Origin of the sequence: Myceligenerans salitolerans (assembly GCF_017349295.1) — a bacterium.
GTDB classification, from domain to species: domain Bacteria; phylum Actinomycetota; class Actinomycetes; order Actinomycetales; family Cellulomonadaceae; genus Myceligenerans; species Myceligenerans salitolerans.
Genome location: NZ_JAFMPK010000005.1, coordinates 1 through 56,354, shown reverse-complemented (window position 1 = coordinate 56,354; position 56,354 = coordinate 1). Strand labels below are relative to the sequence as shown.

55 protein-coding genes (1 of these 55 running past the window's edge) are annotated in these 56,354 nt (G+C 71.9%); 16 read left to right on the top strand and 39 right to left on the bottom strand.

Translation table 11 applies throughout. The features are described from left to right. Both J0911_RS00285 and J0911_RS00280 read left to right on the top strand, forming a co-directional pair. On the top strand, positions 1–169 hold the end of the coding sequence (locus J0911_RS00285) for an NAD(P)-dependent oxidoreductase (RefSeq protein WP_207273395.1). Its footprint begins 719 nt before the window's first position; 169 of the gene's 888 nt are visible here — the last part of the coding sequence; its start codon lies beyond the left edge, outside the window; its stop codon occupies positions 167–169. 134 nt (positions 170–303) lie between these two features. Further along, a complete protein-coding gene (locus J0911_RS00280) occupies positions 304–987 on the top strand; it encodes a fasciclin domain-containing protein (RefSeq protein ID WP_207273394.1) in 684 nt (227 codons plus the stop codon). A gap of 119 nt (positions 988–1,106) precedes the next feature. Here the strand turns inward: J0911_RS00280 and J0911_RS00275 are convergent, their stop codons facing one another. From J0911_RS00275 to J0911_RS00265, 3 genes are all read right to left on the bottom strand, one after another. After that, the gene (locus J0911_RS00275) at positions 1,107–1,952 is read right to left on the bottom strand and encodes an anti-sigma factor (RefSeq protein ID WP_207273393.1); all 846 of its coding nucleotides are present in this window, start codon (positions 1,950–1,952) and stop codon (positions 1,107–1,109) included. After that, entirely contained in the window at positions 1,945–2,526 is a 582-nt protein-coding gene (gene sigK, locus J0911_RS20675; protein WP_307864840.1) for an ECF RNA polymerase sigma factor SigK, read from the bottom strand. The genes J0911_RS00275 and sigK overlap by 8 nt, the downstream gene beginning before the upstream one ends. Positions 2,527–2,656: 130 nt before the next feature. After that, positions 2,657–3,541: a helix-turn-helix transcriptional regulator gene (locus tag J0911_RS00265; RefSeq protein WP_207273392.1), complete on the bottom strand. Its 885-nt coding sequence runs from the start codon at positions 3,539–3,541 to the stop codon at positions 2,657–2,659. A 179-nt stretch (positions 3,542–3,720) separates the two neighbouring features. Here J0911_RS00265 and J0911_RS00260 point away from each other — a divergent pair, with 179 nt between their 5' ends. Continuing rightward, positions 3,721–4,593 carry an SDR family NAD(P)-dependent oxidoreductase gene (locus tag J0911_RS00260; RefSeq protein ID WP_207273391.1) on the top strand — a complete coding sequence of 291 codons (873 nt, stop codon included), beginning with the start codon at positions 3,721–3,723 and terminating at the stop codon, positions 4,591–4,593. A gap of 101 nt (positions 4,594–4,694) precedes the next feature. On the opposite strand, the gene J0911_RS00255 is transcribed toward J0911_RS00260, so the two are convergent. The 3 genes from J0911_RS00255 to J0911_RS00245 all read right to left on the bottom strand — a co-directional run bounded on the left by J0911_RS00255 (position 4,695) and on the right by J0911_RS00245 (position 6,313). After that, positions 4,695–4,883 carry a DUF5302 domain-containing protein gene (locus J0911_RS00255; RefSeq protein ID WP_207273390.1) on the bottom strand — a complete coding sequence of 63 codons (189 nt, stop codon included), beginning with the start codon at positions 4,881–4,883 and terminating at the stop codon, positions 4,695–4,697. Between the two features lie 177 nt (positions 4,884–5,060). Beyond that, positions 5,061–5,564 carry a transcriptional regulator NrdR gene (gene nrdR, locus J0911_RS00250; protein ID WP_207273389.1) on the bottom strand — a complete coding sequence of 168 codons (504 nt, stop codon included), beginning with the start codon at positions 5,562–5,564 and terminating at the stop codon, positions 5,061–5,063. A 134-nt stretch (positions 5,565–5,698) separates the two neighbouring features. Further along, the gene (locus J0911_RS00245; RefSeq protein ID WP_207273388.1) at positions 5,699–6,313 is read right to left on the bottom strand and encodes a LysM peptidoglycan-binding domain-containing protein; all 615 of its coding nucleotides are present in this window, start codon (positions 6,311–6,313) and stop codon (positions 5,699–5,701) included. A 178-nt stretch (positions 6,314–6,491) separates the two neighbouring features. On the opposite strand from J0911_RS00245, the gene lexA reads away from it, so the two are divergent. Next, on the top strand, positions 6,492–7,256 hold the full coding sequence (gene lexA / locus J0911_RS00240) for a transcriptional repressor LexA (protein WP_207273387.1): 765 nt from the start codon (positions 6,492–6,494) through the stop codon (positions 7,254–7,256). Between the two features lie 38 nt (positions 7,257–7,294). Here lexA and J0911_RS00235 read toward each other — a convergent pair whose 3' ends face one another. The 3 genes from J0911_RS00235 to hflX all read right to left on the bottom strand — a co-directional run bounded on the left by J0911_RS00235 (position 7,295) and on the right by hflX (position 12,098). Beyond that, positions 7,295–8,281 carry an L-lactate dehydrogenase gene (locus tag J0911_RS00235; RefSeq protein ID WP_207273386.1) on the bottom strand — a complete coding sequence of 329 codons (987 nt, stop codon included), beginning with the start codon at positions 8,279–8,281 and terminating at the stop codon, positions 7,295–7,297. A gap of 54 nt (positions 8,282–8,335) precedes the next feature. Continuing rightward, positions 8,336–10,492, bottom strand: coding sequence for an ATP-dependent DNA helicase (locus J0911_RS00230; RefSeq protein ID WP_207273416.1), 2,157 nt, complete (start codon positions 10,490–10,492; stop codon positions 8,336–8,338). 73 nt (positions 10,493–10,565) lie between these two features. After that, a complete protein-coding gene (gene hflX / locus J0911_RS00225) occupies positions 10,566–12,098 on the bottom strand; it encodes a GTPase HflX (protein ID WP_207273385.1) in 1,533 nt (510 codons plus the stop codon). A 158-nt stretch (positions 12,099–12,256) separates the two neighbouring features. Between hflX and J0911_RS00220 the strand changes: the two genes are divergently transcribed. Continuing rightward, a complete protein-coding gene (locus J0911_RS00220) occupies positions 12,257–12,877 on the top strand; it encodes a class I SAM-dependent methyltransferase (RefSeq protein ID WP_307864838.1) in 621 nt (206 codons plus the stop codon). 27 nt (positions 12,878–12,904) lie between these two features. Here the strand turns inward: J0911_RS00220 and dapF are convergent, their stop codons facing one another. The 3 genes from dapF to J0911_RS00205 are packed head-to-tail and all read right to left on the bottom strand — an operon-like array spanning position 12,905 to position 15,610. After that, entirely contained in the window at positions 12,905–13,846 is a 942-nt protein-coding gene (dapF, locus tag J0911_RS00215) for a diaminopimelate epimerase (RefSeq protein ID WP_207273384.1), read from the bottom strand. Next, complete coding sequence (gene miaA / locus J0911_RS00210) at positions 13,843–14,862, bottom strand: tRNA (adenosine(37)-N6)-dimethylallyltransferase MiaA (RefSeq protein ID WP_207273383.1); 1,020 nt, start codon at positions 14,860–14,862, stop codon at positions 13,843–13,845. The genes dapF and miaA overlap by 4 nt, the downstream gene beginning before the upstream one ends. A gap of 10 nt (positions 14,863–14,872) precedes the next feature. Then, complete coding sequence (locus J0911_RS00205; protein ID WP_207273382.1) at positions 14,873–15,610, bottom strand: hypothetical protein; 738 nt, start codon at positions 15,608–15,610, stop codon at positions 14,873–14,875. A gap of 98 nt (positions 15,611–15,708) precedes the next feature. On the opposite strand from J0911_RS00205, the gene J0911_RS00200 reads away from it, so the two are divergent. Next, positions 15,709–16,308: a type III secretion system chaperone family protein gene (locus J0911_RS00200; protein ID WP_307864837.1), complete on the top strand. Its 600-nt coding sequence runs from the start codon at positions 15,709–15,711 to the stop codon at positions 16,306–16,308. Continuing rightward, the gene (locus J0911_RS00195) at positions 16,305–16,868 is read left to right on the top strand and encodes a type III secretion system chaperone family protein (RefSeq protein ID WP_307864836.1); all 564 of its coding nucleotides are present in this window, start codon (positions 16,305–16,307) and stop codon (positions 16,866–16,868) included. Before J0911_RS00200 ends, J0911_RS00195 begins: the two co-directional genes overlap by 4 nt. A 63-nt stretch (positions 16,869–16,931) precedes the next feature. On the opposite strand, the gene miaB is transcribed toward J0911_RS00195, so the two are convergent. Then, positions 16,932–18,599, bottom strand: a complete 1,668-nt coding sequence (miaB, locus tag J0911_RS00190) for a tRNA (N6-isopentenyl adenosine(37)-C2)-methylthiotransferase MiaB (protein ID WP_207273381.1) — start codon at positions 18,597–18,599, stop codon at positions 16,932–16,934. Positions 18,600–18,761: 162 nt separating this feature from the next. Here miaB and J0911_RS00185 point away from each other — a divergent pair, with 162 nt between their 5' ends. From J0911_RS00185 to J0911_RS00170, 4 genes are all read left to right on the top strand, one after another. After that, the gene (locus J0911_RS00185) at positions 18,762–19,547 is read left to right on the top strand and encodes an amino acid ABC transporter ATP-binding protein (RefSeq protein ID WP_207273380.1); all 786 of its coding nucleotides are present in this window, start codon (positions 18,762–18,764) and stop codon (positions 19,545–19,547) included. A 77-nt stretch (positions 19,548–19,624) separates the two neighbouring features. Then, entirely contained in the window at positions 19,625–20,473 is an 849-nt protein-coding gene (locus J0911_RS00180; RefSeq protein ID WP_207273379.1) for a glutamate ABC transporter substrate-binding protein, read from the top strand. 101 nt (positions 20,474–20,574) lie between these two features. Further along, positions 20,575–21,264: an amino acid ABC transporter permease gene (locus J0911_RS00175; protein ID WP_207273378.1), complete on the top strand. Its 690-nt coding sequence runs from the start codon at positions 20,575–20,577 to the stop codon at positions 21,262–21,264. Further along, positions 21,261–22,166 carry an amino acid ABC transporter permease gene (locus J0911_RS00170; RefSeq protein WP_207273377.1) on the top strand — a complete coding sequence of 302 codons (906 nt, stop codon included), beginning with the start codon at positions 21,261–21,263 and terminating at the stop codon, positions 22,164–22,166. The genes J0911_RS00175 and J0911_RS00170 overlap by 4 nt, the downstream gene beginning before the upstream one ends. A gap of 184 nt (positions 22,167–22,350) precedes the next feature. Here the strand turns inward: J0911_RS00170 and J0911_RS00165 are convergent, their stop codons facing one another. The 3 genes from J0911_RS00165 to J0911_RS00155 all read right to left on the bottom strand — a co-directional run bounded on the left by J0911_RS00165 (position 22,351) and on the right by J0911_RS00155 (position 24,642). Continuing rightward, the gene (locus J0911_RS00165; RefSeq protein WP_307864835.1) at positions 22,351–22,953 is read right to left on the bottom strand and encodes a regulatory protein RecX; all 603 of its coding nucleotides are present in this window, start codon (positions 22,951–22,953) and stop codon (positions 22,351–22,353) included. Positions 22,954–22,955: 2 nt separating this feature from the next. Beyond that, complete coding sequence (gene recA, locus J0911_RS00160) at positions 22,956–24,179, bottom strand: recombinase RecA (protein ID WP_207273376.1); 1,224 nt, start codon at positions 24,177–24,179, stop codon at positions 22,956–22,958. A 229-nt stretch (positions 24,180–24,408) separates the two neighbouring features. Further along, positions 24,409–24,642, bottom strand: coding sequence for a DUF3046 domain-containing protein (locus J0911_RS00155; protein WP_207273375.1), 234 nt, complete (start codon positions 24,640–24,642; stop codon positions 24,409–24,411). A 41-nt stretch (positions 24,643–24,683) separates the two neighbouring features. Here J0911_RS00155 and J0911_RS00150 point away from each other — a divergent pair, with 41 nt between their 5' ends. Together J0911_RS00150 and J0911_RS00145 are read left to right on the top strand one after the other, a co-directional pair. Next, complete coding sequence (locus J0911_RS00150; RefSeq protein WP_207273374.1) at positions 24,684–29,759, top strand: Lhr family helicase; 5,076 nt, start codon at positions 24,684–24,686, stop codon at positions 29,757–29,759. Then, entirely contained in the window at positions 29,746–30,567 is an 822-nt protein-coding gene (locus J0911_RS00145) for a DNA-formamidopyrimidine glycosylase family protein (RefSeq protein WP_207273373.1), read from the top strand. Before J0911_RS00150 ends, J0911_RS00145 begins: the two co-directional genes overlap by 14 nt. A gap of 59 nt (positions 30,568–30,626) precedes the next feature. Here J0911_RS00145 and J0911_RS00140 read toward each other — a convergent pair whose 3' ends face one another. From J0911_RS00140 to J0911_RS00120, 5 genes are all read right to left on the bottom strand, one after another. Then, positions 30,627–30,983, bottom strand: a complete 357-nt coding sequence (locus tag J0911_RS00140) for a helix-turn-helix domain-containing protein (protein ID WP_192861128.1) — start codon at positions 30,981–30,983, stop codon at positions 30,627–30,629. A gap of 274 nt (positions 30,984–31,257) precedes the next feature. Next, the gene (locus J0911_RS00135) at positions 31,258–31,752 is read right to left on the bottom strand and encodes a CinA family protein (RefSeq protein ID WP_207273372.1); all 495 of its coding nucleotides are present in this window, start codon (positions 31,750–31,752) and stop codon (positions 31,258–31,260) included. Further along, positions 31,749–32,342 carry a CDP-diacylglycerol--glycerol-3-phosphate 3-phosphatidyltransferase gene (gene pgsA, locus J0911_RS00130; RefSeq protein ID WP_207273371.1) on the bottom strand — a complete coding sequence of 198 codons (594 nt, stop codon included), beginning with the start codon at positions 32,340–32,342 and terminating at the stop codon, positions 31,749–31,751. The genes J0911_RS00135 and pgsA overlap by 4 nt, the downstream gene beginning before the upstream one ends. 92 nt (positions 32,343–32,434) lie before the next feature. Next, complete coding sequence (locus tag J0911_RS00125; protein WP_242636064.1) at positions 32,435–35,248, bottom strand: FtsK/SpoIIIE family DNA translocase; 2,814 nt, start codon at positions 35,246–35,248, stop codon at positions 32,435–32,437. Positions 35,249–35,367: 119 nt separating this feature from the next. Next, entirely contained in the window at positions 35,368–35,778 is a 411-nt protein-coding gene (locus J0911_RS00120) for a hypothetical protein (RefSeq protein WP_207273369.1), read from the bottom strand. Between the two features lie 117 nt (positions 35,779–35,895). On the opposite strand from J0911_RS00120, the gene J0911_RS00115 reads away from it, so the two are divergent. After that, positions 35,896–36,534 carry a TetR/AcrR family transcriptional regulator gene (locus J0911_RS00115; protein ID WP_207273368.1) on the top strand — a complete coding sequence of 213 codons (639 nt, stop codon included), beginning with the start codon at positions 35,896–35,898 and terminating at the stop codon, positions 36,532–36,534. Positions 36,535–36,601: 67 nt separating this feature from the next. Here the strand turns inward: J0911_RS00115 and J0911_RS00110 are convergent, their stop codons facing one another. The 4 genes from J0911_RS00110 to rraA all read right to left on the bottom strand — a co-directional run bounded on the left by J0911_RS00110 (position 36,602) and on the right by rraA (position 41,078). Continuing rightward, on the bottom strand, positions 36,602–37,378 hold the full coding sequence (locus J0911_RS00110) for a DUF4328 domain-containing protein (RefSeq protein WP_207273367.1): 777 nt from the start codon (positions 37,376–37,378) through the stop codon (positions 36,602–36,604). A 217-nt stretch (positions 37,379–37,595) separates the two neighbouring features. Beyond that, positions 37,596–39,281 carry a ribonuclease J gene (locus J0911_RS00105; RefSeq protein WP_207273366.1) on the bottom strand — a complete coding sequence of 562 codons (1,686 nt, stop codon included), beginning with the start codon at positions 39,279–39,281 and terminating at the stop codon, positions 37,596–37,598. Between the two features lie 40 nt (positions 39,282–39,321). After that, complete coding sequence (dapA, locus tag J0911_RS00100; protein WP_207273365.1) at positions 39,322–40,311, bottom strand: 4-hydroxy-tetrahydrodipicolinate synthase; 990 nt, start codon at positions 40,309–40,311, stop codon at positions 39,322–39,324. A gap of 302 nt (positions 40,312–40,613) precedes the next feature. Further along, positions 40,614–41,078 (bottom strand): ribonuclease E activity regulator RraA, encoded by a 465-nt coding sequence (gene rraA / locus J0911_RS00095; protein WP_207273364.1) that lies wholly within the window; start codon positions 41,076–41,078, stop codon positions 40,614–40,616. A 77-nt stretch (positions 41,079–41,155) separates the two neighbouring features. Here rraA and J0911_RS00090 point away from each other — a divergent pair, with 77 nt between their 5' ends. Beyond that, positions 41,156–41,665 (top strand): GNAT family N-acetyltransferase, encoded by a 510-nt coding sequence (locus J0911_RS00090; protein WP_207273363.1) that lies wholly within the window; start codon positions 41,156–41,158, stop codon positions 41,663–41,665. Positions 41,666–41,758: 93 nt separating this feature from the next. Continuing rightward, positions 41,759–42,229, top strand: coding sequence for a hypothetical protein (locus J0911_RS00085; RefSeq protein WP_207273362.1), 471 nt, complete (start codon positions 41,759–41,761; stop codon positions 42,227–42,229). Here the strand turns inward: J0911_RS00085 and J0911_RS00080 are convergent. From J0911_RS00080 to infB, 14 genes are all read right to left on the bottom strand, one after another. Then, positions 42,196–42,708 (bottom strand): hypothetical protein, encoded by a 513-nt coding sequence (locus J0911_RS00080; RefSeq protein ID WP_207273361.1) that lies wholly within the window; start codon positions 42,706–42,708, stop codon positions 42,196–42,198. The genes J0911_RS00085 and J0911_RS00080 overlap by 34 nt on opposite strands. 16 nt (positions 42,709–42,724) lie before the next feature. Continuing rightward, entirely contained in the window at positions 42,725–43,489 is a 765-nt protein-coding gene (dapB, locus tag J0911_RS00075; protein WP_207273360.1) for a 4-hydroxy-tetrahydrodipicolinate reductase, read from the bottom strand. 111 nt (positions 43,490–43,600) lie between these two features. Next, the gene (locus J0911_RS00070; protein WP_207273359.1) at positions 43,601–44,929 is read right to left on the bottom strand and encodes a M16 family metallopeptidase; all 1,329 of its coding nucleotides are present in this window, start codon (positions 44,927–44,929) and stop codon (positions 43,601–43,603) included. Position 44,930: 1 nt separating this feature from the next. After that, complete coding sequence (locus J0911_RS00065) at positions 44,931–47,186, bottom strand: polyribonucleotide nucleotidyltransferase (RefSeq protein ID WP_207273358.1); 2,256 nt, start codon at positions 47,184–47,186, stop codon at positions 44,931–44,933. 193 nt (positions 47,187–47,379) lie between these two features. Then, on the bottom strand, positions 47,380–47,649 hold the full coding sequence (gene rpsO, locus J0911_RS00060; protein WP_207273357.1) for a 30S ribosomal protein S15: 270 nt from the start codon (positions 47,647–47,649) through the stop codon (positions 47,380–47,382). Positions 47,650–47,825: 176 nt separating this feature from the next. Next, entirely contained in the window at positions 47,826–49,589 is a 1,764-nt protein-coding gene (locus J0911_RS00055) for a bis-aminopropyl spermidine synthase family protein (RefSeq protein ID WP_207273356.1), read from the bottom strand. Between the two features lie 14 nt (positions 49,590–49,603). Beyond that, entirely contained in the window at positions 49,604–49,825 is a 222-nt protein-coding gene (locus J0911_RS00050; protein WP_207273355.1) for a helix-turn-helix domain-containing protein, read from the bottom strand. Next, a complete protein-coding gene (locus J0911_RS00045) occupies positions 49,825–50,433 on the bottom strand; it encodes a DUF2975 domain-containing protein (RefSeq protein WP_207273354.1) in 609 nt (202 codons plus the stop codon). The genes J0911_RS00050 and J0911_RS00045 overlap by 1 nt, the downstream gene beginning before the upstream one ends. Before the next feature lie 59 nt (positions 50,434–50,492). Beyond that, positions 50,493–50,858: a GntR family transcriptional regulator gene (locus J0911_RS00040; RefSeq protein WP_307864834.1), complete on the bottom strand. Its 366-nt coding sequence runs from the start codon at positions 50,856–50,858 to the stop codon at positions 50,493–50,495. Positions 50,859–50,959: 101 nt separating this feature from the next. Beyond that, positions 50,960–51,919 carry a bifunctional riboflavin kinase/FAD synthetase gene (locus tag J0911_RS00035; protein WP_207273353.1) on the bottom strand — a complete coding sequence of 320 codons (960 nt, stop codon included), beginning with the start codon at positions 51,917–51,919 and terminating at the stop codon, positions 50,960–50,962. A 208-nt stretch (positions 51,920–52,127) separates the two neighbouring features. After that, positions 52,128–52,562 carry a hypothetical protein gene (locus tag J0911_RS00030; protein WP_207273352.1) on the bottom strand — a complete coding sequence of 145 codons (435 nt, stop codon included), beginning with the start codon at positions 52,560–52,562 and terminating at the stop codon, positions 52,128–52,130. Positions 52,563–52,682: 120 nt separating this feature from the next. Beyond that, the gene (gene truB / locus J0911_RS00025; protein WP_207273351.1) at positions 52,683–53,648 is read right to left on the bottom strand and encodes a tRNA pseudouridine(55) synthase TruB; all 966 of its coding nucleotides are present in this window, start codon (positions 53,646–53,648) and stop codon (positions 52,683–52,685) included. After that, positions 53,645–54,106 carry a 30S ribosome-binding factor RbfA gene (rbfA, locus tag J0911_RS00020; protein ID WP_207273350.1) on the bottom strand — a complete coding sequence of 154 codons (462 nt, stop codon included), beginning with the start codon at positions 54,104–54,106 and terminating at the stop codon, positions 53,645–53,647. Before rbfA ends, truB begins: the two co-directional genes overlap by 4 nt. Positions 54,107–54,242: 136 nt before the next feature. Next, positions 54,243–56,354: translation initiation factor IF-2 (infB, locus tag J0911_RS00015; protein WP_242636062.1), on the bottom strand; the 2,112-nt coding region annotated here is incomplete at its 5' end.

Sequence of the window (56,354 nt, the reverse complement as noted above, 5' to 3'; positions counted from 1 at the left end):
CGACGTCGGGAAGAACGCGCGGCTCATCGCCGACCATGCCGCGTCGCACGGCATACCCGCACCGCTGACCGACGCCGCGGTCCGCGTGTACGACGATGCCGTCGCCGCCGGCCTCGGCGAGCTGGACCAGATCGCGATCGTCCGGGCGCTGGCCGCCGCGACGTCCTGAGCCGGTACGGATCGGGGGGACCGCCCTGGTCCGCGGAACCGATCATGATCCGATCCCATCCGTCGTGGCCCCGGCTCCGAACCAGGGGCAAGACGCCCCGTGTCCCGCGGGGCGGCGACCTTGAGGAGAGAATCATGAACGCTCGCACCCGCACCTCTCGCGCCGTCGTCGGCCTGGCACTCGTGTCCGTGCTCGGCCTCGCCGCGTGCAGTTCGGGCGACGACGGTGCGGCCGGGTCCGAGGAGACCGCCGCCGAGGAGTCGGCGGAGGAGGAGGACATGAGCGAGGAGACGGAGGACACGGGTGAGGACATGGCGGACCCGGCCGCGAACCTCGTCGGGCCGGGCTGCACCGACTACGCGGAACAGGTGCCGGACGGCGCCGGCTCCATCACCGGGATGTCCACCGACCCGGTCGCCGTCGCCGCCTCGAACAACCCGCTCCTGACCACGCTCGTCGCGGCCGTGAGTGGCGAGGTGAACCCTGACGTGGACCTGGTGGACACGCTGAACGGCGACGAGTTCACCGTCTTCGCCCCCGTGAACGAGGCGTTCGAGGCCATCGACGCCGACACGATGGACACCCTGTCCGAGGATGCCGACATGCTCACGGGCATCCTCACCTACCACGTGGTGCCCGGGCAGCTCACGCCCGACCAGGTGGTCGGCGAGCAGACCACGGTCCAGGGCGGGACCGTCGAGGTGACCGGCGGCGGCGACGAGCTCATGGTGAACGACGCCAACGTCATCTGCGGCGGCGTCATGACGCAGAACGCCACCGTCTACCTGATCGACTCGGTCCTCCTGCCCTCCTCCTGATCCGCTCCGCGGCCGTCCCGCCGGGCGGGGCGGCCGCGGCGGCCCCACGCCTCCGGGCCGGAGCGACGAAGAGCGCCTGTCCACCGGACAGGCGCTCTTCGCTCGTACCGAGACGTGCGTCAGGCGCCGAGAACGACGAGCGGGTCCGTGGTCGGCTGCTCCGAACCGGCGTCCGGCTCGATCGTCACGGCCATGCCGACGCCGTCGGACGCCCGCACCAACGACGACGTCTCGCCGCCGCGCAGGTCGAGCACCCCCGCCGACGACACGCTGCCATCCGCGGCGACCACCCAGAGCTGGTAGGCGCGGCCCTCACCGGGGTCGGGAAGTCCTTCGGCGTGGAAGAACATGTCCTCCCCGGCGACGAGCACCGCGGCCTGGCCGCCGCCCTCGACGGCACTCCTGAGAATGGCGCTGTCCGGGTTCCCGAGCAACTCTGACACGGCTTCCACCTGCTCCCGCATGCGGTCGCGCTCGGCGGACACCTGGACGGCGATGGCCGTCGGAACGGCGATCGCGACGGCGGCGGCGACCGAAGCCAGCGCGGTGCCCCACCGGCGCACGCGCCGTCGGCGCAGGTCGTCGAGCTGTACGACGTCGCCCCCGGCGTCCGGTCCACCGCCGGCCACCTGCCGCCGGGGTGCGGACGACGCTCCCGTGGCCCCGGAGCCGTGCCCGTGCGGCGGTTCGGGGGCTCGCGCGGCGGGAGCCTCCGCCTGAGGCGTCGTCCGGATCCGTTCGAGCACGCTCGCGCGCACGGCGGCGGGCGGCTCGGCCTCGACGGCGAACGCCGCGACGACGTCCTGGTACTCAGCGAGCGCCCGGCGGGCGTCGGCGTCCACCTCGAGCAGCTGGTCGACGGACCGGCGCTCCTGCTCGTCGAGGGCGTCCAGGGCGTACCCGGGCAGGAGGTCGCGCACGTCGTCGCGCGGGTCCTGCGGGGTACCCGCGGTCTCGTCAGACATGACGCACCCCCAGGCAGTCACGCAGCCGGTTGAGCCCGTCACGGATCCGGCTCTTCACCGTGGGCAGGGCGGCGTCGAGCTTCTCGGCCACCTCGCGGTAGGTGTAGCCGCCGTAGTAGGCGGCGACGACCGCCTCGCGCTGCGTGGGCGTCAGCCCTTCGATGCAGCGCCGCACGGCGGAACCCTCCAGGCGCCGCTCGACGTCCTCGGCCACGACGTCGCGGCCGGGATCCGCCGTGCGCAGGTCCGTGTCACGCTGGTCCCGGTCACGCCGGGACTGCTCCGACCGCACACGGTCGACCGCGCGACGCCGCGCGAGCGTCGCGACCCAGGTGCGGGCGGAGCCCCGTGCCGGGTCGAACCGAGTCGCTGTCTGCCACACCTCCACCATCACCTCCTGGGTCACTTCCGCCGCATGGTCGGGATCACGCAGTACGCCGAGGGCCGTGCCGTAGGCTACCGGCCCCAGAGCGTCGTACACGGGCGTGAACGACTCGGGGTCGCCCCCGGCGCAGGCCGCGAGCATCGCGTCGACGGCGTCGCGCGACGAGGTCCGAACGGGTGGTGATGCCACCGCCTCAGTCTGCCCTACATGCACCTCCGTCCGGGTCCGCACCCAGGGTTCGAGGCCGGAAGGCTTCCGGATGGGGCGACTCAGGTCACAGCCGTCGACACGGCCGGCGAAGGAGGCGAGCTCCCCCGCGTCACGCGGTCCCGGCCCCCGTGCCCTGCGGGGAAGGGCTGCCGCCGGACAGCGACCAGCTCGCCAGGAGCGCCAGTGCCCTCTCCGACGGCGACCCGGCCTCGGCCGAGTACGCATAGAGCGTGACGTCTGCGTCGCCCGGGAGGGTCAGGGTCTCGTACTCGACGGTCAGGTCCCCGACCACCGGATGACGCAGCTGCTTGGAGCCGTGAGTGCGCTGGTTGACCCGGTGCTCGTCCCACCACGTGCCGAACTCGGCACTGGACCGGCGCAGGTCGGCGATCAGTTCAGCCGTCGCACGGTCGGCCGGATCGTTGCCCGCCTCCAGGCGAAGACTCTGCACCGCGGTCCGCGCCTGCTCCTCCCAGTCCACGAACAGCGACCGCGCCTCGTCGTCCAGCAGCAGCCACCGGGCGTAGTTGCGCCCGGTGGCCGGGAACCGCTCGAAGTCGGCGAACAGTGCTTTGCCCATCCGGTTCTGGGCCAGTACGTCGGCACGACGCCCGAGCACCAGGACCGGCACGTCGGACAGCGCGTCCAACAGCTGGTACAGGCCGGGACGAACGCGCTGCACCGCCCGGGACCGCAGCGGCGCGGCCCCGCCGCCGAGCCCGATCAGGTCGGCGAGATGGGCCCGGCCCGCCGCGTCCAGGCCCAGAGCCCTTCCGACGGCGTCCACCACGGACGGCGAGGGCACGATCCGACGGCCCTGCTCCAGGCGCGCGTAGTAGTCCGTCGAGACCCCGGCCAAGAACGCCACCTCCTCACGCCGCAGTCCCGGCACCCGCCGGACGCGCCCGTCGGCGGGCAGCCCCGCCCGGGAGGCGTCGCACTGGCTGCGTGCGCGGCGCAGGAAGTCGGCCAGCTCGGTGTTCCGCTCCGTCATACCGACATTCTCGTCCGAGACCGAAGGGGGTGACCCGCCGTGGGTGGACCTCTCGGACCCAGGTTCCACGTCCTGGGACGAGAAGAGACAGCTGTCGGGCCCCGCGCCCGCGCGGACGCCGGAAGGCTTGACCTGCCGGCACACGCAGCCGGCTCGACCCCTGCCAAGGAGATGGAAGCATGACCTACCCCACCGACCGTCCCGCCACCTGGTTCGTCACCGGAGCCTCGCGTGGCCTGGGCCTGGATCTCGTACGCCGGCTGCTCCAGCGCGGCGACAACGTCGCGGCCACTACTCGGTCCACCGAACGCCTGACCACCGCCCTGCGGGCGTCGGACACGTCGCGGCTGCTGGCCCTGCCCGTCGAGCTCGCCGACGAGGACCAGGTCGCTCACGCCGTGACGAGCACGCAGGAGCGCTTCGGTGGCCTCGACGTCGTCGTCAACAACGCCGGCTACGGCTACCTCGGTGCCGTCGAGGAGGTGTCCGACGCCGACGCACGCGCGATGTTCGACGTCCAGGTCTTCGGCGCGTGGAACGTGCTGCGCGCCGTGCTGCCGGGCTTCCGCGAGGCGCGCAGCGGCCACGTCATCAACGTGTCCTCCGTCCTCGGGCTGCTCTCCTTCCCGGGGTGGAGCCTGTACACGGCCGGCAAGTTCGCGCTCGAGGCGATCACGGAGTCGCTCGCCGCCGAGGTGGCCGACCACGGCATCAGGGTCAACCTCGTCGAGCCCGGCTACATGCGCACCGACTTCCTGCGTCCCGTCTCCCTGGGACTGCCGGGCTCCACGAGCGACGCCTATCCGGCGATCCGTGAGATGGTCGACCAGCACCTGCGGATGCCCGGCACCCAGCTCGGCGACCCCGCCAAGGCGGCCGCTGCCATCATCACGATCGCGACCACGGGCGAGGCGCCCCTGCACCAGCTCCTCGGCTCGGACTCCCTCTCGCTGGCCACCGGCAGGCTCCAGAGCCTGGCCGACGACGTCGAGGCATCCCGCGCTCTCGCCACGACGACCGACATCCCGGCCACCGATCGCCCGACCACCTGAGACACCGGCGCGCGCGGAGCCGCTTCGGTTGGGGCGCCCGGAGGACGCGAAAAGGGCCGCCGCCAGGTCTGGCACCTGGCGGCGGCCCCGGTCGGCAGGCCTCAGCCGCTCTTGCGGCGGAACATCTTCTGCACGGGGCCGGTGGTCTCCGGCCCGTGCACCGCTCCGGTGTTCCTTTCGGCCTCGGCCGTGCGGTGGCTCGCGTTGTTCTTGCGCTCGAGCGCCTCGCGGAACTTCGCCTTGGCGTCCTCGCTGGGCGCGGTGCTGCGATCGTTGTTCTCGGACGTCACACCGACCACCTCCTCGTCGTCTCAGGATCCCTGGCCGGGTCCGTGCGACCAGCGTCCCCCGGACGGGGACCGAACGCCAGCCCTTTTCCGCTCTCGGCGCGCCAGCGCATCACGGGCCGCCGCACGGAGTGCCTTCCGCATCCCTCGCGGACCGGCGCCTCCTTCTGGGGGCGCGCGTCACACCGGCTCGGTCCGGGAGCCCTCCGGCACGCCGTCCGCCTCCGCGGCGCCCGCCTCGGCGTCCTTGCGCAGGTCGGTGATGGCGGCCTCGAAGTCCTCCAACGACGAGAAGTCCTGGTAGACGCTCGCAAAGCGTAGATAGGCGACGACGTCGAGCTCCCGCAGCGGTCCCAGGATGGCCTTGCCGATCTCGTTCGCCTCGATCTCGGCGCTCCCGGTGCTGCGCAGCGTCTCCTCGACGCGCTGCGCGAGGAGCGCGAGGTCGTCGTCGCTGACCGGCCGGGGCTGGCAGGCCTTGCGGACGCCCGTGGCGATCTTGTCCCGCACGAACGGCTCCTTCGCGCCGGACCTCTTGACCACGGTCAGACTCGCCGTCTCGATGGTGGTGAAGCGCTTGTGGCACGCCGGGCACTCCCGCCGGCGGCGGATCGACGAACCATCGTCCGACGTCCGGGAGTCCACTACGCGCGAGTCACCGTGACGACAGAACGGGCAGTGCATGCGGTCTCCTGCGGGCTCGGCCAGCGACCGGGTACTCCCGGCCGGGACTTGACCGTATGCGGGCAAACCGCACCCATGCAACACGACTGCGGCGATATGTCGAGAACGTTGCCGACCTCACTCGGGCAGGTGGCTCATCCTGCCGGGACGTAGAGGGTCTGCCCCACGGTCAGACCGCCCGTCGGCAGGTCGTTCAGCTCCTGCAGCCGGCGCACGACGTCGCGGACGTCCTGTCCGGGCCGCGCGACCGACGCGGCCAGCTCCCAGAGCGTCTCGCCCGGCTCGACGGCGTGCGCCCGCACCTCGACGGGCTCCGCGGGCGCGCCGGCGACCGCTGTCGTCGCTCCCCAGGCGACAGGGGCCACCAGGGCCAGCGCCGCCACCGCGACCACGAACCTGCCCCGCGCGGTCAGCCGCAGCCCGTCGAGGTCGAGGCGCGCCGCGAGTGTCCGGGTGACGCGGGCAGCAGACCCGGCGCCACGGCGACCGCCGTCCGCGACGGCGTCGGGCACGTCCTCTCCGCGGGGGACGCGGGTTCGCGCAGGACACGCCTCGGGCCGAGGGCCGCCCGGCCCGACGCCGGCAGTGCCCGTCCCGTCGAGGGGGTCGTGTCCGGCAGGGGCGACCGCCTCCTCGACCCCCTCCCGCCCGAGCGGTGGCACCACCCGCAGATGACGTTCGCCCGACGGGCGGCGTGCGCCCGCTCTCCTCCTGAGCCCGCGGAGCTCCACCGTGGTCGTGGTGCTCATGACCGCCTCCTGAGATCGCCTTTCGAACAGATGTGCTTCGCACAAGCGTACGACGAACACTCGTACCATTGTGTAGCACGCGACACCCTTCGTGTCGAGACACGCTCGAACATCCGTTTGAGATTCGCCGGGACCCGATCTAGAGTTGGCGACATCAAACGACGAGGAGGGCCACAGCATGACGGGACGTGAGAGGACGCCGGGCATGATGCCGGGAAGCCTGGGCAGCGTCGGCACCATCGCCCGGAACGACGAACCGCTCGATCTCGGCACCGCGGCCGAACGTCTGACGCCCCGCCAGCGCAAGGTGCTGACGTGCATCCGTGAGTCGTTCGAGGCGCGCGGCTATCCGCCGTCCATGCGCGAGATCGGGGACTCGGTCGGCCTCGCGAGCCCGTCGAGCGTGAAGCACCAGCTTCAGGTGCTCGAACGCAAGGGCTTCCTGCGCCGGGACCCGAACCGGCCCCGCGCGATGGAGCTGGTCGACCCGGAGTCCGGAGCCCGCCAGAGCCCTCAGCCGGGCGAGGTCCACTGGGGCGGGACCGCCGAGCAGGCCGAGTCCGCACCGCAGGCGTCGTACGTCCCCCTGGTGGGCCGTATCGCCGCGGGCGGGCCGATCCTCGCCGAGCAGGCTGTCGAGGACATCTTCGCGCTGCCGCGCCAGGTGGTCGGGGACGGCGAGCTCTTCCTGCTCAAGGTGGCGGGCGACTCGATGGTCGACGCCGCCATCTGCGACGGCGACTGGGTCGTGGTGCGCCGGCAGAACGTCGCCGAGCAGGGTGAGATCGTCGCGGCCATGATCGACGGCGAGGCCACGGTCAAGACGTTCAAGCAGACGGACGGGCACGTCTGGCTCATGCCGCAGAACGCGGCCTACGAGCCCATTCCGGGCGACGAGGCACAGATCCTCGGACGCATCGTCGCGGTCCTCCGCAGTCTCTGAGTCCGCCGGGCCGGCAGTGATGCCGGCCCGGCGACCGGTCACAGACCGAATCGTCGCTGGATGGCGCGGACCCGCTCCGCCGAGGCCCGGAGGTCCCGCAGCTCGCCGCCGGACAGCGGGATGTCGATCGTCTCGGTCGCCCCACCCCGGCCCACGAGTGCCGGTACCGACAGGCACACGTCGTCGATCCCGTAGTAGCCGTCCAGGTGGGAGGACACCGGCAGCACCCGGTGCTCGTCCTTGAGGACGGCCTCGATGATTCTCGTGCCCGCCAGCCCGATCGCGTAGTTGGTGGCGCCCTTGCCCTCGATGATCCGGTAGGCCGACTGCACGACGTCGGCCGCGATACGGGTCCTGACCTCCTCGTCCAGCGGGGGCCGCCCGGCCAGGCCGGTCCAGTCCAGCAGCGGCACACCGCCGATCGACGCCGAGCTCCACAGCGCGATCTCGGAGTCGCCGTGCTCCCCCGCGATGTACGCGTGCACGTTGCCGACCGCGACACCCGCCTGGCGCGCGATCGCCTCGCGCAGCCGTGAGGTGTCCAGCACCGTCCCGCTGCCGAACACGCGCTCACGCGGGAGCCCCGAGAACTTCTGCGCGGCGTAGGTGACCACGTCCACCGGATTGGTGACCATCACGTACACCGCGTCGGGCGCGACGGCGACGAGCCCGGGCATGAGCTCCCTCGTGAGACCGACGGTGGACTCCGCCAGGTCGAGCCGCGACTGACCGGGTCGTTGCTTCGCACCGGCCGTCACGACGACGACGTCGGCTCCCTCGCACACCGCCACGTCGTCGGACCCGACGATCTCCGCCTGGGGGACGAACATCTGGCCGTGCTGGAGATCGAGGACCTCGGCGTCCACCTTCGACCTGTTCGTGTCCATCAGCGCGACGGTGCGCGCGGTTCCGCGGGCGAGCGCCGCGTAGGCCAGCGTCGTCCCGACCGCGCCGGCGCCGACGACCGCCAGCTTCGTGGTCCGTGCGGAGCGGCGCGCCGTGGCCGTGCCGTCGGCTGCTGTCACGATTCCTCCTGAGGTGGCTGGGGTCCTTCTCGAACCCGGGGCGGGCGGCGGAACCTACACGTCGAGCCGGGACAACGCGGCCCGGACGAGCGCACGGTCGGTGGTCGGCCAGAAGGCGGGCATCGAGCGTACGAGGAAGGACGCGTACCGGGCGGTCGCCAGGCGCGGATCGAGCACCGCCACCACGCCGCGGTCCTGCGTCCCGCGGATCAGGCGGCCCGCGCCCTGAGCGAGCAGCAGCGCGGCGTGCGCCGCCGACACGGCCATGAACCCGTTACCGCCCGCCTGTTCGATCGCGCGGGCGCGTGCCGCCTTCACCGGGTCGTCCGGCCGGGGAAACGGGATCCTGTCGATGAGGACCAGCTGGCACGACGCACCTGGCACGTCCACTCCCTGCCACAGCGACAGCGTGCCGAACAGGCAGGTGCGAGGATCGTCGGCGAATTCCCGCACCAGGGTGGGAAGCTGGTCGTCGCCCTGCGCCAGGATCGGCAGGTCGAGCCGCTCCCGCATCGCCTCGGCCGCGGCCGTCGCCGCACGGCGGGACGAGAACAGGCCGAGCGTACGGCCTCCCGCGGCGGTGACGAGTTCGGCGATCTCGTCGAGCTGTGCCTCCGTGGTCGGTTCCCGGCCGGGCGCCGGCAGGTGCCGGGCGATGTAACAGATGCCCTGCTTGCCGTAGTCGAACGGGCTGCCGACGTCGATGCCCTTCCACGCGGCGCCGTCGTCGTCACGGTCGGCCCCGCGGTCCGTACCGTCGCCGGTTGCCGCCGCGCTCTCGCGGCCCAGCCCGAAGGTACCGGCGATGGGGTCGAACGTCCCGCCGAGGGCCAGGGTCGCGGAGGTGAGGACACCGGTCGCCGCACCCAGCAGGTTGGTGCGGATCAGCCCCGCGACGTGGAGCGGGGCCGCGTGCAGACGGGAGACCGACTCCCCGAAGCCGCCCCAGGCCGTGTCCGGCCGCGTCAGCCAGAGCACGTCCGCGCTCGTGTCGTCCGCCGCCATCCGCTCGGCCACCTCGAACAGCTGCAGAACGGCACCCTGGGCCAGCTTGAGACCCGGATCGGCGTCGTTGCCCGAGCCTCCCGCGCCCCTCTCCTTCTCCGGCTTCAGTTCGCTGAGCACGCCGCGCGCCGCGTCACGCACCCCGCTCACGGCGTCGCGCAGCTCTCCCTCCAGACCCCGCGGGAAGCGGTCGCCCGACGCCGTGACCAGGACGGTTCCGAGCCTGGTGCCCGCGTCCTCCAGCGCGGTGGTGTCCGCGCCGCCGTGCCGGCGCGCCAGACGGGCGGCGTGCTCCACCGACGCCGCGGAAAGTTCCACGGTGGCCGACGCCGTGACCCGGTCGACCAGTTCGTGCGCCTCGTCCACCACCACCACGTCGTGCTCCGGCAGCACGTTCGAGTTCCCGGATGCCGCGATACCGAGCATGGCGTGGTTCGTCACCACCACATCGGCGTCGCGGGCCGCTGCGCGCGCCTGGTCGGGAAAGCACTCCGCGAGCATCGGGCACTTGCTGCCGAGGCACTCCAGCGCCGTCACCGACACCTGCCGCCATGCCTTGTCGGGCACTCCCGGCACGAGGTCGTCCCGGTCCCCGCTGTCGGTCTCCGCGGCCCAGGCGTGCAGCCGGCGGACATGGTCGGCGAGCGAGGCGGCGTCGTCACGGCCGGAACGTCCTCGACCGCCCCCACCGCCCCGCGCCCTCGACGGCTCCGGAGCGGCGTGGTCCTCGGCGGCCGGCAGGTCGAACAGCGTCGTGTCCTCCCCCGGGTACCCGCCCCCGACCTTGTGCTTGCACAGGTAGTTGTGCCAGCCCTTGAGCAGCGCGATCCGCGGCGCCCGCGACAGTCGCGGAGCCACGGCGTCCGCCACGACCGGCAGGTCCCGGGTGATGACCTGACGCTGGAGGGCCAGCGTGGCGGTGGACACGACGACACGGTCTCCCGAGGACACGGCGTGCCGCACGGCCGGGACGAGATAGCCGAGCGACTTGCCCGTGCCGGTTCCGGCCTGCACCAGCAGGTGCTCGCCCGACTCGATGGCCTCCGTGACGGCGCGCGCCATGCGATGCTGCCCCTCCCGCCGCCCCCCACCGAGCGCCCCGACGGCAAGGTCGAGCAGATCGTCGACCTCGGGAGCGTCGGTACTGGTGGCGGGCGTGTCAACGGGGGTGGTCACGACATCGATCGTACGGCCCGCCACTGACATCGACACAGGGCGCATCCGGCCGCGCGACCGGGCTCGCCGCTCACGGAGTGGCGGGCCCCGGCCGCGTCGCCGGTCAGGACGCCGCGCGCGCGGCCCGGTCGAGCTCGGCCGCCAGCTGCTCGTCCACGCGTCCGCGGACGAGCGTCCCGGTGGCCACGTGCTCGGTGTGATCGATGTCGCCGTGCTCGTGCACGCGGTGGACGAGGTCCCCGCGCGAGTAGGGAATCACGACGTCGACCTCCACGCCGGGGCGCGGGAGCTCGGCGGCGATCCGGTGCCGTAGCTCGGCGATGCCCTCACCGGAGTGGGCGCTGACGACCGCTGTGTTCCGCTCGCGGCGCTGGATCCGGCCGATCACCTCGGGATCGGCCACGTCGGCCTTGTTCAGCACGACGATCTCGCGCACGGTGTCGATGCCGGGGATCTCCGAGAGGACCTCGCGCACGGCCGCGATCTGCCCTTCCGGGTCGGGGTGGGAGGCGTCCACGACGTGCAGCAGCAGGTCCGCGTCACCCACCTCCTCCAGGGTGGAACGGAACGCCTCGACGAGCTGATGCGGCAGGTGCCGCACGAACCCGACGGTGTCGGCCAGCGTGTACACCCGGCCGTCCTCGGTCCGCGAGCGCCGCACGGTCGGGTCGAGGGTGGCGAACAGGGCGTTCTCCACCAGGACACCGGTGCCGGTGAGGGCATTGAGCAGGGACGACTTCCCGGCGTTGGTGTAGCCGGCGATGGTGACCGCGGGGATGGCGTTGCGCCTGCGGCTGAGTCGCTTCGTCTCGCGGGCCGGCTTCATCGCGGCGATCTCGCGCCGCAGCTTCGCCATGCGGTTGCGGATGCGGCGGCGGTCGAGCTCGATCTTGGTCTCGCCCGGTCCGCGGGAGCCCATCCCGGCTCCGGCGCCGCCGACCTGGCCACCGGCCTGCCGGGACATCGACTCTCCCCAGCCGCGCAGGCGTGGCAGGAGGTATTCGAGCTGGGCGAGCTCGACCTGGGCCTTGCCCTCCTTGGACTTGGCGTGCTGGGCGAAGATGTCGAGGATGAGGGCGGTGCGGTCGACGACCTTGACCTTGACGACGTCCTCCAGCGCACGACGCTGGGAGGGCGCGAGCTCGCCGTCGATCACGACGGTGTCGGCACCGGCGTCGCGGACGACGTCGGCGAGTTCTGCCGCCTTGCCGGATCCCAGGTAGGTTCCCGGGTCCGGCTTCTGCCGGCGCTGAAGCAGCCCGTCGAGGACGTCGGACCCCGCTGTCTCGGCGAGGGCGGCGAGCTCACGCAGCGAGACCTCCGCCTCGCGGGCCGCGGCCTCGCCGCCGGAGTAGAGGCCGACGAGGACCACCTTCTCCAGCCGTAGCTGCCGGTACTCGACCTCGGTGATGTCCTCGAGTTCGGTGGAAAGCCCGGCAACGCGGCGCAGCGCACTGCGTTCCTCGAGGTCCAGCTGGTCCCCGTCGTGGTCGGCGTGGACGGTCTCGCCCTCGGAGCGCGCGGTCCCCGCCCGAGCGAGCACCCGCGCGACGACGTCGTTCGCGATCGCCTGGGCGCCTCGCGGGTCGTCCGGCCCGGTGGCCGGGGCGTCGGGTTCGGTCGGGACGTGGGTCATGTACTGCCTTTCTCTGGGTGACGTCTTCTACAACAAGGATCCCACGTGTTCTCGTCCCGGTTCCATGGGAATTTCCCGCGGCGGCTCCCCACCGCGCGGGAGGGTGGTCGCGGAGTCGTGGTGAGCCGGGCGTTCCCGGGGTCTCCTAGGATCTGAACGTGCCCCAGGACGACGTCGGACACCCCGACCACTACTTCAGCGCGCGGCCCGCCTCCGCCGGGGACCTGCGCACCATCACGGTGCCGATCGCCGGGCGGGAGGTCGAGGTCGAGGTTGCGGCCGGCGTGTTCTCGCCGGGCGGCGTCGACAAGGGCACCCGTGTGCTGCTGGACGAGGTGCCGCCACCGCCGGACGGGGACCTGCTGGATCTGGGGTGCGGCTGGGGTCCGCTGGCGCTGACCATGGCGTCGGAGAGTCCGGCGGCGCGCGTCTGGGCCGTGGACGTGAACGAGCGGGCGCTGGACCTCGTGCGGCGCAACGCCGCTCGCCTCGGGCTGGGCAACGTCCGTGCGGTCACGCCCGGCGAGGTGCCGGACGACGTGCGGTTCTCCGCCGTGTGGTCGAACCCGCCGATCCGGATCGGCAAGGTCGCACTGCACGAGCTGCTCGGCCGGTGGCTGCCCCGGCTGGCGCCGGGCGCGGACGCGTGGCTCGTGGTGCAGAAGAACCTCGGCGCCGACTCCCTCGCCCGGTGGCTGGGCGACGCGCTGGATCTCGCCGTGGACCGGGAGGCGTCGTCGAAGGGCTTCCGGATCCTGCGGGTCTCCGCGGCCGGCTGAGCCGAACGGCGCGGGGTCGAACGTCCGTCAGACCTCGAAGGACCCCGAGAACACGAGTTCGGCCGGCCCGGCGAGCTCGACGTGCCCGTCGCCGAGCGCACGCACCCGGACCTCACCGCCGGGGACCTCGACGAACCAGGTGTCGGGCGCTCCGTCGCCCTGCCACGCGCGCACCGCGAGCGCCGCGGCGCAGGCGCCGGTACCGCACGACTGCGTCTCTCCCACGCCGCGCTCGTGGACGCGCATGCGAAGACGTCCGGCGGGTTCACCGCTCGGCGCGCGCTCGTCCCCGAGCGGGACGACCAGTTCGACGTTCGTGCCGTGCGGGGGCAGGGGCGCGACCTCGGGAGCCGCCGTGAGGTCCAGCTGGTCGAGCTCGTCGGTGCTGGGCAGCGCGACGACGGTGTGGGGGTTGCCGAGATCCACGGACAACCCGGGCCGGGGGGTGGTCCAGCCGCGGACCACGACCCCGGCGTCGTATCCGGCGGTGCGTGCGTCGTCACCACCGGGCAGGAACCACGCGCCCATGTCGACCGCGTACCAGCCGTTCGGCTCCTTGCGTACGCGCTTGACCCCGGCCCGGGTGCCGAGGGCGAATCCGTGGCGGGAGGCGTCGGGCCCGCGACCGCCGCCGGCCCCGAACGAGACGTAGCCGAGGCGTTCCGCGAAGGCGGCGAAGACGCGGACCCCGTTGCCGCACATCTCGGCGACCGAGCCGTCGGCGTTGCGGTAGTCCATGAACCAGATGGCGGAGGAGTCCTCGGCGAGGATCTCGTCCCCGATCGCATCGCCCGCGCCGGCGATCGAGGCGGTGGAGGTGAGCCGGATGACGCCGTCGGCCCCGACACCACCGCGCCGGTCCGTGAGGCGCCGCACCAGGTCGCCGTCCAGGTCGAGCTCGTCCTTCGGGTCGGCCACCAGGACGAAGTCGTTGTGAGTGCCGTGTCCCTTGGTGAACTCGATCTTCATGCGCCAAGGGTACGGCGAACCGGACCGTCCCCGGGACGCGGCAGGGTGCCGGCGTCGGCGGCGGCGACGACGGCGAGCGCGTCGTCGAGCAGGGTGGGTGATCCCGCGTCCAGCCACTGCACACGCGGGTCGCGGCCGAACCAGCCCATCTGCTTGCGAGCGAGCCTGCGGGTGTTCGCCGCGACGGCGGCACGCGCGTCGTCCTCGCCGGTCTCCCCGCGGAACCACGCCAGGATCTCGGCGTAGCCGACGGCACGCGCCGCCGTCGTCCCCAGCCCTGGACCGGTGCCGCCCTGAGCGGGCGACGCGAGCCGCCGTACTTCCTGGACCAGCCCTGTCTCCCACATACGCGTCACGCGACGCTCGACGCGCGCGTCGAGCGCGGAGCGGTCGCAGTCGAGGCCGATCTGGACCGTCGGCCGGACGTACTCCTGGCGCGGCAGGTTCGCGGTGTAGGGCGCCCCGGTGAGTTCGATGACCTCCAGCGCGCGCACGATCCGGCGCGTGTTCGTCGGCCCGATCGAGTCGGCCGCGGCGGGATCCCGCCGCGCCAGTTCCGCGTGCAGGGCGCGGCGCCCCTCCTGCTCGGCGCGCTCCTCGAGGTGGGTCCGGATCGCGGCGTCGGTGCCGGGGAAGTTCATGTCGTCGAGCAGGGCGCGCACGTACAGCCCGCTGCCGCCGACGACGACCGCCCGCGCACCGCGCGCGTCGATGGCGTCGAGGTCTGCGCGGGCGGCACTCTGGTAGCGCGCCACGGAGGAGTCCTCCCGAGGGTCGAGCAGGTCGAGTTCGTGGTGTTCGATCCCGCGTCGTTCGCCGGGGGGCACCTTCGCCGTGCCGATGTCCATGCCGCGATAGAGCTGGTAGGCGTCGGCGTTGACGACCTCGGCCGGAGCCCGGCCGCGGGCCGGCCCTTCCCCGGGCCGTGCCGCGCCCGGGCCGAGCGCCTCGGCGAGGTCCAGCGCGAGGTCCGACTTCCCGGTGGCGGTGGGGCCCACGACGGCGACGACGATCACGTCGGCGACTCTAACCCCGGGACGGCCGCGGGAGACGGGGGCCCGAGGTCGTCAGCCGGTACTCGGCGGGCAGATGGTCGTGGTCCTGCGGGAACACCCGGGTCTCATGAACCCAGCCGTCCGTGCCCACCGCCGTCAGCACGTCCCCCACTCCCGGGGTGAGCTCCGGTCCCGTTCCCGGGCCGGGCTCCGAGGTGTTCGGATCGCCCGGGCGCGGTGCCGCGGGACCCGGCGTCCGCCCGGCCGCGACGACAAGGGTGCCGCCCGCCGCGAGATGCGCGGCGATCGCGCCGGCCGCGTCCGCCGCCGTCCCGCCGCCGTCCTCACGGTGGACGACGGCACCGGGCAGCACCCGGGGCGTGTCCGTGCCGTGGTGCCGTGCCACGGACGGCGCCTCCACGACCAGCGTCCCGGCCGCCCGCTCGCCCAGCGCCATGCCCAGGCACAGCAGCGCCACGGAGGCCGAGGTCCCCGCGGTGGGCCGGCCGCCGTGAGCTGCCCAGGGAGCCGTCACGTCGCCGGGCAGCATCCGGTCCCCGATGCCGGCCGCCGCGAGCGAGGGCCGGAGGGCGACGGGCCCGCGTGGTCCTCGCGCACCGTGCGCGAGGACCATCGGCGGCCCGTTCTCCGCCAGACTCGCGAGCGCTGCGCAGACCGCCAGGCGCACGGGTGCCAGGGGATCGGCGATCCCCCCGCTCCCGGGGATGAGCAGCGCTGTCGCGGGCAGGATCACGGTTCGGAGGAACACCTGGTTCACGGTAGTCGAACGAGTGGTCTAGACGGTTCCATGAGAAGACTTTCTCGAATCCATGGGTATAGCCGGGCAAGCGCGGGTACTGTGGTTCGGTGAGGTTCTTCGGACCACGCCGCCGCGAGGCGGCGGAAGAAGGCGATCCGACCGGTCGCCGCACGCCCCGCACCGGGTCCCCGGAGCTCTCCGACGACGAGCTGCGGTCCCAGGTGGAAGGCGTCCTGCTACGTGAGCTGACCGACGGTCTCGACGACCCGACACGTGTGCCCACCCCGCTCAGCCGGGAGCGGGTCACGAGTTGGCTCGCCGAGAGCGACTTCAGCTACTTCGTCGACTCCGAGGGCGACATCGGCGGGATGTGGCACGGCTGGCTGTTCCACTTCCTGGTCGTCGGCGAGGGATCCGAGGTGCTGCAGGTGCGCGGGCAGTGGCACCGCGACCTGAGCATCGAGCGCCTCGAGGAGATCCTGGAGATCTGCAACGACTGGAACGCCGAGTGGATCTGGCCCAAGGCGTACGTCTGCGTGCGCGACAACGGCGCCGTGCTGGTCTACGCGGAGGTCACCGTGGACCTGGAGCACGGCGTGTCGGACGAGCAGCTGGATCAGCTGCTTCAGTGCGGACTCACGACGGGCTCCATGTTCTTCGAGCACCTCGACGAGGTGTATCCGGACCCGCTGAGGTCGGCGCCGTGAGACCGGACAACGAGCGGCTGAGTTCCCGGCGGGCGAGGCCGGGCTGGCTGGCGCGGCTGTTCAACCCCCGCACCGCGGACCATCCCGCCGACGCACGAGACGTCGCCGACGACAACGTCGACGTCGAGCTGCCGCGCCCCCTGACGACCCAGCGGATCGCCGACGACCTGAGCCGGCGCGGCTACAAGTTCCGCGTCGACAACGACGGCGACGTCACGGGCACGTGGGACGGCAACCGGTTCTGGTTCCTGCTGCTCGGTGAGCACGACGAGATCCTGCAGATCCGGGGGCGGTGGGCCGGGAACCTCTCGGCGTCGTCACGGCTGGGCGTCCTCCAGGCGACGAACGACTGGAACCGGGAACGGATCTGGCCCAAGGTGTACGCCCGGTCGGAGGCGCACGGCCTGACGCTGTACTCGGAGGTGTCCGTGGACTTCGAGCACGGCGCGACCGACGACCAGCTGGCGCAGACCGTGTCGTGCGGACTGGTGACCGCGGCACAGTTCTTCGCGTCGGTGGCCGCCCTGACCCCACCGGAGATCAGCGACGACGCACGCTGACCGGGCACCGGGCGGGAGACGGCACGCGTGGCGGCCGTCCCCGCCGCCGGCGCGGTCCTCTGGTCAGCGCGGGCCGATGGTGGGCATGCCGAGCGTGACCGGGGCGCCGGGCGCGGGAGCGCCGTGCCCGTGGTGGTCGTCGCCGCCCCCGAGACGCGCCCTCTCCCGCGCGGCCCAGGCGTCGCCCGACCGCGTACGGCGCACCGCGAAGCCCGTACCGGCTCCGCCGGTCGCCGAGTCCGCGATCAGGTGGTGAGGTGCGGCGTGGGTCACGGTCACGGTCACGGTGTCCCCCGGCCGCGGGAGACCGGGGGCGAGGTCGGCGACATCGGCCAGCCGCGGGTCGTCGAGACCGGCCGGCTCGGAGGGAAGGAGCTCGGAGCCACCGGGACCGTCCCCGGGAAGCGCGAAGTGCACGAGCCGGTTGTCCCGGGCACGGCCGCTCAGGCGGTGCGTGGCACCGTCCTTCCTGCCCGCGCCCTCGGCGACGAGAACCTCGAGCGTGCGACCGATCTGCTCCTGCGACTCCTCGGCCGAGATCCGCTCCTGCAGCGCGAGCAGCCGCTCGAACCGCTCCTGGACGACCTCCTTGGGCAGCTGCCCCTCCATCGTCGCCGCCGGTGTGCCGGGGCGCTGGGAGTACTGGAACATGAACGCCGAGCTGAACCGCGCCTGCTCGACCACGCGCAGGGTCTCGGCGAAGTCCTCCTCCGTCTCGCCCGGGAAGCCGACGATGATGTCCGTGGTGATCGCGGCGTCCGGCATGGCGGCGCGCACCCGGTCGAGGATCCCGAGGAACTTCGCGGACCGGTAGGAGCGGCGCATGGCCCGCAGGATCCGGTCCGAGCCGGACTGCAGCGGCATGTGCAGCTGGGGCATGACGTTGGGCGTCTCGGCCATGGCGTCGATGACGTCGTCCGTGAAGGCGGCCGGGTGCGGGGACGTGAACCGCACCCGCTCGAGCCCCTCGATGCCGCCGCACGCGCGCAGCAGCTTCGCGAAGGCCCCACGGTCCCCGAACTCGACGCCGTAGGAGTTCACGTTCTGCCCGAGCAGCGTCACCTCGACGGCGCCCGCGGCCACGAGCGCCTCGACCTCCGCGAGGATCTCCCCCGGCCGGCGGTCGCGCTCCTTGCCACGCAGGTGCGGCACGATGCAGAAGGTGCAGGTGTTGTTGCAGCCCACGGAGATCGAGACCCAGCCTGCGTAGACCGACTCGCGACGGGTCGGCAGGGTGGAGGGGAACACCTGGAGGGACTCTGCGATCTCGACCTCGGCCCTCTCGTTGTGCCGGGCGCGCTCCAGCAGCACCGGCAGGGCGTCGAGGTTGTGGGTGCCGAAGACCACGTCGACCCACGGCGCCTTCTCCACGATCGCGCCGCGGTCCTTCTGCGCGAGGCAGCCGCCCACGGCGATCTGCATCCCGGGGCGCTGCGACTTGATGCCCGCGAGCTGGCCCAGGTTCCCGTACAGGCGTGTCGCGGCGTTCTCGCGGACCGCGCAGGTGTTGATCACCACCACGTCGGCGTGGTTGCTCGCCTCGTCCTCGCTCGACGCGCGCGTGTAGCCGGCCTGCTCGAGCATGCCGGCCATGTGCTCGGAATCGTGCACGTTCATCTGACAGCCGAGAGTGCGGACCAGGTAGGTCCGCCGCTCGGAGACGGCGCCTGCGGTGGCGTCGACGTCGGTGACCGTGGTGTCGGGCGCGGTGGGAAGCGTGGGCGTGGACATCGCGCCAATTCTACGATTCCGCGGACGGCGACGACGCCGGACCCCGGGAATCCGGATCCGGCCAGTCCAAGAGCCCATAATCGGACATCTGTTACCGAACCGTTGTGTCCTCGTGACTCTGACGTCCCGGCGACGAAACACACGATCGATTAGGTTCATGGGATGGACACCGCGACCACCGACGACGCGCCCCCGGCACCCCGTGAGCTCGGCGAACCTCTCGTCGAGCTCCGCACCGTGAACAAGCATTTCGGCGCGCTGCACGTGCTGCAGAACATCGAGCTCACCGTCCACCAGGGTGAGGTCGTCGTCGTCATCGGCCCGTCCGGCTCGGGCAAGTCGACGCTGTGCCGCGCGATCAACCGGCTGGAGACCATCGACGACGGTGAGATCACCGTCGACGGCATCCCGCTGCCCGAGGAGGGCAAGGCCCTGGCACACCTGCGCGCCGACGTCGGCATGGTGTTCCAGTCGTTCAACCTGTTCTCGCACAAGACCGTCCTCGACAACGTCACCCTCGGGCCGCGCAAGGTCCGCGGACTCTCCAAGTCCGAGGCCGAGTCCGAGGCGATGACGCTGCTGCAGCGGGTAGGAGTGGACTCGCAGGCGCACAAGATGCCGGCGCAGCTGTCCGGTGGCCAGCAGCAGCGTGTGGCCATCGCCCGCGCCCTCGCCATGCGGCCGAAGGTCATGCTCTTCGACGAGCCGACGTCGGCCCTCGACCCGGAGATGGTCAACGAGGTGCTCGACGTCATGGTCTCCCTCGCCCGGGAGGGCATGACCATGATCGTCGTCACCCATGAGATGGGGTTCGCCCGGAAGGCCGCCGACCGCGTGGTCTTCATGGCGGACGGCCAGATCGTGGAGGAGGCCGAGCCGGACGAGTTCTTCACGAATCCGCGGACCGACCGGGCGCGGGACTTCCTCTCGAAGATCCTGACGCACTGACCGGGCTTCCGCCCCGGCCCAGCCAGAATCACCAGCTCCCGACACAGTTGACAGTCCGCATCATCGAAAGGGAACCCATGCGCAAGCACACGACCGCGGTGGCACTGACCGCCGCATCCGCTCTCGCCCTGTCCGCCTGCGGCACCGCGGAACCAGGCGATACCGGTGGCGACGGTGGTGACGGTGGCGGCGAGACGATCACCATCGGCATCAAGTACGACCAGCCCGGCCTCGGCCTCCAGAAGGGCGCCGACTACGTCGGGTTCGACGTCGATGTCGCCAAGTATGTCGCCGACAAGCTCGGCTACGGCGAGGACCAGATCGAGTTCGTGGAGGCCATCTCCGCGAACCGCGAGACCATGCTCCAGAACGGCGACGTGGACATGATCTTCGCGACGTACTCGATCACCGACGAGCGCAAGGAGGTCGTCGAGTTCGCCGGCCCGTACTTCGTGGCCGGCCAGGACCTGCTCGTCGCGGCGGACGACGACTCGATCACCGGCCCGGAGGACCTGGAGGGCAAGAACCTGTGCTCCGTGACCGGGTCCACCTCGGCCGAGCGCATCAAGGACGAGTACGCGGAGGGCGTCGAGCTCGTGGAGCGCCCCGGCTACTCCGAGTGTGTCTCCGCCCTGGCCTCCGGCGCCGTCGACGCCGTGACCACGGACGACATCATCCTCGCCGGCCTCGCCGCCGCACAGGAGGACCCGACCGCGTTCAAGGTGGTCGGTAACCCGTTCTCCGAGGAGAACTACGGCGTCGGCCTGCCGCAGGGCAGCACCGAGCAGTGCGAGGAGATCAACGCCGCGATCACCGAGATGATCGACGACGGCACCTGGGAGGAGCTCGTCGCCACGCACACGGACGGCACCGGGTACACGGCGAACGAGGAGCTGAACCCGCCGGAGCCGGCCGCCTGCGCCTGACCCGTTCGTAGTTCTCGGTTCGTCGGACGGCGGTCCGGGTGACCCTGTGCGGCCACCCGGACCGCCGTGCGACAACGACCATCTCGACCGAAAGGCAAGGAGTGGGCGACTATCTGTCCGGCCTCTGGACGGTGTTCGAGGAGTACGACGTCCTCGCCGCGTTCTGGGTCAACATCCAGCTGACGTTCTGGGCGGGGCTGCTGGCGCTGGCCCTGGGCACGGTGCTGGCGATCATGCGGATCTCCCCGATCGCCAGCCTGCGGTTCGTGGGCACGGCCTACGTCAACATCCTTCGGAACACCCCGCTGACGATCATCATGACGTTCATGATCCTGGCGCTCGTGTTCCAGCTCGCACTGCAGTTGTCGAGCAATCTCAGCGACAGCTATTTCCGGTTCGCGGTGCTGGGCCTGGCGGTCTACCACGCCTCGTTCGTGTGCGAGGCGATCCGCTCGGGCGTGAACACCGTGCCGCTCGGGCAGGCGGAGGCCGCCCGCGCGATCGGGCTGCCGTTCATGGACTCGGCCCGGCTGATCATCCTGCCCCAGGCGTTCCGCGGTGCGATCGCGCCCCTCGGCAGCGTGCTCATCGCCCTCATGAAGAACTCCACCGTGGCCGCCGCCGCGAGCGTGACCACGGAGACGGCCTCGACGATGAAGGTCGCGATCGAGTTCAATCCCGACTACCTGATGGAGATCTTCGGCGTGTTCGCCATCGGATGGGTCATCCTCGTCATTCCCGTCGGGCTGCTGACCACCTGGCTCTCCGAGCGACTGGCGGTGAAGCGATGAGCGCCTCCGTCCTCTTCGACTCCCCCGGCCCACGCGCCCGGGCGCTGATGACCGTGTTCAACATCATCGGTGCGCTGGCACTGCTCGCCGTGGTGGGATGGGTCGTCTATCTGCTGTACCTCAAGGGGCAATGGTCCTGGACGCTGTGGGGCCCGGTGTTCGCCGGCGACTTCTGGGTCTACTACGTCTGGCCAGGACTCCAGAACACGCTCCGGTCCGCCGCTTTCGCGACCGTGGGAGCGGTCGTCTTCGGGGTGATTCTCGGGATGGGCCGCCTCGCCCACAACCGCGTGGTGCGGTGGACGTCCGGGGCGATCGTGGAGTTCTTCCGCGCCATGCCCGTGCTGCTGTTGATGATCTTCCTCAATCTGCTTCTCGCCCGCATGCTGCCGGGTCTGGAGGACAGGTTGTTCATGGCGGTCGTCGTGGCACTCGTCCTCTACAACGGCTCGGTGATCGCGGAGCTGGTTCGCTCCGGCGTGCGGAACCTGCCCAAGGGGCAAGGGGAGGCCGGCCTGGCGGTGGGGCTCACACCGAGCCAGACGCTTCGGTCGATCCAGCTGCCGCAGGCTCTCGTCGCGATGTTGCCCGCGCTGCTCTCCCAGCTCGTCGTGGTACTCAAGGACTCGGCACTGGGCCAGATCATCGGCTACTCCGAACTGCTGCGCTCGGCCCAGATCTTCGGCAACGCCCCTCCGATCAACAACCTCCAGGCGCTCCTGGTCGCAGCGGTGCTGTTCATCGTCATCAACTGGCTCCTGACCGTGCTGGCCCAGCGGCTCTCGCGACGCCTGTCGAGCCGGGGGCGGGCAGCCGTGGCACCGACGGCGATCGACGCGGGGGCTGTCGCCGGTGCCGCACCCTTCACGGGCGGAGCAGGCGGCCGGGTCGGGCGGGTCTAGGACAACGCCTCACGCTCGCGGGGCCGCGGGGTGTCGGGCCTCGAGCTCGTCACGTCGAGTTCATGGCGTCCGGGTTGGTGGCGTCCGGTGGTCCTTCCATGGATGGTCGGCTCGAACAGCCGCCGGATCATCCACGGAAGGACCGGCCAGGCGCTTGTTCGCCGCGGGCGCCGTGCCGGGGCGCTCAGTCCGCGAACGGCAGGTCGTCGGTCTCCTCGCCGTCCGCGGCGAGGGCGTCCCGGACGAGTTCGAACGCGAGCCCTGGCGCGTAGCCCTTCCGGGCGAGCGAGCTGACGGCACGCCGGATGCGTACATCACGCTCCCGACCCCGGGTCCTGGCGATCAGCTTCTCGGCCAGGCGCGCACCAGCGGCTCGTTCGTCGTCGGCGTCGATCTGGTCGAGCGCTTCGACGGCGGTCTCCTCGTCGATGCCGCGGCGTCGTAGCTCCGCGGAAATGGCCCGGCGGGCCAGCCCGCGTTCACCATGTCGGGTGCGGACGATCGTCCCGGCGTAGGCGGCGTCGTCGACGAGGCCGACCTCGTCGAAGCGCTCCAGGAGAGGGGTCACCACCGATTCCGGGTAGCCCTTCCGGGCGAGCGACTGCTCCAGCTCGTGGCGTGATTTCTGAGCCGCAGTCAGGATGCGGAGCAGCGCCTCACGCGCCGAGTCGAGCGCTTCCTCGTGAGTGATCTCACCGGCGTCGAGGCGCTCGGCGACGGACGTTCGTGGTGCCCGGCTCCGACGCTTCCCCACGCCGGAACCGGGCGCCTCACCACGGTACTGCACCGTCAGAACGGTGCCTTCGCAGCAGCGGCCTCAGCAGCGGAATCGGCCCCGTCCGCCGCCTTGGCCTTGGTCGTGCGGGTGCGCGTCGCCTTGGCCCCGGACTTGGCCGCCGCCTTCGCACCCGTCTTGGCAGTGGCCGTCGCACGGCCCGAGGAGGACGCCGCGGCGACCGTCCCCGAAGGGGCGGCATCCGTGTCACCCGAGCCGCCCTCCGCCGGCGCGTCGACCCGCGGGCCGATGCCGAGCTTCTCCTTGATGCGCTTCTCCAGCTCGGCAGCGAGGTCCGGGTTGTCACGGAGGAACGATCGCGCGTTCTCCTTGCCCTGGCCCAGCTGGTCGCCCTCGTAGGTGAACCACGAACCGGACTTGCGTACGAATCCGTGGTCCACGCCCATGTCGATGAGGCCGCCCTCGCGAGAGATGCCGACGCCGTAGAGGATGTCGAACTCCGCCTGCTTGAAGGGCGGGGCCATCTTGTTCTTGACGACCTTCACCCGCGTACGGTTACCGACCGGTTCCGTGCCCTCCTTGAGGGTCTCGATCCGACGGATGTCCATGCGGACCGAGGCGTAGAACTTCAGTGCCTTACCGCCGGTGGTCGTCTCGGGGCTCCCGAAGAACACGCCGATCTTCTCGCGCAGCTGGTTGATGAAGATCGCCGTCGTCCCCGAGGCGTTGAGCGCACCGGTGATCTTCCTCAGGGCCTGCGACATCAGCCGGGCCTGCAGGCCGACGTGGCTGTCGCCCATCTCACCCTCGATCTCGGCCTTGGGCGTCAGGGCGGCGACGGAGTCGATGACGATGATGTCCAGGGCGCCGGAGCGGATCAGCATGTCCGCGATCTCCAGCGCCTGCTCACCCGTGTCCGGCTGGGAGACGAGGAGCGCGTCCGTGTCGACGCCGAGCTTCTTCGCGTACTCGGGGTCCAGGGCGTGCTCGGCGTCGACGAAGGCGGCGATCCCGCCCGCCTTCTGCGCGTTGGCGACGGCGTGGAGCGCGATCGTCGTCTTACCTGACGACTCCGGCCCGTACACCTCGACGATACGGCCGCGGGGCAGGCCTCCGATCCCGAGCGCCACGTCCAGCGCGATGGAACCGGTGGGGACCACCTCGACGGGGGCACGGGTCTCCTCCCCGAGGCGCATGACCGAGCCCTTGCCGAAACTGCGGTCGATCTGGGCGAGAGCTGCCTCAAGGGCCTTCTCGCGGTCTGCCGGTGCTGGCATGTGTTCACCTTCTGATCTCGGGGCGCCCTGTGCGCCGGTCCGGATGGGTCCTCCGGGCTGTACCCGGGACGTCAGGAGCGACGGTACGCGGACCCACTGACACGGACGCCTTCTCCGGCCCCAGCCTGTCGACAAGGTTCCGGAATCCGTGCCTGTGGTTCGAGTCTAGACGAACGTCTGTTCGATGCAATGCCGACACACCGGAACGAGGAACGAACCCGCCCTTCCTCTACCGCGAGGGTGGAGCCTGCCGGTGATCGTCGGCTCCCCAGCGCTCCGGCTCGGGGACGTCGAGCGCGTCGCACAACGCATGCCACACGTCGCGTGGCTCGAACCCCGCCGTCAGCGCGTCCTCGGGCGTGCGGTTCCCCAGCTTGGGCAGCACCTGCTCCCGTACCAGGACGCGCCCGTACGCCGAGCCGAAGACCTCGTCCACCAACCGCTGGAAATCGCTGTGCCGCACCGGATCAGCCTAGTGTCAGTGTCCCGGACCACAATGGCTGCATGACCGATCCACTTCCCGCGTTCGGAGCCGCCACCCGGTCCTGGTTCACCGGTGCCTTCGAGCAGCCCACCACCGCGCAGACCGGCGCGTGGGACGCGATCGCACGGGGTGACCACGCACTCGTGGTCGCGCCGACCGGTTCGGGGAAGACACTCGCAGCGTTCCTCTGGGCGATCGATCGCCTCATGACCTCGGCCGCACCCGAGGATCCCGCCCGCCGCTGCCGCGTCCTGTACGTCTCACCGCTCAAGGCGCTGGCCACCGATGTGGAGCGGAACCTCCGCTCCCCGCTCGCCGGGATCCGGCAGGCCGCCGTGCGCGGGCGTCTTCCCGTGAACGATGTCACGGTGGGCGTCCGGACGGGTGACACGCCGCAGGCGGAGCGCCGCGCGTTCGCCACGCGCCCGCCGGACGTCCTGATCACGACGCCGGAATCGCTCTTCCTCGTGCTCACGTCCCAGGCTCGCGCGGGCCTGGCCGGCGTGGAGACGGTGATCGTGGACGAGATCCACGCGGTGGCGGGGACCAAACGCGGTGCGCACCTCGCCCTGAGCCTCGAGCGCCTGGACGAGCTGCTGGAACGGCCCGCCCAGCGGATCGGGCTCTCCGCGACGGTCCGGCCGGTGGACGCCGTCTCCCGGTTCCTGGCCGGTGGCCGGGACGGCGACGGCGCGCGGGCGGTGTCCGTCGTGCAGCCTTCGGTGGTCAAGAAGTGGGACATCGACGTCGTCGTGCCGGTGCCGGACCTGACGGACCTGGATGCCGTCGGTACGCCCGATCCGCACTCGGTGAGCGCGGGCACCGGTGCTCTTGCCACGCCCGACGGCACCAGCCCGCCGACGGCGGTCGGGCCGGGCGACCTCGACCTCACAGGGGCGGCGACCCGGCCGCTGCGACGCGCCTCGGTATGGCCTCATGTGGAGGAGCGGGTCGTCGACCTCGTCGCGGAACACACCTCGACACTGGTGTTCACGAACTCCCGGCGTGGGGCCGAGCGCCTGACGGCGCGCATGAACGAGGTGTGGGTGCAGCGCCAGGGAGCCGATGTCGCCGACCCCTCCGAGACCTGGGCCGCCGCAGTGCCAGGCCAGTCGGGCACCGCGGCAGGCGTGACCGGGCCCCCCGCTCGCGGTGCGAACCAGGCGGGCACGGACGGTGCGCCCCCCGGGCGGGGCATGCCCGAGGCCGCGCCGGGCATTCCGGCGGAGCTCCCGGTGATCGCGCGGGCGCACCACGGCTCGATGAGCCGGAACGAGCGTACGCAGACGGAGTCCGAGTTGAAGGCGGGCCTGCTGCCGTCGGTGGTCGCGACCAGTTCCCTGGAGCTCGGCATCGACATGGGGGCGGTCGACCTGGTGGTCCAGGTGGGTTCGCCGCCGTCGGTGGCGAGCGGCCTGCAGCGCATCGGCCGTGCGGGGCACCAGGTCGGCGCGGTGTCGAAGGGCGTGGTCTTCCCGATGTTCCGGGGAGACCTGGTGCCGTCGACGGTGATCGCACAGCGCATGCGCGAGGGCGAGATCGAGCACCTCCATGTCCCCGCCAATCCGCTCGACGTCCTGTCGCAGCAAGTGGTGGCGATGCTCGCCGTTGACGACTGGCACGCGGACGACCTGCTCGCCGTCGTACGCCGTGCCGCGCCGTACACCGGCCTGGGCGACGCCACGTGGCACGCCGTGCTCGACATGCTGGCCGGGCGGTACCCGAGCGAGGACTTCGCCGAGCTGCGTGCCAGGATCACGTGGGACCGCACCACGGGCCTCCTGCGGGGCCGACGAGGCGCGCTCCGTCTGGCGGCGACGAGCGGGGGAACCATCCCCGACCGGGGCCAGTACGGCGTCTTCCTCGCCACGGACGACACCGGCGGCGACAGAACCGCACGAGGCGGCAAACGCGTGGGCGAGCTCGACGAGGAGATGGTGTACGAGTCACGGGTCGGTGACACCTTCACCCTCGGGTCGAGCACCTGGCGCATCGAGGACATCACCCCCGACCGCGTGCTCGTCTCCCCCGCGCCAGGACTTCCGGGCCGCCTCCCGTTCTGGAAGGGCGACACGCCCGGCCGCCCCGCCGAGCTCGGCCGCGCCGTCGGCGCGTTCGTCCGGCAGGCGGACGCCGCGCTGGCCGACGACCCCGCCGGGGGACGTGCCCGCCTGCAGGAAGCCGGGCTCGATCCCTGGGCGGCGGACAATCTCGCGGCCTACCTCGTCCAGCAGCGCGAGGCGACAGGGCGGGTGCCGGACGACCGGACGATCGTCGTCGAGCGCTTCCGCGACGAACTCGGGGACTGGCGAGTGGTGATCCACTCCCCGTTCGGCGCCCGGGTGCACGCACCGTGGTCCCTCGTGATCGCCGCGCGGCTGCGCGCGCGGTTCGGCGTCGACGTCGCCGCCATGCACTCCGACGACGGCATCGTGCTGCGCCTGCCGGACAGCGGGAGCGCCTGGGACGCCGGGGACGGCGAGCCCGGGCCGGGCGGCGACGGCATAGCCCTCGAGGACCTGCTCATCGAGCCCGACGAGGTGTTCGGGGCCGTGCGCGACGAACTGGGTTCGTCGGTGATGTTCGCCGCCCGGTTCCGGGAGGCAGCGGCCCGGGCGCTGCTCCTGCCCCGCCGCCGCCCGGGCAAGCGGCAGCCGCTGTGGCAGCAGCGCCAGCGCTCTGCCCAGTTGTTGCAGGTCGCGTCGGAGTTCCCGGAGTTCCCGATTGTGCTGGAGGCGGCTCGCGAGTGCCTGCAGGACGACTTCGACGTCGCCGCGCTCGCCGACCTCATGCGGGACACGGCCGCCGGCCGGACCCGCGTCCTGGAGGCCACCACCGAGTCGCCGTCCCCGTTCGCGCAGGCCCTTCTCGTCGGGTACACCGCTCAGTTCCTCTACGACGGCGACGCCCCGCTCGCCGAGCGCCGTGCTGCCGCGCTGTCGCTCGATCCGGACCTGCTCAGCGAGTTGCTCGGCGAGCGGTCCGCCGACCTCGCCGACCTGCTCGACCCGGACGCGATCCAGCAGACGCAGGCCGAGCTGCAGTGCATCGCTCCGGACCGGCACGCCCGGGACGCCGAGGCACTGTGGGACCTGTTGCGACGCACGGGCCCGCATCCCGCCGGGGCTCTCGAGGCGCGGACGGACGAGGACCGCCGTCCCGACCTGCCGGACTGGCTGGCGGATCTGGAACGCGCCCGCCGTGTCGTCCGTGTCCGCATCGCGGGCCGGACGACGACGGCCGACGCCGAGCAGTGGGCCGTCATCGAGGACTCCGGGCGCCTGCGCGACGCGCTCGGCGTCGCGCTGCCCACGGGCATCCCAGAGACGTTCACCGAACCGGTCGCCGACCCCCTCGGTGACCTGGTCCGCCGACACGCCCGCACCCACGGCCCCTTCACCGCGTACGACGTCGCCGACAGGTTCGGGATCGGTCCGGCCGTCGCGTCCGAGACCCTCGCCCGCCTCGAGACGGCCGGGCACGTCGTCCGCGGGCGGCTGCTGCCCGACACGCTGGGCGGCACCGGCGACGAGTGGTGCGATCCCGCCGTCCTGCGGGTGCTGCGGCGCCGCTCGCTCGCGGCGCTGCGGGCCGAGGTGGAGCCGGTGGAACAGGCATCCCTCGGTGTCTTCCTTCCGCGCTGGCAGGGGGTCGGCTCGGGCGCGCTGCGAGGAACGGACGGGCTGCTCCAGGTCGTCGAGCAGCTCGCCGGCGTGGCGGTTCCGGCATCGGCTCTGGAGACGCTGGTGCTGCCGGCGCGCGTGCCGGACTACCGCCCAGGGCTGCTCGACGAGCTCACCGCCGCCGGGGAGGTCCTGTGGTGCGGCCACGGCAGGCTTCCCGGGTCGGGCGGCGGGGACGGCCTCGTCTCCCTGCACCTGGCCGACGGCGCGGCACTCACGCTCCCCGAACCCGTGCCGATCGAGCCGGACGGCCCGCTGGACACCGGTCTGCACCGCGCCGTGCTCGACCTGCTGAGCGGGTCCGGCGGCCACTTCCTTCCGAGGATCGCCGAGCTCGCCGACGCCGAGCCGGACGCCGTGCTCGAGACGCTCTGGGACCTCACGTGGGCCGGCCTGGTGACGAACGACGGGCTCGGCGCTCTCCGCGAGAGACTCGGCGGGACCGGAGGCGCCCACCGCGCACCCCGCGGCTCCGGTCGTGCGCGCCCGGTACGCCGCTCGCGGTTCGCGATCCACTCCCCCGCGATGTCGCCCGGCCGCCCCTCCTCGGCGCTCCCGGCGCCGCGCACCCCGCGGGGTGGTGGCGGCCGGTGGGCCGCGCTGCCACCGCGCGAGAAGGATCCGACCCTGCGCGCCCACGCCACGGCGCAGGTGCTCCTGGACCGGCACGGCGTGCTCACGCGCCCCGCCGCGGCCGCCGAGGGGGTGACGGGGGGCTATCGCGACGTCTACCGGGTGCTGTCCGAGATGGAGCAGCGCGGCGGCGTACGTCGCGGATACTTCGTCGAGCATCTCGGTGGGTCGCAGTTCGCGCTCCCCGGTGCCGTCGACGGGCTCCGGCACGACGCCCAGGACCGTACCCGCCGGATCGAGAGCGACCGGCCGCCGACCGCCGTCGTCCTCGCCGCGACGGATCCGGCGAACCCGTACGGCGCCGCTCTGGCGTGGCCCGCCACGCCGGTGGCCACCGAGGACGTGGACGCGGGGACGGCAGCCGGAGCCACTCGGGCCACCCACCCGTCGGGTCGGGACGGCCCCGGCCCCGTCCCGGCGTCGTCCGGTACCGTCCCGGCGTCGTCCGAGGCCGGCACCCGGCCGGGCGGCACGCACCGGCCCGGCCGCAAGGCCGGGTCGCTCGTCGTGCTGGTGGAGGGAAGCCTCGTGCTGTACGTGGAGCGCGGGGGGCGCAGCGTGCTGTCGTTCGACCGCACTCCCGCACGTCTCGCGGCGGCGGCCACCGGCCTGGCCCGGACAGCGGCCACGGGTACGCTCGGCAGGCTCGTGGTGCAGCGGCTCGACGGCCTCGGCGCCGTTCAGGCCTCGGCGTCCGGGAACGCTGTCGCCGAGGCGCTGACGGCCGCAGGATTCGCCGTCACGCCCCGTGGGCTACGGGTGCCGCATGCCCGAGGGTGACGTCCTGCGCCTGACGGCCGAACGCCTGGATGCCGCCCTGGCGGGCCAGGTTCTGACGCGCGCGGAACTGCGTTGGCCGAGTGCTGCCGCCGCCCACCTGGTCGGCGCGACGGTGCTCGGCACGGTGCCCTACGGGAAGCACCTGCTGACCCGGTTCGACGACGGCCGGACCCTGCACACCCATCTGCGCATGGAGGGACGGTGGCGCGTCGACCGCACCGGGTCCCGTGGCGCGGCCGCTCGCAGCCCGGCGATCCGCGCCGTCCTCGGGACCCGGAACTGGACATGCACGGGATGGCAACTCGGCATGCTCGACCTGCTCGCGACCCGGGACGAACCGCGGATCCTGGCCGGGCTCGGGCCCGACGTCCTCGCCGACCGCTTCGCACCCGACGTCCCGGGCTCGCGCCTGCCCGACGGCGTCGCCGCGCTCGTCCGTGACCCCGACCGGGCCCTGTGCGACGCCCTGCTCGATCAGCGCACCGTGGCCGGGCTCGGGACCATCTGGATGGCCGAGTCGCTGTTCGCCCGGCGCGTGTACCCGTGGGCCCCGGCCGGCGCGCTCGGCGAGGACGGCGCCACGACGCTCCTCCTGACCGCACGCGAGCTGATGTGGCGCAGCATCCGCGTCGCGCGCCGCGACGGTTTGGGCTCCGTCGAGAGGGCCGTGCACGGACGGCTGGGACAGCCGTGCCGCCGCTGTCGCACACCGATCGCCGTCGGCACGGCCAACGAAGCGCCGTTCGAGCGACCGGTGTTCTGGTGCCCGAACTGCCAGGCCGACCGGTCACGGCGCACCGAGGCATGAGAACGGGCGCCCCACCGGCAGGTGGTGCGCCCGTCGTGAGATCCGCGGACGGCCTCCGGTCAGCCGACCGGAGCCAGGTCCTCGCGTGCGATGTCCCGCTTCGTCGCGGAGCGGTCGCACCGAGCCAGCATGCCCTGCATGAAGTCGGCAGGGATGGTGTCGGGGATCTGGGGGAGGATTCCTTCCGCGACCGCGACCCGGTCGCTCACCTCGCGCAGGACGCGTGACAACGGGACGTCCAGTGCGTCGCAGATCGACGCGAGAAGCTCGGACGACGCCTCCTTCTGACCGCGCTCGACCTCGCTGAGGTAGCCGAGGGACACTCGTGCCGCCGAGGACACCTCTCGCAGGGTGCGCCCCTGGAGCTGACGCACATCTCTCAGCACGTCACCGATCTCTTGCCGCATTACGACCATCTCGCGCCCCCTTCCCGTGCCTGTCTCGTTCCCGGATGCGTCCGCCCCCGTGGCGCGGGAGACGATCGCACGTGCCTTTCGCGTGTGCTCGCCTCCTCCGGGGTTCGTCCTACGGTACCCCGTCCTCGGTGAGCCATGACGTCGGGTCCGACCCGTCGGCTTGTTCGCGATCACGCCCGGTCCAACGTCACTGTTCCGACTCTTGTTCCCGAGGGCCACTCCCGTCAAGTGTTTTGCAAGAATTGACCAAGAAGTTTCACCCTTGGGCAACGGGTCACGACAAATCCGAGATGACCTCGAGGGCCAGATCGAGCACCCCCGACGTCGCTCCGGCGATGACGTCCGGCCGTGGCCCGGCGAGCTCGATCCGGCGTACCCGGTCCACGCCGGGTGCGGACACCGCGACGTAGACGAGGCCGGGCGCGTGCCCGTCCTGGGGGTCGGGACCCGCCACGCCGGTGGTCGCCAGCCCGACATCGGCGCCGGTCGCCTCGCGGACCCCGGCGGCCATCCGCGTCGCGACGTCCGGGTCGACGGCGCCGCGGACGGCCAGCAGGCCGCTGTCGACGCCGAGCAGCCGTGCCTTGAGATCGGTCGCGTAGGCCACGATCCCTCCGCGCAGCACCGTCGACGCGCCGGGCACCGACACCAGCACGGATGTCACCCCGCCGCCGGTGAGCGACTCCGCGACGGCGAGCGTCCAGCCCCGTGCGCCCAGTCTCGCAAGGAGGTCGGGTGCGAGATCGGCGGCAGGAGCGGCGCCGTTCACGCCTGAGCCGGGGAGGTCCGCCTGGCCGAGCGACGGATCCTCCACCCCTGGTAGGCGTAGTCGAGGCCGGTCACCACGGTGACCACGACCGCGGCCACCATGACGACCCAGGCGATCACCGTCAGCCACGGAAGGCCGGCGTGCGGCAGCAGGAACGCGGTGATGGCCACCGCCTGCAGGACCGTCTTGAGCTTCCCGCCCCGCGAGGCAGGCATCACCGCGTACTTCAGGACCGCCATGCGCATCAACGTGATGCCGAACTCACGCGCGAGGATGACCACCGGCACCCACCAGGGCAGTTCGCCCAGCGGCCACCACAACAGGACGAGGGCCGTGCCCACGAGGAGCTTGTCGGCGATCGGGTCGAGAAGCTTGCCCAGATCCGTGATGAGGCCGCGGGACCGGGCCAGGTAGCCGTCCACCTTGTCGGAGAGCGCGGCCACCACGAAGACGATCGTGGCCACGATGCGCCAGGCCACGGACTCCCCGCCGTCGGTGAGGAGGGCCCACGCGAAGAACGGGACCATCGCGATCCGGACCATCGTGACGTAGTTCGCCACGTTCCAGGGCGACGGTGCGTCGTTGACCATTGCTCCACCCTAACCGTCTGCCAGGGCACTTCCCGAATCGCCGGGCAGCACCCCGTGGGCCGCCCGGGCCGGCCGGTCACGCAGGTCCGTCGTCAGCGGGTCTCCCGCTCGGCCATCGCCACGCCCGAGGGGTAACGCCCCTCGCCGTCGGTGCCCCCGCCGCCGGAACCGGTCCCGGCGGCGTCCTCGTCCCCCGGCCCGTCATCCGCCTCGTCCTGGTCGTAGAGGCCTGTCGACTCCCCACGGATGAGCGCGAGCGCCGCGGGCAGGTCGTCCGCGGCGACGAGCACGTCGCGGGCCTTGGAGCCCTCGGACGGCCCGACGATCTCCCGCGACTCCAGGAGGTCCATGAGGCGGCCCGCCTTGGCGAACCCGACGCGCAGCTTGCGCTGCAGCATCGACGTCGAGCCGAACTGCGTCGTCACCACCAGTTCGGCGGCCTGGAGCAGCAGGTCGAGATCGTCGCCGATGTCCTCGTCGATCTGCTTCTTCGCGGCGGCCGGCGCCGCGACGTCCTCCCGGTACACGGGCTTGAGCTGGGCCTTGACGTGCTCCGTGACCGCCTCCACCTCGGACTCGGTGACCCAGGCGCCCTGCACGCGCATCGGCTTCGCGGAGCCCATCGGCAGGAACAAGGCGTCCCCCTGCCCGATGAGCTTCTCGGCCCCCGGCTGATCCAGCACCACGCGGGAGTCGGCGAGCGACGACGTCGCGAACGCGAGCCGCGACGGCACGTTCGCCTTGATCAGACCGGTGACGACATCGACCGAGGGGCGCTGGGTGGCCAGCACGAGGTGGATCCCCGCCGCTCGGGCGAGCTGCGTGATCCGCTGGATCGACGCCTCGACGTCCCGGGGCGCGACCATCATGAGGTCCGCGAGCTCGTCGACCACGACCAGCAGGTACGGGTAGGGCGCGATCTTGCGCTCGGAGCCGGGCAGCGGCTTGACCTTGCCGGCCCGCACGGCGGCGTTGAAGTCGTCGATGTGCTTGTACCCGAACTCCGCGAGGTCGTCGTAGCGGGAGTCCATCTCGCGCACGACCCACTCCAGTGCCTCGGCGGCCTTCTTGGGACTGGTGATGATCGGCGTGATGAGGTGCGGAATGCCCTCGTAGATCGTCAGTTCCACGCGTTTCGGGTCGACGAGCACGAGCCGCACCTGCTCGGGGGTGGCCCGCATGAGCACCGAGGTGATCATCGAGTTGATGAAGCTCGACTTGCCCGCACCGGTGGCCCCGGCGACGAGGATGTGCGGCATCTTGGCGAGGTTCGCCACCACGTAGCCACCCTCCACGTCCTTGCCGACGCCCATGACCATCGGGTGCTCGGTGCGGCGCGCGGCCGAGGAGCGCAGCACGTCACCGAGCACGACGGTCTCGCGGTCGGCGTTCGGGATCTCGATACCGATCGCCGACTTGCCCGGGATCGGCGACAGGATCCGGACGTCCGCGCTGGCGACGGCGTACGCGATGTTGTTCGAGAGGGAGGTGATCCGTTCGACCTTGGTCTTGGGCCCCACCTCGACCTCGTACCGCGTGACGGTCGGGCCACGGGTGAAGCCGGTGACCTGCGCATCGACGCCGAACTGCTCGAAGACCCCGGTGAGCGACTCCACCACGCGGTCGTTGGCGGCGGATCTCGTCTTGTGCGGCGGGCCTTCGACCAGGAGTGACTCCTCCGGCAGGAGGTAGACGGTGTCGCCGTCGAACATGGGCTGCTCGCCCCGCGGCATCGGGTCCGGGGTGGCGGGCGGTTTCGGCGCGGACTTCTTCCGGGGCGTTGCCGACCCCTCGTCGAGGAGCCCGGGCCCGATCGCCGGAGCCCCCGTGCCGCCCTTTCCCTCGCCGGTCGGGATCCGCTGGGTGGTGAGCTTGTCCGCACGGCCCGACGCGCTGCCCGACGCCTCGTCGGCGGACGCGAGGTAGGCCGCCTTCTCGAAGGCCTCGTCGCCCACGTAGCCCCGGACGCCCTTGCGCTTGCGACGCCTGCCGGACTGCCCGGTGGACGACGCCGTCGCGTCACCGGCCCCCGCATCGTCGGTGTCCCCGGGACGGTGGTTGCCGGTGAGCCGGTCGTAGACCCCCAGCAGGCGGCCAGGGATGCGGTGCACCGGGGTGGCCGTGACGATGAGCAGTCCGAAGAACGCCGCGAGCACGTAGAGCGGCACGGCGAACCACTCGGTCAGGCCGGTCACCACGGGCGTGGCGAACAGATAGCCGATCACGCCGCCGGCGTCCTGCACCGGCCCGAACCCGTCCGTGGGTGACGGTAGTCCGGCGCTGATGTGCACGAGGGAACACACGGACACGACGACGAAGCCGAGCCCGATCGTCACGCGGCCGTTCGCCCGCGCCCGCTCGGGATGCCGCATGACCCGCAGCGCGATCCAGAGCAGGAGGACAGGGAGCGCGACGCCGGCCACCCCGAGCGTGCCTGCCACGACCGCGTGCACACCGTCCCCGAAGGCGCCGTCGATGCCCCACCACTCGCGGGCAGCCACCACGACGGCCAGAGCGAGCAGGAAGAACCCCACGCCGTCCGCCCGGTGATCGGGCTCGGGAGCACCACCGGTCTTCGAAGCGGTGTCGCCCGAGGTTCCCTTCGCCGTTGTGGCCCGGCTCGCCTTGCCCACGTCTCCTTCTCCGTCCCCGGGTGTCGTGTCCTGGTCCCGCGGCCCGACCGCACGTGCCGCGCCTCCGACGGCGTGTGCCATGCCCATCCACGTGCCACGCGCCGCCCGGACGGGCCAGGAACGCGCGACGCCGGCCGGTGCCCCGCCGGTGGCGGGCTTCCCGCGTGCCGGGCTCGCGCCCCTGGCCTTGCGAGGCCGTGGTGCGTGCTTGCGCGGGGCTGACTTCCGGGGCCTGCCGCTCCGGCTGCCGCCCTGGGTGGATCGGGTCGCCATGATGCTGCCCACGGTAACGAGACAGACCGACACACCCGCGCACCCGACCCGGTGTGTCCGGTTCCTACTGGACGTGGCGCCGGCTCCGCGTCCACGTCAGGACGGAAGCCGGCCCGCCGTCAGGACAGGAACAGACCCACGGCCAGTGTCACCACTCCCGCCGCCAGGAACACCGCCCCCACCGGGAAAAGGACCCTGAAGCCGTTGGGCCGGGTGCGGTCCCGCCCCATGGCGCCGAAGAAGAAGCCACCGGGCAGGAGGACCGCCGCCACGAGCACACCCGTGGCCGCGAGCCAGTGCCAGAAGCCGGTGAGCACCGTGGCTTCCGCCAGCACCACGCAGAGCAGACCGAGGGTCACCAGCACACCCGCATGGGCGTGCCCGGCACGGAAGAACGACTTCTGGAAATCCGTGGCCGGTACGCGCCCGGTGCTCACCTTGAGCAGGAAGAATCCACCGGATTCGATGCCGACCACGGTCAGCAGGACGATGGCGGCGGTCAGGCGTGCGCCGTCGGACAGTTCGAGCATGGGTGTGACCTCTTTCCGTGCAGGCGGCCGGGTCCCCGGTGTCTCCCTGCGACGCTTCCGTAACACTGTTATAAAACACCGTTCGAAAACTCTCGTCAAGGCTTCTAGACTCAAGGCATGGCACGCCCCCGGACCCACGACGACGCGCTGCGCACCCGGCTGCTGGAGGTGGCCTCCCGCACGACGTCGGAACGCGGCGAGGCAGGCGTCACGGTGCGCGCCGTCGCCGCCGAGGCCGGGACCAGCCCGTCCGCGGTGTACGCGCTCTTCGGGTCACGCGAGAAGCTCCTCGCGGCGGTCACGACCGAGGGCTTCCGGCGCTTCGCCGAGCACCTCGCCGCCGTGCCCGACACCGGTGACCCCCGCCAGGACCTCCTCGCCCTCGGGATGGCGTACCGAACGTCCGCGCTGTCCGACCCTCACTTCTACCGCGTCATGTTCGATCGGCGCGTCGCGCCCGCCCTCGACGACGAGTCTCCTGGGGAAGGTGCCGGCACCACGGAGCGAGGTTCCACCGGCCGGGAGACGTTCGGGGTCCTGCGCGACGCCGTCGCACGTGCCGTCCCGCGAACTCCTGCCCCACGCATCGAGACGGTGGCGCTCGGCCTGTGGGGCCTGGTCCACGGACTCGTCTCCCTGGAGCTCGCAGGCCGGCTCGACGGCGACGCCCAGACCCGCGAGAGCCGCTACGCCGAGACGTTGGGCGCCCTGGGCCCGCTGCTCGCCACGGCCGGTACCGGCCCGGCCGATCCCTGAGAGCTCGACGGACGCTCGCCACCCCGCCCGCGTCTCGCGCGACACGTGACGGGGCCCGGACCGGTCGTCAGGCGAGCGGAGCCGCTTCCCATTCGCGCTGCGCGGCCGTCAGTTCGCGGATCATGGCGACCCAGAGCCAGCAGCCGACAGCCGTCAGCACCGCACCGATCCCCTCGATGACCGGGTAGGCGGCGACCGCCGGCGTGAGCGGGTCGGTGCCCAGTACGCCGCCGGTGAGCCGATTGGTGATCTGATCGCAGACGAGAGGGATCAGCCAGCACGCCCACCACACTCCGATGCCCGGCATGGGCCTGTTCCGGATCGTCGCCCCGCGGACGTCACTGAGCACGACATAGGGGAACCACAGGCTGACGACCGGGACGATCCATCCGATCCACGCCCAGACGGCGCCTCGGCGATGGTGGAACGCCGGGTTGACGGCCTCGGCGAACTTCCGGCTCGTGAAGAGCCAGAGACTGCCGACGACGAAGATCGCGATCCCGAGCGGGAAGAGCAGAATGCCGAAGAAGTCGTAGGCCACGAAGTCGGCCTCGGCATAGCTCAGCCCTCGCTCGGCGGCGTCGGCCCAGACCTCCGTCGCCGGTATCGAGAGCAGCGCGAGCACCAGCCGAAACACGGCGTAGGCGATCGCGACCACGATCGCTGCGGTGGCCAGGCCCGCAGGCACCGGACGACGAACCGGCGGATAGCCGTATCCGGCAGGAGGACGGTGCGTCCACGTCGGCCGCGGGCTCGCGGGAGCGGGCCGGGCGCCCGCCATCGGGTGGGCGAACGGCGTCGCCGCCTCCGCCGGTGCCGGCGCGTCCCCCTGGCGGGGGCTCACGCCGCCGGGATCGGCCTGAGGCTCGTATGGCGGCTGATGCGGCGGCTGGTGCGGCGATTCCTGGGACACGTGCTGGTCTTCCTGTCGAGCGAGACGAACCCGCCGACGCTATCGCCTGAATGCACTTCAGAATGAGCCGATCCCGGGTGAAACACGGTCACGATCAGGATACGCGGGCCCTCGTGCCCCCGCCCGCCGTGTGCTCCGAGTCAGCCGATCACGCCTCCACCACCACGGGAACGATCATCGGCTTGCGACGGAGCTTCGTGGCGACGAAGCGCCCCACCGTGCGGCGCATGATCTGCTGGAGCTGGTGCGTGTCCGTCGCGCCGCCGGCGACCGCGGTCTCCAGCGCGTCGGTGATCTCCGGGAGCACCGGGTCGAACACGGCGAGGTCCTCGGCCATGCCGCGCGCGAGGATCTGCGGGCCGGCGAGCACCTTGCCCGTCGCGGTGTCGATCGCGGCGTAGACGGAGACGAAGCCCTCCTCGCTCAGGATCCGGCGGTCCTTGAGCTCGGCGTCGCCGATCTCGCCCACCGACGAACCGTCCACGAACACGTACCCGCATGGCACCGCCCCCACCACGGAGGCCCGGCCGTCCACGAGGTCGACGACGACGCCGTCCTCCGCGAGCACCACGCGATCCGCGGGAACGCCGGTCTTGACCGCGATGGAGCCGTTCGCCACGAGGTGCCGCACCTCGCCGTGCACCGGCATGACGTTACGCGGCCGCAGGATGTTGTAGCAGTACATGAGCTCGCCGGCGCTGGCGTGGCCGGACACGTGCACCTTGGCGTTCGCCGAGTGCACCACGCGGGCACCGAGCCGGGTGAGGCCGTTGATCACGCGGAACACCGCGTTCTCGTTGCCCGGGATCAGGGACGAGGCGAGGATCACCGTGTCACCGCTGGTCACCTGGACCCGGTGATCGCCGTTGGCCATGCGGCTCAGCGCCGCCATCGGCTCGCCCTGCGACCCGGTCGACATGTAGACGATCTTGTCGTCGGGCAGGCTGTCCGCCTTCTTCACGTCGATGAGGACACCGGGCGGCACGTCGAGGTAACCCAGCTCGGCCGCGATGCCCATGTTGCGCACCATGGACCGCCCCACGAAGGCGACCCGGCGGCCGTGCGCATGGGCGGCGTTCAGCACCTGCTGCACGCGGTGCACGTGCGAGGAGAACGACGCCACGATGATCCGCTTGTCCGCCTGCGCGAACACGCCGTCGAGCACCGGACCGATCTCGACCTCGGGCGTGACGAAGCCCGGCACCTCGGCGTTCGTGGAGTCGACCATGAACAGGTCGACGCCCTTCTCCCCCAGTCGCGCGAACGCCCGCAGGTCGGTGACCCGCCCGTCCATCGGGAGCTGGTCCATCTTGAAGTCGCCGGTGTGCAGCACCGTCCCCGCACCGGTGGTCACGGCGACCGCCAGCGCGTCCGGGATGGAGTGGTTCACCGCGACGAACTCGCAGTCGAAGATGCCGAGCTGCGCGCGCTGGCCTTCCTTCACCTCGCGGGTGACCGGCTTGATGCGGTGCTCCTTGAGCTTCGCCTCGATGAACCCGAGCGTCAGCTTCGACCCGACGAGCGGGATGTCGCGGCGCAGCCGCAGCAGGTAGGGCACGGCACCGATGTGGTCCTCGTGCCCGTGGGTCAGCACGATCGCCTCGATGTCCTCGAGCCGGTCGGCGATGTACTCGAAATCCGGCAGGATCAGGTCCACGCCGGGCTGGTTGTCCTCGGGGAAGAGGACGCCGCAGTCGATGACGAGCAGACGCCCGTCGTACTCGAGGACGGCCATGTTGCGGCCCACCTCTCCGAGGCCGCCGAGGGCGACCACTCGGAGCCCGCCCTTCGGCAGCTCGGGGGGCAGGGGCAACTCAGGATGTGGGTGACTCAATGGGCCTCCAGGCCTCGTTCTGACAAAGTCTCAAGATCTCTCAGCCGGGCGTGACGATCGCGGGGTGCCCCACGATGGCCGTCGCTTCCTCGGGGAGTTCCGGCGGCGACATGGGTGTCGCGCTCTGCGGGAGCAGGCCCGCGGCGACCAGCACCGCGCGAAGCGTCGCGACCTCGTGGTCGTTCGCGGCCACGTTCGGCAGCCGTAGCGTGCGGTGCTCCAGCACGCCCTGAGCCTGCAACGCCGCCTTCGCCATCACCGCCTGCGCACCCGCACCGTTGAGGGCGCCGACGACCGGCATCACCCGGCGGAACTCGGACAGTGCCCCGGCGTGGTCCCCGGCGTCCCACCGGCGCACCACCTCGGCGTACTGCCGAGCCACGACGTGCGCCGACACCGACACGATCCCGGCACCGCCCACGCTGAGGAACGGCAGGAGCAGCCCGTCGTCGCCCGAGTACCACGCCAGGCCGGTGGCCTCGATGAGCTGAGCCGCGGACCAGACGTCGCCGGTCGCGTCCTTGTTGGCGACGATCCGCGGGTGCTCGGCGATCCTCACGAAGGTCTCGGGAGCGATCCGCACCCCGGCGCGTCCAGGGATGTCGTAGAGCATCACGGGCAGGTCCGTGGAATCGGCGACCGCGGCGAAGTGCCGGATCAGGCCCTCCTGCGTGGGCCGCGAGTAGTAGGGGGAGACGACGAGCAGACCGTCGGCGCCGGCCTCGGCCGCCTGCTCGGCCATCCGGATCGCGTGTGCCGTGTCGTTCGAGCCGGCACCCGCGAGGACTGCCGCGCGGTCCCCGACGGCCTCGGTCACGGCCGCCACGAGCTCCGCCTTCTCGGGAGCGTGGGTGACCGGCGACTCGCCGGTGGTGCCCGAGAGGACCAAGCCGTCGTTGCCGTCGTCGACGAGTTTCTTCGCCAGCTTCACCGAGGCCTTCAGGTCGATCGCGCCGTCAGGCGTCATCGGGGTGACCATCGCGGTGAGCAGGGCGCCGAACGGGCGCTCCGTCGTGCTGGGAAGAACCATGAGGATACCGTACCGCCCGGACCCCGGTCCCGGCGCCTTCCGCCGCCCGCAGGCGGACGCCTCACACTCCGCTCCAGGCGCACGCCTCGTCCCTCGGCCCGCACCTCGCGCTGCGCGCTTCGTCAGCGCTCCCGCCCCACCGAGCCCCTCCTCACACTCCGCTCCAGGCGCACGCCTCGTCCCTCGGCCCGCACCTTGCGCTGCGCGCTTCGTCAGCGCTTCCGCCCCACCGAGCACCTCCTCACACTCCGCTCCAGGCGCACGCCTCGTCCCTCGGCCCGCACCTTGCGCTGCGCGCTTCGTCAGCGCTCCACGAGCACACCGTCCGCGTCCGCCCACACCGTTGCCCCCGGCCGGAAGGTCACACCGCCGATCTCCACGGGCTCGTCGACGACGCCGGCGCCCGCCTTCGCTGACTTGCGCGGGTTCGTGCCCAGTGCCTTCACGCCGAGCGCCAGGCCGCCGAGCGCCCCGGAGTCCCGGATGGCGCCATGGATGATCGCTCCGGCCCAGCCGTGCTCCACCGCCGACGCCGCGATGAGGTCTCCCATCAGCGCGGACCGCAGCGAGCCTCCGCCGTCGACCACGAGCACCGCGCCCGCGCCCGGGGTGGCGCACACCGCCTTGACGAGGCCGTTGTCCTCGAAGCAGCGGATCGTGCGCACGGGCCCGGAGAACTCGGGCACGCCACCGAAGTCCCGCAGCTGGAGCGAGAGAGAGGCGAGTTGCTCGCCCCGCTCGTCGTACAGGTCCGCCGTCGCCACCATCTGATCCTCCGTCTCACCGGTCCGTCGTGATCACGATACGCAGACTCGCGAGCAGGATGTGACATAGGGTTCCCCGCATGACGCTGTTCCGCGATCTCGCCGACGTCTCCGTCCGTCCCGCCGTACCGGGCGACGAGACAGCAGTGACCGAGATCCAGCTCGGGGCATGGCGCGCCACTCACGACGCCACCCTCGGTGAGGGCGTGATGGAACGCATGGACGCCGAGCTCATGCGGGAACGCTGGAAGGCAGCCATCGAGTCGGCACCGGGTCCGGGGTTCGCGGTCCTGGTCGCGCTCGACGGGCCCGAGCTCGTCGGCTTCGCCGCTGTGGCCCCCGGACAGGTCATGTCGCTGGAGGTGGAACCCGGCCACCGCCGCGCCGGGCACGGCTCGCGCCTGCTCGCCGCCGCGGTCGACCGGCTGCGGACGGACGGCGCGCAGGAGGTCACCACCTGGGTGCTCGACGGCGACACCGCACGCGAACGGTTCCTCGGGGACTGCGGCCTGAGCGCCGACGGGGTCGAACGCACCCTCGCCACCGGTCCCCGGGACGTCGTCGAACGGCGTTGGAGCGCCTCGATCTGACCGGGCCGCGCCCCATCCGTCCGCCCCGCCGCGAACCCGAAGTTTCACCGGTACGTGACACCACCGTGACATGACCTTGTCACCATCACGCACATGGGGATCGTGACGGAGTACTTCGCGGCCGCGACCGACGAGGCCGCGGCAGAGGTGCTACGCGTCCCCGGCGGACCGTCGGCACCGGCGGACGGGAGCCCGCCGCGTTTCGACTCCGTCACGCTGCCGTCCGTCGATCCGTTCATCATGCTCGCGGGACTCGCGCAGGCCCTGTCGGGGCGGCCCTACGGCGAGATCACCGCCGACCCGCGGCACGGTGCCCTCGTCGCCAGCAGCGGTGACGAGGGACCGTGGATCGTCACGGTCACGACCGACCTGACGAAGGACCTCGCGTCCGTGGCCCCGGCGCGTCTGGCACGAGCGACCCGCGAGTGGGTCCGCGCGTCCGAACCGCCCGTTCCCGCGCACCGGCTCACCGCGGCCGTACTGCTGCTCGGCGAACTCGCGACGCGTGCCGTGGCCGACGGCCGCGGCCTCTACTGCTGGACGTCCCTGGGCGCCGCCCCGTAGAGCCCCACGGCCTTGCGCAGGGTCGCCCGCGCCCGGCGGCGGTCGCCCGCCGCGTCGTAGGCGAAGGCCAGGTGGTACCAGACGCGCCAGTCGCCGGGCGACGCCTCCACGGCCGCGCGGCGTGCGGCGAAGGCGTCGTCCGCCGCCGCGCGATCGATCCGGCCGCCCGGCGACCGGGGCAGGTCGTCGACGGGCAGGTCGCCCGACGCCGCCAGCGCGTCCGCCATCGCCTGGACACGCGTGGCCAGCCAGAACTCCCTCGCGATGAACGCGAGCACCAGCAGCGGGAGCACGAGGACCGCCAGCCCGATCGCGATCAGCAACGGTTCACCGGTACCGATCATCGCCAGTCCCCGCCCGGCCACCGCCCACAGGTACAGGGCGAGCAGGGCGGTGACGGCCACCGCGCCGAGCAGACCACGCGGGAGCCGGCGGCGCGGCCCGCGAGGCGCCGACGACCGGTCCGGAGAGCCGCTCATACCCGCTTCCCGCCTCTCACGCCAGGTCCAGCACGTGTTCGAGACCCACGGTGAGCCCCGGACGGTCCGCCACGGCCCGCACTGCCACGAGCACACCGGGCATGAACGACGAGCGGTCGAACGAGTCCTGCCGGATCACGAGCTGCTCTCCCGGGTTGCCCAGGAGGATCTCCTCGTGCGCCACGAGACCGCGCAGCCGCACGGCGTGCACGCGCACACCGTCGACGTCGGCGCCTCGGGCCTCCCACCCCGTCTCGGTCGCGTCAGGAGACGCGGGAAGGCCGGCGTCGGCCCGTGCCGCCGCGATGGCGGCGGCCGTGTGCCGGGCCGTGCCCGACGGCGCGTCCACCTTGTCCGGGTGGTGCAGCTCGATGACCTCGGCCGACTCGAACCAGCGGGCCGCCTTCGCCGCGAACGTCATCGCCAGCACGGCCGACAGCCCGAAGTTCGGCGCGATGAGCACACCCAGGCCGGGCGTCCTCGTGGCGTTGACCCGGTCGAGGTGCTCGGCGACCCGGCCGCGCGACGCGTCGTCCCAGCCCGTCGTCCCGACGACGGCATGTGCCCCGGCGTCGAGCACGGCATGCACGTTCTTCTCGGCGGCCGAGGGCACCGTGAAGTCGACGACGACGTCCGCCCCGGACAGCGTCTCGCCCGTGACCGGGTCGTCCTTGTCGAGCCGCGCGACGAGCGTCAGCCCGTCGGCTGCCTCGACGGCGGCGCAGGTCTGCGTTCCCATCCGCCCGGCCGCGCCGAGCACGGCCACCTTGATCTCGGCCATTTCCTCGCCTCTCTCGTCAACGGTCGCCTCGTCCGGGCATCGACCGTGTCATGTCGCGTCGTGGGACGGTGACCCCGAGCACGATGACGTGGTCGACGGGACGAGGCCGGGTCACGCCGCGAAGGGTCCCACGCGGACCACCGAGCGCGGGCGGGACGCCAGATCCTGGGCCAGGGCCCGCACGTCCTCGCGGGTGACCGCGCGGATGCGTTCGAGGCTCTCCTCGAGCGAGTAGAGCTCCCCGTACACGAGCTCGGCGCGGCCCAGACGGCTCATCCGGGACCCGGAGTCCTCCAGGCCCAGGACGAGCGATCCGCGCAGCTGGCCCACCGAACGGGCCAGCTCCGCCTCGGTGATACCACCGTCGGCCAGTCGCTCCAGTTCCTGGACCAGCAGCTTCTCGACCTGCTCCGCCTTCGCCGGAGCGCACCCCGCATACAGGCCGAACGTTCCCAGGCCGCCGTGCCCGGCCGCGAACGAGTACGTCGTGTAGGCGAGACCCCGCTTCTCGCGGACCTCCTGGAACAGCCGGGACGACATGCCGCCACCCAGCGTGGCGTTCATCACGGAGAGCGCGAAGCGCCGCTCGTCGGTCGCGGCGAGTCCCGTGCCGCCCACGATGATGTTGGCCTGTTCCACCGGTCGTTCGACGGTCCTGCTCGTGCCCTGCGTGGGGATGCCGTCCGTCTGCGGCGTCGGATCCCGCCTCGTCCGCGGCGCGACCGCTTCCTCCAGGATCCAGCCGCCGTCGGTCAGGGAATGGACCACCAGGTCGCACAGGCCGTCGTGGTCGACGCCCCCGGCGGCGGCCACCACCAGCGTGCCCGGCTCGTAGTGGGCCCGGTAGTGGTTCCAGACCGCGTCACGGGGCACCGCCCCGATCGTGTCCGCGGTGCCGCCGATGGGCCGGCCCAGCGGGTGCGAGCCGAGCACGGCCGCCGAGAACTCCTCGTGGACCACGTCCGCGGGGTCGTCGTCGGTCATGGCGAGTTCCTCGAGGATCACGCCGCGCTCCGTCTCCAGCTCCGTGGCGTCGAGGCGTGCGCTCGTGACCATGTCACCGATCACGTCGACCGCCATCGGGAGGTCGGCGTCGAGCACGCGCGCGTAGTAGCAGGTGTGCTCCTTGCCGGTGGCCGCGTTCGCCTCCCCGCCGACGGCGTCGAACGCCTCGGCGATGTCGAGGGCGCTCCGCCGGTGGGTGCCCTTGAACAGCAGGTGCTCCAGGAAGTGCGTCGACCCGAAGTGGCCGTCGGTCTCGTCCCGGGAGCCGACGCCGACCCACGCCCCCACCGTCACCGAGCGCAGGCCCGGCATGTGCTCGGTGATGACACGAACGCCGCCGGGCAGGACGGTGCGACGAATGGTCGCGCCGTCCTGCCCGGCGGTCAGGTCGGCACCGGGCTCGCCCGCGGCTGCGAGCGGCAGGTGCCAGGGCATGTCAGGCTTCCGCGCCGGCCGGTGCCGCCTCGGGCGCGCCGGAGTCCGCGGCGTCGTCCGACGCCTCGCCCTCCTCGGTCACCGCGACCAGCGAGAGCTTGCCGCGCGGGTCGATCTCGCCGATCTCGACCTGGACCTTCTGGCCGATGGACAGGACGTCGTCGACGTTCTCGATGCGCTTGCCGCCCACGAGCTTGCGGATCTGGCTGATGTGCAGCAGCCCGTCCTTGCCCGGGGACAGCGAGATGAACGCGCCGAACGACGTCGTCTTGACGACGGTGCCGACGAACCGCTCCCCCACCTCGGGGACGTGCGGGTTGGCGATCGCGTTGATCGCCGCGCGGGCGGCCTCCGCCGAGGGACCGTCGACCGCCCCGATGTAGACGGTGCCGTCGTCCTCGATGGAGATGTCCGCGCCCGTCTCCTCCTGGATCTGGTTGATCATCTTGCCCTTGGGCCCGATGACCTCGCCGATCTTGTCGGTCGGCACCGTGATCGCGATGACGCGCGGCGCGTTCGGGGACATCTCGTCCGGGGTGTCGATGGCCTCGGCGATGACGTCGAGGATCGTCAGGCGGGCGTCGCGCGCCTGCCCCAGGGCCGCGGCCAGGACCGAGGCCGGGATGCCGTCCAGCTTGGTGTCCAGCTGGATCGCGGTGACGAACTCGCTGGTGCCGGCGACCTTGAAGTCCATGTCGCCGAACGCGTCCTCGGCGCCGAGGATGTCGGTCATCGCCGCGTAGCGCGTCTCGCCCTCGACCGTGTCGGAGACGAGGCCCATCGCGATGCCCGCGACCGGGGCCTTGAGCGGCACACCGGCGTTGAGCATCGAGAGCGTGCTGGCGCACACCGAGCCCATCGACGTCGAACCGTTGGACCCGAGAGCCTCCGAGACCTGGCGGATCGCGTACGGGAACTCCTCGCGGCTCGGCAGCACCGGCACGAGCGCGCGCTCGGCGAGCGCACCGTGACCGATCTCGCGGCGCTTCGGGCTGCCCACGCGGCCCGTCTCACCGGTCGAGTACGGCGGGAAGTTGTAGTTGTGCATGTAGCGCTTGCGCGTGACGGGGCCGAGCGAGTCGATCTGCTGCTCCATGCGCAGCATGTTCAGCGTGGTGACGCCCAGGATCTGCGTCTCGCCGCGCTCGAACAGCGCCGAGCCGTGTACGCGGGGCAGGACCTCGACCTCGGCCGACAGGGTCCGGATGTCCGCGAGGCCACGGCCGTCGATGCGGACGCCCTCGGTGAGGACGCGCCGGCGCACGAGCGCCTTCTGCAGCGACCGGTACGCGGCCGACAGTTCCTTGCCACGTCCCTCGAAGGCCGCTCCCTCGCCCGCGAGGTCGGCGAGCAAACCGTCCTTGATCACGTCGAGGCGGTTCTCGCGGTCCTGCTTGTCCGCGATCGCCAGGGCCTCGCGCAGCGGCTCGGCCACCGCGGCCTCGACCGCGGCGTACGCGTCGTCCTGGTAGTCCGGGAAGAGCGGGAACTCCTGCGTCTCCTTCGCGGACTGCGCGGCCAGCGCCGACTGCGCCTCGCACAGCGCCTTGATGAACGGCTTGGCCGCCTCGATGCCCTCGGCCACGACCTCCTCGGTCGGGACGGTGGCACCCTCGCGCATGAGCTTCATCGCGTCGTCGGTGGCCTCGGCCTCGATCATGGCGATCGCGACGTCGTCGCCCACGACGCGGCCGGCCACGACCATGTCGAAGACCGCCCGCTCCTTGTCGGAGTGCTTCGGGAACGCGACCCACTGACCATCGATCAGCGACACCCGGACCGCCCCGGCGGGGCCGGAGAACGGCAGGCCGGACAGCTGCGTCGAGGCCGACGCGGCGTTCATGGCCAGCACGTCGTACGCGTCGTCCGGGTGCAGCGCCATCACGGTGATGACGATCTGCACCTCGTTGCGCAGGCCCTTGACGAACAGGGGGCGCAGCGGTCGGTCGGTGAGGCGGCAGGTCAGGATCGCCTCGGTCGAGGGACGCCCCTCCCGGCGGAAGAACGAGCCGGGGATGCGGCCCGCGGCGTACATGCGCTCCTCGACGTCCACCGTCAGCGGGAAGAAGTCGAACTGGTCCTTGGGGTGCTTGCCGACCGCGGTGGTCGACAGCAGCATGGTCTCGCCGTCGAGATAGGCGGCGACCGCACCGGCGGCCTGCCTGGCCAGACGGCCGGTCTCGAAGCGGATGGTGCGGGTGCCGAAGCGACCGTTGTCGATCACGGCCTCGGCGAACTGGATCTCGGGACCCTCCACGGGTGCCCTCCTTTTCGGATCGGCGCCGCGCATCCCGTAACGGTCATCGATCGAGGCCCACCGAACCGTTGTTCGGGGAGCCACTACCGAGGACCGGACGCGGACCGCGCCGGCGCGCTGTGTGCTTGTTCCTACATCTCACCAGACCAGCCCGGCCCCTGCAGGAGGGACCGGGCTGGTCTCGGAGCTCATCTCAACGGCGCAGACCGAGTCGCTCGATCAGCGAGCGGTAGCGGTTCACGTCGATCCGCTGGAGGTAGCCCAGCAGACGGCGACGCTGGCCCACGAGGAGCAGCAGCCCACGACGGCTGTGGTGGTCCTGCTTGTGGGACTTGAGGTGCTCGGTGAGGTCCTTGATGCGCTGCGTCAGCAGGGCCACCTGGACCTCCGGGGAGCCGGTGTCCGTCGGCGTCTTCCCGTACTCGGCGACGATCTGCTGCTTCGTGGCGGTGTCGAGCGGCATGGCTCTCCATTCGTGTCGTTGCGCGGTGCTCCCGGACCGATTCACGGGGCGCTCTGGATCCGCGGCCGTTCTGACGGCCCTCCTACCTTACCTGGTGCGCGGCGTCGCCAGTGGTCGCGCGGGCTGTGACGTTGGCGTCTCCCCCGCGCCCCGCCGAGGGACGGGCCGGCCCGAGGTCAGGAGACGGCCGTTCCCCGAACGGGCGGCGACGCCTGCCTTCCTGTCGCGTCCGTCACGGAGCCGGTCACGGCCGCCAGCACCGCGCGCACCGTCTCCCGCGGGAGCGAGAGGAGCGGGCGGGCGATCGTGCCGGGCCGCAGACCCGCGGCCCGGGCGGCCGACGCGACGGCCTCGCGCGCCTCGTGCCTGCTCACGGCCACGCCCGTCGTCCGGGAGGCCTTGACCAGGGCGTCCCGCCAGGCGGTCTCGAGCTTCCGGGCGGCCCCGCCGAGCACCTGGCGGCACGCCACGGCGGCCGGATCCCGGGGCTCCCCGGCGTCGTCCGCGACCAGGATCGCGTGCTTCGGGCCGGGCGTGCTGCGGCGGAACGTCAGATTCCACTTCCCCGTGAGGTCACCGCCCAGCGCCTGCTGCGCCGCCTGGCTGACGATGTCGGGGTGGTTGTTCGGGACCGCGACCGCGACACGGCGCGCGTTGACACCGAGCAGCACGCGGTAGAGCCACGTGCCGGGATCGTCGGACAGGTCGGCCGCGAGCGCCGACGACCTCGCGTTCCTGAGCGAGGCCTGGGCCGATCCGTCGAGGAGTGTCTCCAACGAGAGCTCGGTGGCAGCGGCGGGGGCGGTGAGGAACACGGTCGCGGCCACGGGCGTCGCGTCCCGTCCGTGCGCGGCCGCCAGGACGGCGTCGTGCACGGCCCGTCTCCCTGCGTCGCTGCCGGCCTCGACGGACTGGGCTCCGTGCGTATAGATGTTCACGGCGTCGGTGGTGACGCGGGCGAGGGATCGCCATGTGCGGGCGGTGGGGCGGCACACGTACTGGTCGCTCGCACTGCCCACGGCCTGGGCACCGACGTAGCGGTTGAAGTGGGGCAGGATCGCCTCGTAGACGAGGGAGAGCTCGCCGATCGCCCGTTGCACGGCGAGGCCGAGGCCGGGGTGATGGGTGCCGTACCCGTAGGCGAGGAGCAGGCGGCCGTGCTCGCGGTCGCGGAGCCCTTGGAGGCCGCGGGCGAGGAACAGCCGGACGCCGTCGGGCGTGTAGGGCGGGTCGGTGAAGACGAGGTCGGCGGTGCCACGCGCGATCTCGGGGAGCCCGATCCGGAGGTCGGCGTAGGCGGTCTCGATGTCGAGCCCGTGCTCCCCGGCGACGGCGTCGATGTAGCCGAGGAGGTCCTCGTCCACGTCGACGACGACGGCGCGTGCGGCGGGGTTGCGCAGGCACGTGACGATCGAGGTGAGGTCGTGGTCGCCGACGCACAGGAGGGTGGCCCCGGCCAGGTCGTACGTGCCGTCCATCCACAGGGCGCGGCGGACGGTGGTCTCCGGTGTCGCGGGCACGTGGTCGAGGGACTTCTTCGGGCGGGGGGCGCCGGCGACGATCCGTTCCATGTCGCGCAGGAGTCCGGAGGCGTCCGGGAGCAGGTCGTCACCGGGCAGTCCGAGGGCGGTCGCGGCGAGCTGGGGGGCGTCGGCCAGCTCACGGTAGGCGTCCGCCCGATCGGCCCGGATGCGCAGGGTGTCACCGGCGGTGAGGAGCTCCGCGCCGAGGGCCGTGACGACCTGCTCCACGAGTCGCCGCGGCAGTGCGGTGGACCGGACGACGTCGGCGAGGGTGGTGCCGTCCGCCAGCATGGTGAGGGCCTGCCGGTGGCCACGCCCGGCTGCGCCGAAGGTGCCGATGAGTTCCCGGACCGCGTCGATCGGAGGCGGGTCCTCGACGGTGCCCCGGACCTCACCGGCGGGAGAGTGCGATGCCATACGCGCAACCTATGTCACCGGATCACCAGCAGGTCCCCCGGGGTGCAGTCCAGCGCGTCGCAGATCGCGGTGAGGGTGCTGAAGCGGATCGCGCGGGCACGGTCGTTCTTGAGGACGGACAGGTTCACCACCGTCACGCCGACGATCTCCGCGAGCCGGGTGAGCGTCATCCCTCGGTCCGCCAGCAGCTCGTCGAGACGGCAGTGCACCCGCCCGGCGTCGTCCTCCGGTGGCATCAGACGAGGCCCTCGCTGTCACGCTGCAGCTTCTCACCGATGGTGAACGCCATCGCGAACGCCGCCAGCGCCAGGCCGCCGAACCACGGCAGGAAGTCGACCTGCAGCGAACCACCGGACGGGTGGTCGGGTGCCGACAGCACGGCCAGGACACCGTTGTGCTGGAAGGTCGCGAACACGAGGTGGAGGGCCGCGCCGCCGAGGATCACCGCCGCGATCAGGTTCACTCGCAGGGTGTTGGCGGGTGTGAACACGGCGCCCCGGAGCAGGGCTCGGCACAGGCCGATACCGAGGAACGCCACGACGATCCAGACGACCGGGTAGACCACCGAGGCGCCGAGCACGCCGGCATAGGTGGCCGGCGGCAGGTCCGACACCTGCACGATGATCGACCCGATGTCCGCCCCGACGAGTTCCCCGTCCGGGCCGAGCGGCACCTCCGCGCGCACTGCTTCGGGGGCTATCTCGACGGGCACGTCCCGGTTGGGCAACACCTCGGCAAGGCGGCGGACCAGTTCCGTCAACGCGAGGACGATCGTGACCACAGCCACGACGATCACCACGTGCACGTCACCCGACGAGGCGCGGAACCACTTCGGCGTCTTCATTCGACCCTCCTGGGCTTATCGAGTTTCGATGGTATCGAAACACGATAAGCCCAGGGCCGTCAAGGAGCTGACCTGCGGTCGAGGGCTGCGCGGACGATCTTCAGCGCGTCGTCGAGCTCGAGGCCGAGCTCGTGGGCCGTCGCCGCGTAGCGGTCGGCGGCCGCCCGGGCGGTCTCCAGGCGCCGGCTGCCGCCCGCGCTGACGAAGGTGCCCGCGCGACCGCGGGTCTCCACGAGGCACGCCGCCTCCAGTTCCCGGTAGGCGCGGGCGACGGTGTTCACAGCGATCCCGAGCTCACCGGCCAGGGCGCGCACCGTGGGCAGACGCGCGCCGACAGGCAGCGTGCCGTCGGCCATCTGGCGGGCAAGGCCGGTTCGAACCTGTTCGAACGGGGGGACGAGGGAGTCGGAGTCGATGGTGATCACGGCATCCACGATGCCAGTCACACGCCTGCCGTTGCACCCCTGTGGCGAGGTCGGTCGACACCGGACGGCACCGCACGGGTGCCGAGCGACTCAGGATCCGCTCAGGCGCTCAGGATCGCCCGCGCCCGGGCCACGTCGTCGTGCATCTGCGCGATGAGCGGTTCCATCCCGTCGAACCGGATCGTGGGCCGCAGATGCTCCGTGAACTCCAGGACGACCTGCTCGTCGTACAGATCGAGGTCGTCCCGGTCGAGCACGTACGCCTCGACCCGGCGCTCCACGCCGTCGAACGTGGGGTTCGTCCCGACGGAGATCGCGGCGGGCAGCACGCGGTCCGGGTCCGACGGCGCGCGTTCGGCCAGTTCCGGGCGGCGCAGCCAGCCGGCGTACACGCCGTCGGCCGGCACCATGCCGGCGATGTCTCCCAGGTTCGCCGTCGGGAAACCCAGCTCACGGCCACGTGCGTCGCCGTGCACGACCGTCCCCCGGACGCGGTGCGCCCGGCCGAGCACGTTCGCGGCCGCGGCCACGTCGCCCTCGCTCAGCGCCGCCCGAACCGCCGTCGACGACCACCGGTGGTGGTCCTCCCCGCCCACGTCCTCGATGGCCACCACCTCGAACCCGTGCTCGCCACCGAGCTCGACCATGGTGGACAGCGTGCCGGCGTTCTGCTTGCCGAAGCGCACGTCGTGCCCGACGACGACGGTCCGTGCCCGCAGCCCGTCCACGAGGTACTTCCCGACGAACTCCTGCGGGGTCTGCGCCGCGAAGTCGAGCGTGTACGTGACGACCAGCACACCGTCGAGGCCGGTCGCGGCCATCAGGCCGAGCCGGTCGGTCAGGCTCGTGATCAGTTCGGGCGCGGTCTCGGGGCGGTGCACCGCCGCCGGATGCGGGTCGAACGTCACGGCCACCGCCCGCCCGCCGTCGGCCCGCGCCAGCGACACGATCCGGCCGAGCACGGCCTGGTGGCCACGGTGCATGCCGTCGAAGTTGCCGATCGTCACCACGGACGGCCCGAAACCTGCGGGAACCTGGTCCAGGTCGGTCCACACCTGCACGCGGAATACTCCTTCGGCGCCGGAAGGGTCGCGCGGCCCTCCGGCCGCGGCGTTCGCGGCGGAGATGCCGCGCTGGACCAGCGTGCCACGCCGGACCCGGGAACGCGCAATCGCCGCGGGCGGTCAGCCGGGAAGGACGGCCCCGACCACGCCGAGGGAGTCCTGCCGGCAGAGGCCGGCGTGCCAGGTGCCGGCGTGCCAGGTGCCGTCAGGACCGTAGGGCCGGTTGCCTGACCGAGTAGATGAAGCCCGTGAGCCGGTGCTCCCCGAGCGACTGGCGCACCGTGAGGTCGAGGATCTTCAGGAAGTTGCCGAACTCGACCTCGGTCATCGTCGAGCCGATGAGCTGGATGTTCCGGTCGCCGACCGCCCGCCAACCCATCTGCGTCGGATCGAGCGGCTCGACGATGCTCTCGGTCAGCACCGCCGGGTACCGCGTCCGTACGACGACGCGCCCCTGAAGCGCCACGAGCGTCAGGTACGTCTCCTGGAACGCGATCCCGAGCTCGGTGTTCTCCGGCCACCACGGCAGCGCGGACACGAGCGCCTGCAGCAGCTCAGGACTGCTGTCGGTGCCCTCGGTGCCCTCGTCCACGATGTCGACGCTCGTCTCTCGCCCCACGAGGGCGGGGAGCGCCGCCACCACTGCCCCGACGTCTGCAAGACCCGCTGTTATCCGTACCCCCACGAGGCACAAAGGTATCAATCCGACATGGCACTCAGGAAGTCTGGAAGTGATTGACAATCACCATGAATTGGCTGATCAGCGGGTGACCAGAACCGGCTTGGCCAGTTCCTCGCCCTGACGGCGGGTGTCCTCCACCAGGGCGACGAGTTCTCCCGCCGGGCCGATCGCCGCGAGAACACCAGGTCTCCCGCTCGGCGCGATCCACTGCCCGAACCCCAGGGCCCGCGCCTCCGCCTCGCCCACCTCCCGCACCGGCAGCACACCACGAGCGGCGTCGGCGAGGGGCAGCGTCGTGAGCGTGCCGTCCTTGTCGGCCTGGACCTCCATCGCGTCCAGCGTCCGGGCCGCGTCGAGACCGTACCCGCCCACGCGCGTGCGGCGCAGCGCGGTCAGGTGCCCGCCGGTGCCGAGGTCGGCGCCGAGATCGCGGGCGAGAGCCCGGACATACGTCCCGGACGACACGGTGACCCGGACGTCCAGGTCGAGCACCGGAACGCCGGCGGCCTCCCCGGCGCGGGCGGCCAGCACGTCGAAGCGCGACACCGTGACGGGACGCGCCGCGAGCTCGACGTCCTGGCCGGCCCGGGCGCGCGCGTACGCGCGCTCGCCGTTCACCTTGATCGCCGAGACCGTGGTCGGCACCTGGAGGATGTCCCCCGTCAGGCGCCCGACGGCGGCACGGAGCGCGTCCTCGGCCACGCCGGAGGCACCCGCCGTCGACGTGATCTCGCCCTCGGCGTCGTCCGTGGTCGTGGCCACACCGAGACGGATGGTGGCGTCGTAGTCCTTGTCGGCGCCCACCACGTAGGTCAGCAGACGGGTGGCCTTCCCGACGCCGAGCACGAGCACGCCCGTGGCCATCGGGTCGAGCGTGCCCGCGTGGCCGACCTTGCGGGTGCCTGCCAGGCCTCGCGTCCGTGCGACCACGTCGTGACTGGTCCAGCCCGCCGCCTTGTCGACGACGACGAAGCCGTCGGGCGCGGTGGGACGCCGCGGAGGACGCCGTGCCGCCTGCCCGCGGCGCTGGGCGCCCGCGGTCACTGCTCGTCGTCGAGCTGCTGCTCGGACTGGTCCGCGTCGCCGGAAGCCTTCTTGTACGGGTCGGCCTCACCCGCATGCCGTGCCCCCGCGCGCAGGGCCGCCAGCTCGGCGTCACGGCGCTGCGCCTCGAGCAGCGCGGCGTCGAGGTGGGCCGCGCTCTCCGGCACCGCGTCGAGGTGGAACTCGATCGTGGGTGTGAGTCGGACTCCCGTCTGCCTGCCCACCTCGCTGCGGATCATCCCCGTGGCGCTCTTCAGCGCGGCGGCGGTGCCCTCACGGTCCTCGTCGGAGCCGTACACGGTGTAGAACACCGAGGCGTTCTGCAGGTCGCCGGTCACGCGTACGTCGGTGATCGTCACGAACCCGAGACGCGGGTCCTTGATCCGCGAGTCGAGCATCTGCGCGACGATCACCTGGATCCGGTCGGCGAGCCGCCGGGCACGAGGATTGTCGTTCATGGGTCTTCCCTTCTCCAAGAGAGGAGGCCGCGCGGGCAGGCCGCCGCCGTGGCGACGACGGCCTGCCCGCGCGGCCCCGGACACCGGGGTGGTGCGGCCGCGAACGGCCTCACCACCCGGGTGTCGTGTCGACGGGTCAGCTGCGCGGAACCTCGCGCATCTCCCACGTCTCGATGATGTCGCCCTCGGTGATGTTGTTGAACGTCCCGAGCCCGATACCGCACTCGAAGCCCTCGCGGACCTCCGTGGCGTCGTCCTTGAACCGCTTGAGCGACTCGACCGTGAGGTTGTCCCCCACGACCGTGCCGTCGCGCAGCACACGCGCCTTGGCGTTGCGGCGGATCTCGCCGGACCGGACGATCGAACCGGCGATGTTGCCGAACTTCGAGGACCGGAAGATCTCGCGGATCTCCGCGGTGCCCAGCTGGACCTCCTCGTACTCCGGCTTGAGCATGCCCTTGAGGGCCGCCTCGATGTCGTCGATCGCCTGGTAGATGACCGAGTAGAACTTGACGTCGACGCCCTCGCGGTCCGCCAGCTCCTCGACACGCTCGCCGTACTTGACGTTGAAGCCGAGGATCACCGCGCTGTCGACCGTGGCCAGGTTGACGTCGTTCTGCGTGATGGCACCCACACCGCGGTGGATGACGCGCAGTTCGACCTCGTCGCCCACGTCGATCTTGAGCAGTGCGTCCTCCAGCGCCTCCACGGCACCGGACACGTCGCCCTTGAGGATGAGGTTGAGGCTCTCGACCTTGCCCTTCTTGAGCTCGGCGTCGAAGTCCTCGAGGCTGATCCGCTTGCGGCGCTTCGCCAGCAGCGCGGCACGCTCGGCGGCCTGACGCTTCTCGGCGATCTGCCGTGCCGTGCGGTCGTCCGGCGCCACGAGGAACGTGTCACCGGCGCTCGGCACCGACGTCAGACCGGTCACCTGGACCGGACGGGCCGGAGTGGCGACCTCCACCGCGTCGCCGTGCTCGTCGATCATGGCGCGCACGCGACCGTGCGCGGTACCCGCCACGATCGCGTCGCCCACCTGGAGCGTGCCGGACTGGACGAGCACCGTCGCCACGGCGCCCCGACCGCGGTCGAGGTTGGCCTCGATGGCGACACCGCGCGCGTCCTTGTTCGGGTTCGCCCGCAGTTCCAACGACGCGTCGGCCGTCAGCAGGACCGCCTCGACCAGGTCGTCGATACCGATGCCCGGCTTGGCCGCGACGTCCACGAACATGGTGTCGCCGCCGTACTCCTCGGCCACGAGGTTGTACTCGGTGAGCTGCTGGCGGACCTTGGCCGGGTTCGCGCCGTCGACGTCGATCTTGTTGACGGCCACCACGATCGGCACGCCGGCGGCCTGCGCGTGGTTCACCGCCTCGACCGTCTGCGGCATCACGCCGTCGTCCGCCGCGACCACGAGGATCGCGATGTCCGTCACGTCCGCGCCACGGGCACGCATGGCGGTGAACGCCTCGTGGCCCGGGGTGTCGATGAACGTGATGGCGCGGTCGACGCCCTCGTGCTCGTGGTGGATCTGGTACGCACCGATGTGCTGCGTGATACCACCGTGCTCGCCCGCGACGACGTCCGACTTCCGGATGGCGTCGAGCAGCTTCGTCTTACCGTGGTCGACGTGACCCATGACGGTCACGACCGGCGGCCGCGGAAGCTGGTCCTCCTCGGACTCGCCGGCCTCCTCGGCCTCCAGGTCGATGTCGAAGGCCCCGAGCAGTTCCCGGTCCTCCTCCTCGGCCGAGACCATCTCGATCACGTAGCCGAGCTCGGCGCCCAGGGTCCCGAACGTGTCCTCGTCGAGGGACTGCGTGGCCGTGGCCATCTCACCGAGGTGGAACAGCACCGTCACGAGCGCCGCGGGGTTCGCGTCGATCTTGTCGGCGAAGTCGTTCAGGGACGAGCCCTGACGCAGCCGCACGACGGTGGAGCCGTTGCCCCGGGGCACACTGACGCCGCCGAGCGACGGCGCCTGCATCGCCTCGAACTCCTGGCGCTTCTGCCGCTTGGACTTCCGGCCCCGGACCGGGCGACCGCCGGCACGCCCGAAGGCGCCCTGCGTCGACCCGCGACCGCCGCCGCCGCGTCCGCGGAAGCCGCCACCGGGGCGACCGCCACCGGGAGCTCCCCCCGGACCGCCCGGGGCACCGCCGCCGCGGCCACCGGGGCCGCCACGACCGCCACCGGGTCCCGGACGCTGGCCGGGACGCGGCATCGACGTCTTGCCCGGCATCATCCC

Coding starts and splice junctions, on each gene's coding strand:
- J0911_RS00280 (WP_207273394.1), top strand. CDS start 304: ATGAACGCTCGCACCCGCACCTCTCGCGCCGTCGTCGGCCTGGCACTC.
- J0911_RS00275 (WP_207273393.1), bottom strand. CDS start 1,952: ATGTCTGACGAGACCGCGGGTACCCCGCAGGACCCGCGCGACGACGTG.
- J0911_RS00265 (WP_207273392.1), bottom strand. CDS start 3,541: ATGACGGAGCGGAACACCGAGCTGGCCGACTTCCTGCGCCGCGCACGC.
- J0911_RS00260 (WP_207273391.1), top strand. CDS start 3,721: ATGACCTACCCCACCGACCGTCCCGCCACCTGGTTCGTCACCGGAGCC.
- nrdR (WP_207273389.1), bottom strand. CDS start 5,564: ATGCACTGCCCGTTCTGTCGTCACGGTGACTCGCGCGTAGTGGACTCC.
- J0911_RS00245 (WP_207273388.1), bottom strand. CDS start 6,313: ATGAGCACCACGACCACGGTGGAGCTCCGCGGGCTCAGGAGGAGAGCG.
- lexA (WP_207273387.1), top strand. CDS start 6,492: ATGACGGGACGTGAGAGGACGCCGGGCATGATGCCGGGAAGCCTGGGC.
- J0911_RS00230 (WP_207273416.1), bottom strand. CDS start 10,492: ATGTCAGTGGCGGGCCGTACGATCGATGTCGTGACCACCCCCGTTGAC.
- hflX (WP_207273385.1), bottom strand. CDS start 12,098: ATGACCCACGTCCCGACCGAACCCGACGCCCCGGCCACCGGGCCGGAC.
- dapF (WP_207273384.1), bottom strand. CDS start 13,846: ATGAAGATCGAGTTCACCAAGGGACACGGCACTCACAACGACTTCGTC.
- miaB (WP_207273381.1), bottom strand. CDS start 18,599: ATGTCCACGCCCACGCTTCCCACCGCGCCCGACACCACGGTCACCGAC.
- J0911_RS00185 (WP_207273380.1), top strand. CDS start 18,762: ATGGACACCGCGACCACCGACGACGCGCCCCCGGCACCCCGTGAGCTC.
- J0911_RS00180 (WP_207273379.1), top strand. CDS start 19,625: ATGCGCAAGCACACGACCGCGGTGGCACTGACCGCCGCATCCGCTCTC.
- J0911_RS00170 (WP_207273377.1), top strand. CDS start 21,261: ATGAGCGCCTCCGTCCTCTTCGACTCCCCCGGCCCACGCGCCCGGGCG.
- recA (WP_207273376.1), bottom strand. CDS start 24,179: ATGCCAGCACCGGCAGACCGCGAGAAGGCCCTTGAGGCAGCTCTCGCC.
- J0911_RS00150 (WP_207273374.1), top strand. CDS start 24,684: ATGACCGATCCACTTCCCGCGTTCGGAGCCGCCACCCGGTCCTGGTTC.
- J0911_RS00145 (WP_207273373.1), top strand. CDS start 29,746: ATGCCCGAGGGTGACGTCCTGCGCCTGACGGCCGAACGCCTGGATGCC.
- J0911_RS00140 (WP_192861128.1), bottom strand. CDS start 30,983: ATGGTCGTAATGCGGCAAGAGATCGGTGACGTGCTGAGAGATGTGCGT.
- pgsA (WP_207273371.1), bottom strand. CDS start 32,342: ATGGTCAACGACGCACCGTCGCCCTGGAACGTGGCGAACTACGTCACG.
- J0911_RS00125 (WP_242636064.1), bottom strand. CDS start 35,248: ATGGCGACCCGATCCACCCAGGGCGGCAGCCGGAGCGGCAGGCCCCGG.
- J0911_RS00120 (WP_207273369.1), bottom strand. CDS start 35,778: ATGCTCGAACTGTCCGACGGCGCACGCCTGACCGCCGCCATCGTCCTG.
- J0911_RS00115 (WP_207273368.1), top strand. CDS start 35,896: ATGGCACGCCCCCGGACCCACGACGACGCGCTGCGCACCCGGCTGCTG.
- dapA (WP_207273365.1), bottom strand. CDS start 40,311: ATGGTTCTTCCCAGCACGACGGAGCGCCCGTTCGGCGCCCTGCTCACC.
- rraA (WP_207273364.1), bottom strand. CDS start 41,078: ATGGTGGCGACGGCGGACCTGTACGACGAGCGGGGCGAGCAACTCGCC.
- J0911_RS00090 (WP_207273363.1), top strand. CDS start 41,156: ATGACGCTGTTCCGCGATCTCGCCGACGTCTCCGTCCGTCCCGCCGTA.
- J0911_RS00085 (WP_207273362.1), top strand. CDS start 41,759: ATGGGGATCGTGACGGAGTACTTCGCGGCCGCGACCGACGAGGCCGCG.
- J0911_RS00080 (WP_207273361.1), bottom strand. CDS start 42,708: ATGAGCGGCTCTCCGGACCGGTCGTCGGCGCCTCGCGGGCCGCGCCGC.
- dapB (WP_207273360.1), bottom strand. CDS start 43,489: ATGGCCGAGATCAAGGTGGCCGTGCTCGGCGCGGCCGGGCGGATGGGA.
- J0911_RS00070 (WP_207273359.1), bottom strand. CDS start 44,929: ATGCCCTGGCACCTGCCGCTCGCAGCCGCGGGCGAGCCCGGTGCCGAC.
- rpsO (WP_207273357.1), bottom strand. CDS start 47,649: ATGCCGCTCGACACCGCCACGAAGCAGCAGATCGTCGCCGAGTACGGG.
- J0911_RS00055 (WP_207273356.1), bottom strand. CDS start 49,589: ATGGCATCGCACTCTCCCGCCGGTGAGGTCCGGGGCACCGTCGAGGAC.
- J0911_RS00050 (WP_207273355.1), bottom strand. CDS start 49,825: ATGCCACCGGAGGACGACGCCGGGCGGGTGCACTGCCGTCTCGACGAG.
- J0911_RS00045 (WP_207273354.1), bottom strand. CDS start 50,433: ATGAAGACGCCGAAGTGGTTCCGCGCCTCGTCGGGTGACGTGCACGTG.
- rbfA (WP_207273350.1), bottom strand. CDS start 54,106: ATGAACGACAATCCTCGTGCCCGGCGGCTCGCCGACCGGATCCAGGTG.